Here is a 56,171-nt window from a genome sequence, read left to right on the forward strand (position 1 = left end):
CGGGCTTATAGACCCTACCCATCGAACTAGTCAACACCAGCATTGTAAAAATTCTGACATTTTTGTAAGCAACTGATTTTAATAGGTAATTTTAGAGAGCGGGGACGTTCTTGGAAATTTTGCCCACAAGCGCCTCCGAAAACATTGTCCAAATGGTCAAAATTTCGATCTGACCCGTCGAGGTACGTCATCCTTGGATTGTGCCCTCCCCTTTATACGATCCGACCGCCGCTTTCAGAAGCTCCGCACGGTATAAGGAAGGCAAGGGGGCCGAGGCCGGCCGATAGCGGCAAGCCCCAGAAAAACCGCCATTTTATCGGAAAACCTGCTAAAGTATGGGGAAGGGAGGAGACAATGCACATGACAAGACCAGAAAGCATCGTGGAAGTCAGCGTCGATAGCGCCAACGGACGTCGCGCGCTCGGTATCATGAGCATGCGCCAAGCATTGGACCTGCCCGATCTGACAAGGTTCACCTATACACATCCGGATCCGCAGAAGGCGGCCGAGGGCATTGTCCTCAGCCGGGAGGAACTCAGGGCGTTTCTTACCTGCCACTGAGCTCGCGGCACGGTATCCGAGTCGACCGCATACGTTGGGCGGAGACATCGCATGCTCGCGCGGCCGTCAGGCCGCTTTTCTCTGCACTGCAGCAAGCGGCAACAGAACGACGGCATTGAGGCCACCGCCGTCGCGATCCTCAAGACAGAGCACGCCGCCGTGCGCGTCGAGAATTTGGCGGACGATCGCCAACCCCAGCCCACTGCCTCCGAGATCGCGATTGCGCGATTCTTCCAATCTGACGAACGGCTCAAGCACGTCCTTGCGGCGCTCCGCCGGAATGCCCGGCCCGCGATCACCAATGGTGATGACACCCATTTTGCCCCGATGCTCGACATGAATATCGGCGCTGCCACCATAACGCAGCGCATTGTCTACGAGGTTGTCGAGCACCCGCACCAGCGCGGTCTCAGGCATAGTGACGGCCAATGGGTGTCCCAACGGCACGAAGGCAACGAGGGCCGAGCCATCTTGACGCTCGGCGACATGGGAACAGATGGCGGCATCGAGATCGAGGATGCAGCTGCCCTCCGACACGACGGTGCTGCGCGCAAACCCCAGTGCATCCTCGACCAGGCGCTGCATGGCCTCGACATCGGCAATCGCGCGGTCGCGATGCGGGGTATCCGGCATCATTTCCACACGCAGGCGAAAGCGGGTGAGATAGGTGCGCAGATCATGCGATATCGCCCCGATGATCAGAGTGCGGTTGTTGAGCAGGGCGGCAATGCGCAACTGCATGGCATTGATGGCCTTAATCAACATGCGGAGCTCGCAGGCGCCTCGCTCGGGAATGGAAACCGGCTGCAAACCATTGCCGATGGAATTGACGGTTCGGGACAGACGCGTCAGCGGCCGGGTCTCGCGGGCCACGGCGACGATCGCGATGACCGCGACCAACATGCCGAGGACACCGGCGATAAGACCGACGGGCACGCCGTGCAATCGCACTGTCGGCGTATCGGGAAGATTGAAGACCGCCACCTTGCCGCCGGCAACGCCGATCGAGACTTCGACGATCCGGTCAGACGCGCCCACGGAGAACCAGCCCTGCGGCTTTTCTGAAAGCGAACGGATGTTGAAGTAGCGGTTGCCAAAGGCAATGTTGGCAAATTCGCGCGCCAGCTTGTCGGTCAGCGTCAGATCGGATGCCGCCTCGTTTTCCGCCTGCGCGGGCGCATCTGTCAGGCCGACGGCCAAGCCGTTGGCATTGAGGGCGCGAATGGCCAGCGGCTGCGCCTCCGGCGGAATGGCGTCGAGAAGGCGGATCGCGGACTTGACCTGCATGGTCGGCGAAATCTCGGGATTGAAAGAGGTATCCGGCTTCAGTTGCGCCGCGGCGAATGCGGCAAGCTGGATGACGAACAGCGCCACGGCGACAATCATGATGATGCGGGCAACGAGGCCGAGTTTCAGCATGGCTCAGACATCCTTCACGTCCGTGGTGAGGAGATAGCCGGCATTGCGCACGGTGGTTATGATTTGGACGCCATCGGGCAGACAATGCCCAAGCTTGGTACGAAGGCGCGACACCGTCACGTCAATTGTGCGGTCGAAGGGATCGGCACCACGCCCGCGCGTCCAGTCGAGCAATTGGTCGCGCGACAGGACGCGGCGGGGCCTTTCGAGGAAACAGACGAGCAGATCGAACTCCGCCGTCGTCAGATGCACGAGACGCTCGCCCTCGATCTCGATCACCCGGCCATCGAGATCGACAGTCATGCCGGCGAACTGCTTGCGCCGGGCGGGGGCAGCACTTTCCTCCGAGCGCTCAGGGCCGGAGCGGCGCAGGATGGCGCGAACGCGCGCCAGAAGCTCACGCGGATTGAAGGGCTTTCCGAGATAATCGTCGGCGCCCATCTCAAGACCGAGAATGCGGTCGATATCCTCGGTCTTCGCCGTCAGCATCAGGATCGGCACCTGACTGCGGGCGCGGATGCGCCGGCATGCCGACAATCCGTCTTCGCCGGGCAGCATCAGATCGAGAATGATGAGATCGGGAAATCCCTTGGCGAGAATGCGATCCATGGCGGCGGCGCTATCGGCTGCCTGCACGGTAAAACCTTCGCGGCTCAGGAACTCCTCCAGGAGCGCCCTAATCTCGCGGTCGTCTTCGACCAGAAGAAGCGATGCGGAAACCATGACCCTCCATGCGGGTTGGAAGGTGGTTTTGGCAACAGGGAAACCGCCGACGTTACAAACTGTAACAAATCTCCGCCGTTTTGAAAAATCCCAGCAAAAGAAGCCATGCAGTTTTCCAACCACGCCGATCCCTCCGGAGCGAACGGCGGCAGCCTTGATGCCGCCGACCCGACCCCATCGCCCGCTCCGGCCCAAGGCAGGGCTCGCATCCATGAAATGCGAGCCCTGCCGCCTTCTTCTCCTCATTCGCGACATTCCGATTTGCCTCCCGGCCATCCTCGTGCGAAAGGATTGTGCTTCAGGGCCGGCGCGCCCAGCCACTCCAGCAACGAGCACGAGGCAAGACCGTTGAGCCAACGGCATTCACCGCAGCGATCCGGCAAGACGGCGAAGGGCAGGCAGGAGCCAGACGGCAAGCGCGTGACGTTGCCGCGGGCGCTCTCCAAGCTTGGCTATTGTTCCCGCACGCAAGCCGAGGTGCTGATTTCGGCTGGCCGAGTGACGGTGGACGGAAGCAAGGTCACGGAGCCCTCAACCTGGGTCGACCTGGAAAATGCGCAGTTTGCCGTCGACGGCGTTACGATATCCGCCGAGGAAAAACTCTATTTCATGCTGAACAAGCCGCGCGGGCTTGTGACCACGCGCGACGACCCCGAGGGGCGGCCGACCGTCTATGATTGCCTGAAAGATATCGATGCGCGGCACCTTGCCCCGGTCGGGCGTCTCGACAAGGCGAGCGAAGGCTTGCTGCTCTTTACCAATGACACGGTGCTGGCACAGGCGCTGCTCGATCCGATCAGCCATGTCGGCAAGCTCTATCACGTCCAGGTCGACCGGATCATGGATGACGAGCAGTTCGCGCGGATGGAGCGCGGCATCATCGACGACGGCGAGCTTCTGACCGCCAGCTCGGCTCGGCTGCTGCGCAGCGGAGACCGTAACAGCTGGATCGAGGTGGAGCTCAAGGAAGGCCGCAATCGGCAGATCCGCCGGATGCTGGAGGCCCTCGGCATCGAATGCCTGCGGCTGGTGCGGGTCACTTTCGGCGAGATCGAGCTCGGCGATTTGCCGAAAGGTGCAGTCCGCGCGCTTACGGAGACCGAGATTCTTCGCTTGCGCCGGCGGGCGGATTTGAAGTCGAACGGACAAAATGGAGCGAAGACGAAACGCAATGCAGCCTCATGATTTCTGGCAGGAACTCCATCCACCGCAGAGCTTTTCGGAAGGCCAGGAGTGCCGCGATTTCTATGTGGCCCAATTGCCGGACGGGCGGCAGCTTCGATTGCCGATCCGCGTTCTGGCCGATGGCGAGCACGCACTGGCCTCGCTGATCGTCAATCAGGCCAGTTTCGTCGTGCAGGAGGCCCTTGCCGAGGCGCTGGCGGCGCGGATTGCAGAATACGATATCGAGGTTGTCGCCGGATTGCCGACGCTCGGCCTGACGCTGGCAAGTGCGGTCGCGCGGGCGCTCGGCCACAAGCGCTACGTGCCGCTCGGCACGTCGCGCAAGTTCTGGTACCGCGACGAGTTGTCGGTCTCGCTCTCGTCGATCACCACCCCGAACCAGGAGAAGCGTCTCTATATTGATCCGCGCATGCTGCCCCTGCTGGAGGGCAAGCGGGTGGCGCTGATCGACGACGTCATCTCCAGCGGCGCCTCGATCGCCTCCGGCCTGGCGCTTGCCGCCTCCTGCGGCATCGAGCCGGTAGTGATCGGCGCGGCTATGCTGCAATCCGAACGCTGGCGCGACCGTGTCGATGCCGACGGAAAGCAATGGAGCGAGCGGATCGTCGGGGTCTTCTCGACACCGATCCTGGAGAAGAGGGCAAATGGCGGTTGGCGAATACCCGGCTAACGCGCCTTCCAGCCAGGCAAATGGGCCAACGGATGCGGGAATACATCTATATATATGTGAAAATCGTTCCGATTCCGCCGACAATGCGTTAAGGGTCCGCTCAAGAAGCATCCGTCAGGCGGATGCACGAGCCTGTGGTGGACGCGTTGCGAATTCTCTCCGAAGCCCATTTCCCGGAACTGCCCAATTACTATCGCGGCAAGGTACGCGAAAATTACGACCTGCCGGACGGCAGCCGTATCATCATCAGCACCGATCGCCTCAGCGCCTTCGACCGCATCCTCACCTGCATTCCCTATAAGGGGCAGGTTCTGACGCAGACGGCGCGCTATTGGTTCGAGCAAACGCGTGACATCTGCCCGAACCACGTCATCGACTATCCGGATCCGAACGTCGTCGTCGGCAAGCGGCTGAATATCCTGCCGGTCGAAGTCGTCGTACGCGGCTATCTGGCTGGCACCACCGGCACCTCGATCCTGACACTCTATAAGAAGGGTCAGCGCGAGATGTATGGCATCACGCTGCCTGACGGCATGCGCGACAACCAGATCCTGCCCGAACCGATCATCACGCCGACGAGCAAGGAATTCGACGGTGGCCACGACGAGCCGCTGACGCCGACCCAGATCGTGGAAAATGGCCTGCTGACACAGGACCAGTGGCAGACGCTTTCGGACTACGCGCTGGCGCTGTTCGCCCGCGGACAGGAGATCGCCCGCAAGCGCGGCCTGATCCTCGTCGACACCAAATATGAGTTCGGCACCGACGAAAACGGCCAGATCATTCTCGCCGACGAGATCCATACGCCCGACAGCAGCCGTTATTGGCTGGCCGGCAGCTACCAGGAGCGCTTCGAAAAAGGTGCGCGTCCGGAAAGCTTCGACAAGGATTTCGTAAGGGCCTGGGTGACCGAGCGCTGCGACCCCTACAAGGACGAAATTCCGGAAATACCGCTCGACCTCGTCGAACAGACGTCGAAAGTCTACATCCGCGCCTTTGAAGCAATCACCGGCACACCCTTTGTGGCGGACGATCGTGCTGCGAGCCCCCGCGATAGGGTTCGCGCAAGCCTGGCGCGTTATTTCCCGTAAGGACAGTTCGAATGGTCACTCGGCGCAATCGATTCGGCGAGTGACGTTCCCCAAGTTGGGCCGCTTGACGTTTCATGGACATACCGCGCCCAAAAAGGGGTGCGAAAAGGGTATGTTTTTTGCAACACTTTAGATTTTTTTTACCGGCACCCTGATATTTCGCCCGATCCCACATATGTTCGGCGTCGAGAATTCGTAAAAGCCACTGTGCTATTGCAAAACTCATTGCTAGATTAACGACGACTGCTTCGGGTCATTTTTTGTACTGCGTAAGACTGGAGCGCCGAAACACATGGGTCAAGTTCGGCCCTTAAAACACTGATCAGTAAATTGAATTGTGGGACAATGTGATGGTTTCCATTCGTACTGCCGCCCCCGCCCTGCTGCTTATTCTGGCAGGTTGCGTCAGCGGCCCAGACCATAAGCCACCGGAAATGCCTCTACCGGCCAAGTTTTCGGAGGGCGGTACGAAGATGAACGGCGATGTCGCCAGTTCGCAATGGTGGACTGCTTTCGGTGACTCCAAGCTGAATGCGTTCGCCGCACAGGGACTTGCCCAGAACCTTACCATCCAGCAGACGCTGGAGCGCATCAACCAGGCGGAAGCTGCCGTCGTCACCGCAGGCGCAGGCGGCCTCCCAAGCCTCACGCTCAGCGGCGAGAACACGACCAGCGGCCAAAGGGGCACGTCGGCTTTGCGCAGCGTGACCGGAACGCGAAACTCCACAGGCGCTAGCGCCTCAGTTTCGTGGCTGCTCGACCTCTGGGGGCAATATCGCCGGGCACAGGAAGGCGCCAACGCCTCGCTCGATGCCGCTTATTCGAGTGTCGACGCTGCCCGCCTGACCTATCTTCAGGATCTAGCGACCAGCTACGTCAACGCCCGCTACTACCAGTCGCTGGTGGCGATCGCTCAGGAAAACCTGAAATCGCGGCGCGACACGCTTTCGCTGACCAAGTTCCAGCTTGAAGCAGGTGCCGCATCGCGCCTCGACGTCGTTCAGGCGGAAGGCCTCGTCAACTCGACGCTTTCGACCATTCCTGGCTACGAAATCGGCTATCGCCAGGCCGTACATCACATCGCAACGCTGTTGAACGTACCGTCGTCAACGATCATCGCGCAGATGCAGGGTGGCGGCAAGCAGCCGGTCTTCCGCGGCAGCGTCCGCAGCGGCGTTCCTGCCGATCTCATCCGCAACCGTCCGGACATCCGCATTGCGGAACGTACCCTCGCGGCCTCGACGGCTCAGATTGGCGTGGCGGAAGCCAAGCTCTACCCGTCGATCACGCTGAGCGGTTCGATTTCGCCGAGCTACATCCACAATAGCGGGTCTACCAGCGGTAACCTGACCAGCTGGTCCTTTGGTCCTACGCTGAATCTGCCGATCTTCGACGGCGGTGCATTGCGCGCCGGTGTCAAGAACGCGCAATCCTCGAGCCGCGAAAACTACCTCGCCTGGCAGCAGACTGTAAGGACTGCGATCCAGCAGGTCGAAGACGCGCTGTCGGCCGTGACCCGCGATGCGCAGACCGTTGCTGCCCTGCATGCTCAGGTCAAATCCTATCAGGAAGCCCTGCAGCTCTCCACGGCAAGCTATAAGGACGGCGCATCCTCGCTGCTCGACGTTCTCGACGCACAGCGCAACGTGACTGCCGCCCAGCAGAGCCTGGCACAGGCCGTTCAATCGAGCGCCAACAACTACGTTTTGCTGAACGTTGCCATCGGCGCCGGCTATGTGCCGGCCAGCAAAGCAAATGTTGCCCAGGCTCCGGCCAAGGTCGTCAAGGTTTCGGCCAAGAAGGTGAACTAACACGGACTACCCGTCTTATCGGACGAGGTTTCGGGACCGCCGCAGGAAACTGCGGCGGTTTTTTATTGCCTTCCGTCGGCGCTCAAAACGAAAATGGCGTGCCCCTGCTTTTGCGGGAACACGCCATCTCCAAAAAACAAAAAGGCCGGAGCGATCCGGCCTTTCGTCATCCGCTCTCTCAACAGTGCCAGTACATCCGTGGTCAAAGGGAAAGCGGAACTGCAGCCAGATTGATTGTTAGAGGTTAACGAAGCGTTACTTCTCTTCAACAATCCCGAAGGACGAAACGGCTCGCTTTCAAGCGCGCCAGCCATCCATGGGCTGCATGACTGGACCCTATATCGGAGAGCAAGGTGGCGATTTCAAGGCCGGGCGATTATTTCTCTCTCGCTACAAGCAAGATGGCGACAACTGCGCCATCCTGATCGGCCAAATGGTGAGCGGGCCTCGCTGAAAATGCCTCAGCTTAGCCAGGCGCCAACCGTAATCATTCAAGCTGCATTCATGCAGATACACTTACAACACAGGTAAGGATTGAAGATGCGGCATGGTATCCTATCGAAATCCGTGCATGCACGGGCCTTTATCGTGCCGGAATTGGAAAGTCATAGCGAATGGCGCCGGGGTAGGCGCATCAAACACGGAACAGGCATCAAGCCGCATTTTCGCGATCGTGATGTGCGAAGGGAGAATATTCATGAGGTTCAAGGTTCTTGCCGCGAGCTTACTGGCCGCTTTCATTGCGTTGCCGGCCGTCGCGGAAGCTGCGGAGGGCTTTGCCACCGCAAACGTCAACATGCGCTCAGGCCCTAGCACCGCCTATCCTGCCGTGACCATGATCCCGGTCGGCGTGTCGCTTCGGATCAACGGCTGCCTTAGCGAAACGCCCTGGTGCGACGTCTCCTTTTACGGCGGACGCGGTTGGGTTGCCGGCCGCTATATCCAGGCGACCTACCAGTCGCGCCGCATCTACGTCGATCGGCAATATTATCGTCCGCTCGGCATCCCGACGGTAGTCTTCAATTTCGATGACTATTGGGGTCGCTACTATCGCGGCCGTGACTTCTACCGCGATCGCGATCGCTGGCGCCGCGGCCCCGGCTGGGCTGACCGCCGCCCGGACAACAACTGGGACCGCAATGCTCCAGGCTGGGATCGCGGCTCCAACTGGAATGATGATCAGAATGGCAACTGGGATCATCGTCCTGACCGCAACCGCGACTGGAATCGTGGCTCGGACTGGAATGACGGTCAGGATCGCAATTGGGATCGCCGCCGCGACCGCAATCGCGACTGGGACGGACAGCGGGATGACAATCGCGACTGGGGCCGCCGCCAGCCAGACAACAATCAGGGCTGGGGTAACCGGCCGGATCGTCCGCGTGATCGCCCGGACAACCAGCCGCGCCCGCAACCGCAGCCCCCGGTCGCGCAGCCTCAACCGCAGCCGCAGCCCAACCCTGGAACGCCCTACAGATACAAAGACTGCCCGGCATCGCAGCCGGATTGCAACCTCTCCACCGTGTCACCCAGAGGGTCAAGCCGCTGACGGCAACTTTTCGCGAGAGCACTTCCGGAAATGTGCGCGGCGACCTTCCGTCAGGAATGTGTAGAGGTCCGATATAATGGAGCGTCTTCGCAGTTCCAAGTAAAACGGCGGCGTTCTGGTTCCTGGAAAAACAAAGGCCGGCGGCTTTGAAAAGCCGCCGGCCTTTGTCATGAGAAGCATTCCATTCAAGGAGTGATGGCCTTCCGCACATGCTGCGGCGGCATGATATTGGGTGCTTCTACCGAGCAGTGCCGTCCCGAGCCTATCAAGGTCTGCATCGCATCCTTAGGCCCTCGTTCGCCGACCGGTTAAGCAATCGGTCGGGAGCAAAGCACCCTAGTGCATTTTGAGATGCGCTTCCCGCGTTGCCGAAATGAACATTTCCCGCGCTTCCTCGGCTGATTTGCGGCCATCGATTGCAGCACGGCACAGGCTTCTGGCCGCCACATACAGCGGGCCGCGGCGATCTGGCCAAAGATTAGCCATGCAATTCAAGGCCTCGGATGGCCCGGTCACGATCTGGAAACTACCCTGAGCAAAGCCGATCTCGATTGGATTGCTCCATTTGATTTGCCGCATGAACACTCCTCCTCACAGGCTACCAAACCGTCTGGAACCGCCTTTCAAGACAGCCAGATGACGGTACTATAACCTCGATCAGACAATTCGAAAATACGGAAGATTCGCCGCACCGCGCGAAGTATCGACGCAGACACCCGGAGTAATCGCATCCACCGTTGAGGCGCGCTACACCGATTTCAAGCTTCTCTTCTTGGCAGTCTGGCATGATCACAGGCCTCATTGTATGGTGCGGGCAGCTTAACTTTTATCTGTCGCGCGCGATCCGCTTTGCTTCTTCCGGCGAGAAGCCTGCGCGACGGGCGAGCCGCTCCAGGCCGAAGATGCGGTCGATCCGGTCGACCAGCCATAATTCAAGACGTTTCCACATCGATATAGCCTCCTCCGCCACGGCCTTTCAGCCAAAGCAGCGCCCGATGAACCTCGCACCAGGCCACTTGTTCCGATTCACCGGAACAGTGGTGGCCTCTGCGCGTTCGAGAGCAATTCCTGCTTCGTCGCGAAGTCGCCAAACAGCTTCTTCAGCCTGGCTTCCTCCTCCTTGGCGATCCGATGGCGTCGGGCAAAATCCTCGACACTCCAGACCTCCCGCAGCTTGCTCTCGTGAGCTTCCTCTATCTTGATCAACGAACTCATGTGCTCGCCCCTCGGTTTTGTAGTCGGATAATGCCCAAGACGACGGAAAGTTCCTTGAGATGCATGATCGAGCCGAGCCGCAGTCGCTGTCATATTCGCTGCGCAAATGTTCTTAATCCCTCCTTAAATCGCCGCATTTACAGTTCAGGCGGGACTCGATGTCTTCACGAGGGGTTCGTGAACAAATGGTGGGCGGCTGCCTTTCCCGAAATTCGGGATCCATTTTCAAGGTGACGTGCCGAGACAAGGGCGGTTGCATGCGCTAAAGCACGGTTACCACCACCGTGATTACCCTGACGGAAGACGTGGGAATACGGGAGCCCGATGATCTTGGGTCGGTAAGACCTAAGATTTGAATCCGCTCTAGAATCAAAGACATTGAGCATGATTTCGTCCGAGAACCACTGACATCTTTCGGCATCAGCTCCAGGCACCGAGGTACGACCGGCCCGCAATGGCAGATAAGAAAAAGTCACGCCAGAGGATAGAACCATCCTTTTCCAGCGGTCGGGAACGCATCGATGACGGATTCAGCGCCGGCGAACGTATCGTTGGCCCCAGGCGCGCGGCCAAGCGCTACGAAGAGCCGGAACCAGACGAAGATGACGAAGATGAATACGAGGACGAGCCGGTGGTTCAGAAACCCCGCCGCGCCCGCAGTCGTCGCAAGCCAGCCCGGCGCCCGCCGCGTCGCGGCTTTTTTGGATTTATCCGGACGACGATCTATTGGGGCCTCGTGCTTTGCCTTTGGGCCGGCATCGGCGTCGCCGGCCTTGTCGCCTATTATGGCTCGCGCATGCCGAGCGCCAGCACCTGGTCCATTCCCGAGCGGCCGCCGAACGTCAAAATCACGGATCTCGGAGGCAGCCTGATCGCCAATCGCGGCACGACCGGCGGCGAAGCCGTGACGCTCCGCGACATGTCGCCCTATATCCCGGAAGCCATCATCGCGATTGAGGACCGTCGTTTCTATTCGCATTTCGGCTTCGATCCGATCGGCCTCGGCCGCGCGGTGGTGACGAATATCGTGACGGGACATGCCGTTCAGGGCGGCTCGACGTTGACGCAGCAGCTCGCCAAGAACCTGTTCCTGTCGCCGGACCGCACGCTGGAACGCAAGGTTCAGGAAGTGCTGCTGGCGCTGTGGCTTGAGCACAAATACACCAAGGATCAGATCCTGACGATGTATCTGAACCGGGTCTATTTCGGCTCAAACGCCTATGGTGTCGAGGCGGCGTCGCGGCGCTACTTCAACAAATCGGCCAAGGACGTCAATCTCGGCGAGGCCGCCATGCTGGCCGGTCTGGTCAAGGCACCGTCGCGGCTGTCACCCGCCCGCGATCCTGCTGCCGCCGAGGCCCGCGCCCAGCTTGTGCTGCAGGCCATGCGCGACCAGGGCTTCATCAGCGAATCCGATATCAAGACGGCGATGGCGCAGCCGCCGACACGAACCAAGAGCTATTGGAGCGGCGCGGAGAACTACGTCGCCGACATGGTCATGGATCAGCTGCCGAAGCTGATCGGCAGCCCCGTCAAGGAAGACCTGATCGTCGACACCACCCTCGACATGTCGCTGGAGGAGAAAGCCGAAAAGGCGCTGAGCGATGTGCTCGAAAAGGAAGGCAAGAAGCTGAATGCCTCTCAGGCGTCGCTCGTCTCCATCGATGCCACAGGCGCCGTTCGCGCGCTCGTCGGCGGCCGCGACTACGCGCAGAGCCAGTTCAACCGTGCCGTCACCGCCAAGCGCCAGCCTGGCTCGGCCTTTAAGCCCTTCGTCTATACGGCAGCGCTGGAGGCGGGTCTGACACCCAATTCGATCCGCAACGACCTGCCGGTCAAGATCGGCAACTGGGCTCCGGAGAATTACGAACAGCGCTATAGCGGCCCGGTGACGCTTGCGACCGCCGTGGCAAAATCGCTGAACACGGTTGCCGCCCAGCTCATTGCCGAGGTCGGCCCCGAGCAGGTAATCAAGGTGGCGCACAGGCTCGGCATCGAATCCGACCTGCAGGCCAATGCCTCCATCGCACTCGGCACCTCCGAAGTCTCGCTGCTGGAGCTGACCTCCGCCTATGCTCCCTTCATGAACGGCGGCTTCAAGGTGGCACCGCATGTCATCACCAAGGTGACGACCGCCTCCGGCAAGGTGCTCTACCAGGCCAATACCAATAATTCGGAGCGTGTGCTGAACCCGGATACCGTCACCAACATGAACACCATGATGGCCGGCGTTATCGCCTCGGGAACCGGTAAGGCCGCGCGTATTCCCGGCTGGCAGGCCGCCGGCAAATCGGGCACGACGCAGTCTTTCCGCGACGCGCTGTTCGTCGGTTTTACCAGCCATTTGACGACCGGCGTCTGGTTCGGCAACGACGACGGAAAGTCGATGCGCAAGGTGACGGGCGGCGGGCTACCGGCGAAGGCCTGGAAGGAATTCATGGTCGCGGCCCATAAGGGGATCACGCCTACGCCGATCTTCGGCGGCGGCCAGATCATCGACAACGGCTTGCCGGTGGCGCAGACAGGGCCGAACGGCGACCAGCCGACAAGCATCGGCAACATTATTTCCGGTGCGGACGATGGCGGGCAGCCGTCCTTGCAGCAGCGGCCAGTGCAGCAGCCGATCCAGCCGCAGATTGTCAACCAGACGGTTGGCAACGAGGACCCGCAGGACCTGCCTCCGGCGAACCTGTCCGACGATAACAATCCCTACAGTTCGAATCCCTACAATTCAGACCCTTATGACAGCGAGATCCCGCCCGCCGATGTCGGCGACAGCGGTCGGCCCAGAGCAGCACGGCCGCATCGCACCTCATTGCTCGACGTGATCCTCGGACGATAAAATCGCAATTTTCGACCTTGCGGCTTGCATGGCTGCGGCAAGGCTGCTCAAATATGCGATTGCTTCAAATCCACGGGCTCTTGGCGCAGCTTCGACCATGTGGAATTTGGGCGACAAACCATTCGTTTTGCTGGATTCCGGGTGATTTCCTGCCTTGCAGTCAGTAAAACCGCTACTTATATACGCGGCATCACCGCAGTCATGGCTGCGCAATCCTCAAGACCATCCCGTAAGGGGCTGTCAATGGAATGCCTGACAGGGGTTCCGACAGCTTGCTTCAAGGAGAGAATGATATGGCAAAAGTAATTGGTATCGACCTTGGAACCACAAATTCCTGCGTCGCCGTCATGGACGGCAAAGACGCGAAAGTGATCGAGAATGCCGAAGGCGCCCGCACGACCCCCTCGATGGTCGCCTTCTCCGACGACGGTGAACGCCTCGTCGGCCAGCCGGCCAAGCGCCAGGCTGTCACAAACCCCACGAATACCCTCTTCGCTGTCAAGCGCCTGATCGGCCGCCGCTACGAAGATCCGACCGTTGAGAAGGACAAGCACCTCGTTCCTTTCACGATCGTCAAGGGTGACAATGGCGACGCCTGGGTCGAAGCCCAGGGCAAGGGCTATTCGCCCGCACAGATTTCCGCAATGATCCTTCAGAAGATGAAGGAAACCGCCGAATCCTATCTCGGCGAAAAGGTCGAAAAGGCCGTCATCACCGTTCCCGCATACTTCAACGACGCTCAGCGCCAGGCAACCAAGGATGCCGGCAAGATCGCCGGTCTTGAAGTCCTGCGCATCATCAACGAGCCGACTGCAGCAGCTCTTGCTTACGGCCTCGACAAGAAGGACGGCAAGACCATCGCCGTTTACGACCTTGGCGGCGGCACTTTCGATATCTCCATCCTGGAAATTGGCGACGGCGTCTTCGAAGTGAAGTCGACCAACGGTGACACCTTCCTCGGCGGTGAAGACTTCGACATGCGTCTCGTCGAATATCTCGTTGCCGAGTTCAAGAAGGACAACGGCATCGACCTCAAGGGCGACAAGCTTGCTCTGCAGCGCCTCAAGGAAGCTGCCGAAAAGGCCAAGATCGAACTTTCGTCCGCTCAGCAGACCGAAATCAACCTGCCCTTCATCACGGCAGACGCCACCGGCCCGAAGCACCTGACGCTGAAACTGACCCGCGCTAAGCTCGAAAGCCTGGTCGACGATCTCGTTCAGCGCACCATCGCTCCGTGCAAGGCAGCCCTCAAGGATGCCGGCGTTACGGCCGCTGAAATCGACGAAGTCGTTCTCGTCGGCGGCATGAGCCGCATGCCGAAGGTACAGGAAGTCGTCAAGCAGCTGTTCGGCAAAGAGCCGCACAAGGGCGTCAACCCAGATGAAGTCGTCGCTCTCGGCGCCGCCATCCAGGCCGGCGTTCTGCAGGGCGACGTCAAGGACGTTCTGCTCCTCGACGTAACCCCGCTGTCTCTCGGCATCGAAACGCTCGGCGGCGTCTTTACCCGTCTGATCGAACGCAATACGACGATCCCGACAAAGAAGTCACAGACCTTCTCGACGGCTGACGACAACCAGTCGGCCGTGACCATCCGCGTTTCGCAGGGCGAGCGCGAAATGGCTGCAGACAACAAGCTGCTCGGCCAGTTCGATCTCGTCGGTCTGCCGCCGGCACCGCGCGGCGTGCCGCAGATCGAAGTCACCTTCGATATCGACGCCAACGGCATTGTCCAGGTTTCGGCCAAGGACAAGGGCACCGGCAAGGAACAGCAGATCCGCATCCAGGCTTCCGGCGGTCTTTCCGACGCCGACATCGAAAAGATGGTCAAGGACGCCGAAGCCCATGCTGCGGAAGACAAGAAGCGCCGCGAAGGCGTGGAAGCCAAGAACCAGGCTGAAAGCCTGATCCATTCCAGCGAGAAGTCGCTGAAGGATTACGGCGACAAGGTCACGGAAGCCGATCGCACCGCGATCTCCGACGCGATCGCAGCGCTGAAGACGGCAACCGAAGCTTCCGAGCCGGACGCAGAAGACATCAAGGCCAAGACCCAGACCCTCATGGAAGTTTCCATGAAGCTCGGCCAGGCGATCTATGAGGCTCAGCAGGCCGAAGGCGGCGCTTCGGGCGATCACTCGGCAGCCGGCAAGGACGACGTCGTCGATGCCGACTACGAGGAAATCAAGGACGAAGGCGACCACAAGCGGTCTGCATAAGCGCGAATCGAAAGGTTCTCGAGGACTACTGTGCCGCGCGTCCTGTTGGACGCGCAAAGGCCGCAGCAGAACTTAAAGTGGCGCCTAAGCCTTTCCTTAAATTGAATCAATTTAAGGGGTTATGCGCATGATCCGGCTGCCTTCGGGCAGCCGGAAATCCATTTCCGGGGTCGAATGCTGAATGGCAAAAGCGGATTTTTACGAGACATTGGGCGTCTCCAAGACGGCGGACGAGAAAGAGCTGAAAAGCGCCTTTCGCAAGCTCGCGATGCAATATCACCCGGACAAGAATCCGGACGACAGCAGCGCCGAGCGGAAGTTCAAAGAAATCAACGAAGCCTACGAAACGCTCAAGGATCCGCAGAAGCGCGCAGCCTATGACCGCTATGGCCACGCTGCTTTCGAGCATGGTGGCATGGGCGGTGGCGGCGGCTTTGGCGCCGGTTTCGGCAGCGGCGGCTTCTCGGATATTTTCGAGGATATTTTCGGCGAGATGATGGGTGGCGGGCGCTCGCGGGGACGCTCCTCCGGCGGTCGCGAACGCGGCGCCGATCTTCGCTACAACATGGAAATCTCGCTCGAAGAGGCCTTCAGCGGCAAGACGGCGCAGATCCGCGTCCCGACTTCCATTACCTGCGACGTCTGTTCCGGCTCGGGCGCCAAACCAGGCACACAGCCGAAAACCTGCGGCACCTGCCAGGGCTCCGGCCGTGTGCGCGCCGCACAGGGCTTCTTCTCCGTCGAGCGTACCTGCCCGACCTGCCATGGCCGCGGCCAGATCATTCCGGATCCCTGCAGCAAATGTCATGGTCAGGGCCGCGTGACCGAGGAGCGTTCGCTCTCCGTCAACATCCCGGCCGGCATCGAAGACGGCACGCGCATCCGTCTGCAGGGCGAAGGCGAAGCTGGTCAACGCGGCGGACCTTCGGGCGACCTCTACATCTTCCTTTCCGTCAAGCCGCATGAGTTCTTCCAGCGCGATGGCGCCGATCTCTATTGCGCCGTGCCGATCTCCATGACGACGGCTGCACTTGGCGGCACCTTCGACGTGGCGACGCTCGACGGCACCAAGTCTCGCGTCACCGTTCCCGAGGGAACGCAGGTCGGCAAGCAATTCCGCCTGAAGGCCAAGGGCATGCCGGTACTGCGCTCGAGCCAGGTCGGCGACCTCTATATCCAGATCCAGATCGAGACGCCGCAGAAGCTCACCAAGCGCCAACGCGAGCTGCTGCAGGAATTCGAGCAGATCTCTTCGAAGGACAACAATCCCGAATCAACGGGCTTCTTCGCCCGCATGAAGGATTTCTTCGACACCTTCAGCGACTGATTCGCAAATCAAAGTGTTTCACATGAATCCGACCGATGATTCGGTCGGATTTTTTGTTTGGGCGGGCGAATCATATTCGGTACCGCGAATCAGCCCCAGGTGAGCGGATCGAGCTTAAGATAGAAGGCGAGGCGCTCGCGATCCGGTTCCACGATTTCCAGTGTTTCGAACAGGATCGTGAGGGCCCGATCGGCCTGCTGCTGCGTTGCCCAACTTTCCCCGGCATTGGCAATCATCAGCGCAAGATCGACATAGCGGTCCGCTTTTCCAACACGCCCGAGATCGATCAGGCCGGTGCATTGCAGGCTATGCGGATCGACTATGAAATTGGGCATACAGGCGTCGCCGTGGCAGAAAACCTTGTCGACAGCCTCCTGAGCAAGCCGGACAGGTAAATCGCGCCCGACACGATCAAGCAATTCAACGGCTGGCTTGCCCTGGTCTTCCGGCGGCAGGAAATCCGGGTTCACCGCATGTCTTGCGACCACATCCGCCGCCCGCGCGAACATGATCGACAAGCTGCGATCGAAAGCGCAGTCGTCTACGGGCAGCTCGTGAAGAGACCGGAGTTGCCGCGCCATCGAAGCCCAGGCCTTCAACAGGGCATCGCCATCCAATTCGACCGCGGGCACGCCGGGGATTGCCGTCATGATCAGACACGCACCATTTTCAGCCTCCTGCCAATCGATGACCTCGGGAACGGCGATCCCCCTGCCCTGAAGCCAAAGCAGCCGATCGCGTTCGCCGGCAAGATCAGCCAGGTGTGCCGGCAACGCGATTTTTGCATAGGCGCGGCCATCCCCACGCCGATAGACGAGATCACCCGATTCGCCTTCCTTCACGCGCGTCCAGTCGGCGCGCGTATGCGCGAGCAGCGCTTTTGCAGAGTCCATTTGAGCCCCCATTCACCGTGTCTTCAGGCAAGGCCATATAGGGAGCGCCCCATCCCGGCACCAGAGGTTGAGCCAAGTGATGCCTTCGCGCTGATCGGCGACCAAGAAAGCGGCAAAAACCTTGCACTTGGGCGGGGTTCGGCATACGCCTCGGCCAACGACACGAATCTCAAAGACCAATGCCGGACAAGGTTTTCATCTCGCGCCTGAAGCTCACGGACTTCCGCAATTACGCGGCGGCGGCGCTGACGTTTGACGAGCGGCATGTGGTGCTGACCGGCGACAATGGCGCCGGCAAGACGAATCTGATGGAGGCGGTTTCGCTGCTATCGCCCGGCCGCGGCCTGCGCCGGGCCGCCTACACCGACGCTACCCGCGTCCATGCTCCGGGTGGATTTTCGATCTTTGCCGAGCTGGACGGCATGGATGGCGTCGTCGAGATCGGCACCGGCATCGACACCACGGACGAATCAACCGCCCGCAAACTGCGAATCAACGGAACGCCGGCGAAGACCGTCGACGAGCTGACCGATCATTTGCGTGTCCTCTGGCTGACGCCGGCCATGGACGGGCTCTTTACCGGCGGCTCTTCGGAGCGACGCCGCTTTCTCGACCGGCTGGTGCTATCGCTCGATCCGGCCCATGGCCGCCGCGCCAGCGATTTCGAGCGCGCCATGCGCAGCCGCAACAAGCTCCTTTCGGAAGGCCGATTCGATCCCTCCTGGCTTGCCGGCATTGAGGAGCAGATGGCAAGCCTCGGCATCGCCATGGCAATCGCGCGGCAGGAAATGCTCGGGCTCCTGGCGCGGCTGATCGCCGAAACGCGCGAGGCGACACCTTTCCCCTCGGCAGCGCTTGACCTGTCAGGCTTTCTCGACGGCCAGTTCGACCGCCCGGCCGTCGATCTGGAAGATCAATATGCCGCGATGCTGCGCGACGGACGCTACCGCGATGCCGCGGCCGGCCGCACGCTGGATGGGCCGCACAGGGTCGATCTCCTGGTGCGTCACCGCGAAAAGGACATGGAGGCGGAGCGCTGCTCCACCGGCGAACAAAAAGCTCTTTTGGTTGGATTGATTCTTGCCCATGCTCGTCTCGTGGGCAATCTGACGGGTTACGCTCCGATCCTGCTGCTGGACGAAATCGCCGCTCATCTCGACGAGGGCCGGCGCGCCGCACTTTTCGACCTCATCGACGGGCTCGGCGGGCAGGCCTTCATGACCGGTACGGACAGATCCATGTTCTCGGCGCTTGGCGAGCGGGCGCAATTCTTTACCGTTTCGCATGGCGGCATTTCAAAATCCTAGCATCTCAAACTCGCTGATCATGATAGGATCGCTTCCATGGATCCTTTGACACCAGACGAAATCGCCCGTTATCAGCGCCACATCCTGCTGCCCGAAGTCGGTGGGGCCGGCCAACAAAAGCTGAAGGCTGCGCGCGTGCTGGTCATCGGCGCAGGCGGCCTCGGTGCCCCGGTGTTGCAATATCTCGCGGCAGCCGGGGTCGGTACGCTCGGCATTACCGACGACGACCGGGTTTCGCTGTCCAACCTGCAGCGGCAGGTGATCCACGACACCGGCACGATCGGCGAATTGAAGACGCAAAGTGCAGCCGACGCCATCGCCAGGCTCAACCCTCATGTGCGAATCATCCGCTTCGAGGAGCGCTTTTCGCTCGATACGGCTTCCAGGCACCTTGCCGGTTTCGATCTCGTTATCGACGGCTCGGATAATTTCGATACGCGTTATGCCGCCGCCGATGCGACCGAGGCTGCGCGCCTGCCGCTGGTGACCGGCGCTGTCGGCCGATTCGATGGATCCGTGACGACGCTGAAACCCTATGAAAGCGACGCCGATGGCGCAGCCAATCCGCGCTATCGCGATCTTTTCCCGGCTCCTCCCCCACAGGGCCTCATTCCCAGCTGCGCCGAAACGGGCATCATCGGCGCCTTGACCGGCGTCATCGGCACGCTGATGGCGATGGAAGCAATCAAGCTTATCACCGGCATCGGCGAACCGCTGATTGGCCGACTGCTGCTTTACGATGCGCTCGCCGCGCGATTCGAAACCGTTCGCTATCGGCGCAAGCGCGCCAAGGCGGCGGCTGAGTGAGCGATCTGGTGATTCAGCGTCTGGATGACAGCTTTCATCGCTGGAGCAAATTGCTCGACCTCATTCTCACTTCTTTCGCCTATATGAACGGCCGGATCGATCCGCCCTCCTCGGCGCTCTCGCTGACGCCGCAGTCTCTCAAGGAGAAAGCGCGCAACGAGCTCGGATTTATTGCCATGGACGACGACAAGATAGCCGGCTGTATATTTTGCCGCGCAGAGCCTGACACCCTCTATATCGGCAAGCTTGCCGTGCTGCCGGGCGCGCAGCGCAAGGGCGTCGGCAGACGCCTGCTGGCGATGGCCGAGACGGCCGCGAACAATCTTGGCCTCACGACCCTGCGGCTCGAAACGCGCATCGAACTAACCGAGAATCACACGACTTTCGCAGGCTGGGGATTTGTGAAGACGGCCGAAAGCCGCCATCCTGGCTTTGATCGGACGACATCGATCGAGATGCGCAAGACGATCGCCTGACGCATCTTCAGCGATAAGCAGAGCGGTTAAGCTTCGCGCGGCGGGATGCGGGTGATCCGAGCACCCATGGCATTCAGCCGTTCCTCGATGCGCTCGTAACCGCGCTCGATCTGCTGGGCATTGTTGATGATGCTCGTGCCTTCGGCGCACATCGCCGCGATCAACATGGCCACGCCGGCACGGATGTCGGGGCTTTCGAGTTGGGCCGCCTTCAGCTTGGAGGGGCCGGCGACGATGGCGCGATGCGGGTCGCAAAGCACGATGCGAGCGCCCATGGCGATCAGTTTGTCGACGAAGAACATGCGGCTTTCGAACATTTTTTCGAACATCAGCACGACACCGTCGCATTGCGAGGCCGTGACGATGGCGATCGACATGGTGTCTGCGGGAAAGGCCGGCCAGGGCTGGTCCTCAATCTTTGGAATATGACCGCCGAAATCGGGCTGGATCTTCATCTCCTGCCCGGAGCGAATGATGAGATCATCACCGTCGATCTGGCAGCGGATGCCAAGGCGCTCGAAGGTCATCAGGGTGGAGCGCAGATGCTCGACGCCGGCGCGGCGAATGCTGATTGCCGAGCCGGTGACGGCGGCAAGGCCGATCAGCGAGCCAACCTCGTTATGGTCAGGGCCGATTCGGTGGGATGCACCGCCGAGCCGCTGGCCGCCGTGGATGGTCATCATGTTGGTGCCGACGCCCTCGATGCGAGCGCCCATGGCGATCAGGAACCGCGCGAGATCCTGGACATGCGGCTCGGAGGCGCAATTGCGCAGGATCGTCGTCCCCTCGGCGAAAACAGCGGCGCAAAGCGCGTTTTCCGTTGCCGTCACGGATGGCTCATCGAGGAAGACATCGGCGCCGCGCAGCCCTTCCGTGCGGAAGCTGTAGACGCTATTGACCTCGATCTTGGCGCCGAGCTGCTCCAGCGCGAGGAAATGCGTGTCGACCCGGCGGCGTCCAATGACATCGCCGCCGGGTGGCGGCAGCGTGATCTCGCCGCAGCGCGCCAGCATCGGACCGGCGAGCAGGATGGAAGCGCGGATGCGCGCACAGAGATCGGGATCGAGATTGGCGGGGCGAAGCTCCCGCGCTTCGATTTCAAGCTCGTTGCGGCCGAGCCAGCGCACCTTGGCGCCAACCGACTGGATCAGCTCCACCAAGGCCTCAACATCACGGATACGCGGCACGTTGCTGAGTTCGACGCGTTGATCGGTCAAAAGCGAAGCGGCGATGATCGGCAATGCGGCATTCTTGTTACCGCTCGGTTCGATCTCGCCCGACAGCTTGAAGCCGCCCTCGACCACATACTGAATCCGCTCATGCGGCAGCGCACGCGCCATCGTTTCCGCCCTTCTTGATTGATGTTTGCCGCCACCTCTGGGCCGGCTTTGTGACATGCACATGACCAGAGGGAGAGAAGGAAGATCTATTTTGAAGCGGCGTATGCCTGCCTCATTTCGGCCGAGGAATCAGAACGCCTTCGTTACCGAAACGGCAGCACGCGATTGGGTGGGCGATGGCCATCGATAAAGGTGCGGATATTGATGATGACCTTGTCGCCCATATCGATACGGCCTTCGAGCGTGGCCGAGCTCATATGCGGGAGAATCACCACCTTGCCCTCATTGGCAAGCTTCACCAGCTTCGGATTGACGGCCGGTTCGTTTTCGAACACATCGAGTCCTGCGCCGGCGATCTTGCCTTCGCGCAGGATCTTGATCAACGCGGCTTCGTCGATGACATCGCCTCGCGCCGTGTTGACGATGTAGCTCGTCGGCTGCAGCAGCGCCAGGCGGCGAGCCGAGATCAGGTGATAGGTAGCCGGTGTCGAGGGGCAATTGACGGAGACGATATCGACCCGCGCCAGCATCTGGTCGAGGCTGTCCCAATAGGTCGCCTCGAGTTCGTCCTCGGTCGCCGGATTGACCCGTTTGCGGTTGTGATAGTGGATCGAAAGGCCGAATGCCTTGGCACGGCGAGCAACTGCCGTGCCGATGCGCCCCATGCCGACGATGCCGATGCGCTTGCCGTGAATGCGCCGGCCGAGCATCCAGGTTGGCGACCATCCGGCCCATTCCCCGGGGTGGTCGGTCAACACACGCGCACCTTCCGCCAGCCGCCGCGGCACGGCGAGGATGAGCGCCATGGTCATATCGGCAGTATCTTCGGTCAAAACATTGGGCGTGTTGGTGACGGTGATGCCGCGCCGGGCAGCGGCTTCGACATCAATGTGATCCGTGCCGTTGGAGAAACTGGCGATCAGCCTCATCTGCGGACCGGCTTCGGCGATCACCTCGGCATCGATGCGATCGGTAACGGTGGGCACCAGCACATCGACCACGCGGACAGCCTGGATCAATTCATCCTTGGTGCGCGGGCGATCGTCAATGTTGAGTTCGGCATCGAAAAGCTCGCGCATTCGCGTTTCCACCGCATCCGGCAGTTTGCGCGTGACGTAGACCTTCGGTTTTTTCTTCGTCGTCATGGCGAGCGGCGATGCCTTGTTCAGATGTTCTTAACCAAGAAGCAGGATAATTTTCCCGTTCCGGGCATTTCTACCAGACCCGTAGGCGAAGACAAACAAAACTCGCTCACGCGATCCGAGGATTTGCCGCTGGCCGGAGCGAAGAGGCGACGAAAACAACGCCTTCGTCATGACGAACGAACGGAAATCCAATGCGTGGCAAAGTATTGAAGTCCTGCGCTATTTTTACAATAGGCCTGATAATGGCCTTTGCAACAACCGACCTTGCCGCCGCCCAGGCTGCCAAGGGACCGAGCGGATTGCCGTTGCCGCGCTTCGTCACGCTGAAATCCAAACGGGTCAATCTGCGCATTGGACCGAGCTCCGATTACGCCGTGTCATGGCTCTATCTCAAGCAGGGATTGCCGGTCGAAATCATCCAGGAATACGATAACTGGCGGCGCGTCCGCGACGCTGACGGCACCGAGGGTTGGGTCAACCAATCGCTACTGTCCGGCCAACGCTCGGCCATCGCCGCGCCGTGGATGAAGGGCAAGGGCAAGGCTGTTTTCGTCAATATGCGCCGCGAAGCCCAGCCATCCGGCACGGTCATCGCCAAGCTTCAGCCGGGTGTGATGATGAGTGTCCGCGAATGCACCGGCAACTGGTGCCTCGTCACCGCCGACAGCACCGAGGGCTGGGTGGCTCAGTCCGAGATCTGGGGCGCCTATCCTGGCGAAGCCTTCAAGTAGCATTCCCTAGAGCATTTCCATGTGAACCGGAGTCGCGGAAATGCTCTATCTCTTTGTTTTTAAGCAATTCCAGACGCAAAACCGCTGCGCACTTTTGCTGGAGTTGCTCTAGACATCCCAAGATGAATGCAGACGCGCGACTTTTCCGGCGCGATGATATATCCCCGCATCGGAAAAGGAGATCTGTGTCTTGGACCATCTACTAGGCGCTCTGGGCGTTGCGATCGTTGTATTCGCATCGACAGATGTAGACGATCTCTTCGTTCTCCTGGGTTTTTTCGCCGATCCGAAATTCCGGGTGAGGCAGATCATCATCGGCCAGTATCTGGGAATTGCCGCGCTCTTTGGCTTCAGCGTCCTCGCCTCGCTGCTGGTGTTCGTCGTTCCCGCCGCCTATATCGGCCTTCTCGGCCTCGCGCCGATCTATTTCGGCCTGAAAAGGCTATGGGAAATCTGGAACGGCATCGACACCGACGACAATCCTGAAGACCATGAAAAGGCATCTGCGGGGCACGGCAATATCGTGGCTGTCGCCCTGGTGACGATCGCCAATGGCGGCGACAATATCAGCGTCTATACGCCGCTCTTCGCCACGCGCTCCGCCTATGAGATCCTCGCCTTCGGCTGCGTCTTCGCGGCTCTGACGGCCGTGTGGCTTGGCGTGGCCCATGCTCTTGTCAATCATCCGAAACTTGGCGCGCCGATCAGGCGGCACGGGTACAGAGTGGTGCCGTTCGTGCTGATCGCGATCGGCGTCCTCATCCTTTACGAAGCCGGGACCGTGGTTTTTTTCTGGAGCTAGCGCCGGTAAGCCGTGTATTGCGCGATCACAACGAAAAGCCGCCCGTCGATCTCTCGAAGGGCGGCTTCATTTACCTGTAACCAGGAAAATTTCGAAAGTTGAACCCGGTCAGAGAAGACCGAAGGTCTTCGCCTTTTCCGACAGCGACTGCATCGGACGCGGGCCGATCTGTTCGATGACGGTCGCGGCGGCGAGATTGCCGAGCTTGGCGCAATCTTCAAGGCTGCGGCCCTGCGTGTAGCCGAACAGGAAGCCGGCGGCGAAGAGATCGCCGGCGCCGGTCGTGTCGACGCGCTCCTCGATCGGATGAGCATCGACGACATAGCGTTCGTTGCCGCGCACGATGACGGCACCGTCCTTGCCCGTGGTTACGGCGGCGATCTTACAATCGGCCGCGATCAGGGTCAGCGCCTTTTCGAAATCGTCGGTCTCGTAGAGCGACAGGGCTTCGTCGCTATTGGCAAAGACGATATCGACGGTGCCGGAGCGCATCAGATCAAGAAATTCGGCGCGATAGCGGCCGACGCAAAAGCTGTCGGACAAGGTCATCGACATTTCGCGGCCATGCGCATGGGCGATGCGGGCGCATTCGCGGATAGCTTCCTTGGCGCGTGGCGGATCCCAGAGATAGCCTTCGAAATAGGTCACCTTCGCATCGGCGACGACATCTTCCTCGACATCTTCCGGACCAAGCTCGACGCAAGCGCCGAGATAGGTGTTCATCGAACGCTCGCCATCCTCGGTCACGAAGATCATCGAACGGGCTGTCGGCGGGAAAGTGCCCTTGGCCTTGGTTTCGTAGTGGACGCCCTGGGCACGGATGTCGTGGGCGAAGATCTCTCCGAGCTGATCTTCCGCGACCTTGCCGAAATAGGCAGCCTTGCCGCCGAAATTGGCAACGCCCGCTGCCGTGTTTCCAGCGCTGCCGCCGGAAGCTTCAAGCGCCGGCCCCATGCGCGAATAAAGAAGTTCGGCGCGTTCGGCGTCGATGAGATTCATCGCGGCCTTGGTGATTTGATTGTCGATCAAGAACTGATCGTTACAACGGGCGATAATGTCGACGATGGCGTTGCCAACGGTCAATACATCGAAGCGAGTCATCTATAGGAGGGTCCCGGTATTGGTGATAGCCGGTATCCGGTATTATCGGTTTTTGCGAAGTTTGGAAGAAAAATCAGCGTTTGCGGCGCCAACTAAATTCCAGTCAGTCATTAGCCTGTCACTTTCTATCTTTAAATGCTTATCAAGCGGCTGGGATGAGAAGCTCACAAGGCTTCAAGCCAGCTTGGGAAGGAATGATGCCTTCCGCCTCGCCGGTACGCGGGCCGACCACGGATGAACTGGCGGCATGTGCACCGGGGGGACCGCCCTTCGGGACGAGATCGACAAGAGCGGGCAATGCCCGCTTTTTTGTTTTTTGCGGGTTTCCACCCCTGGGCAAGCTGCTACAAGTTTCGGGTCCAGTTCCTCGAAGTCACGATTGTCATACCCCCGCGTCCGGCATGTCCGAAATCTTCACCGACGTTCTTCCGATCTTCCTGCTGATTCTCGTCGGCTGGGTCATCGTGCGCACTGGACTGTTGAAAGCCGATGTCGGCGAAGCGATGAGCGAGTTCGTCTTCAAAATCGCCGTGCCGCTCCTGTTGTTCCGGACGATTGCCGACGCGGATTTTCGCGGCGCGTCACCGTTTCGTTTGTGGGTCGCCTATTTTTCCGGCGTCGCCGTCACCTGGGCCGCCGGCCATGTCGTCGCCACACGGTTCTTCGGCCGGGATGCGCGCGTCGGCGTGCTGGCCGGTGTTTCCTCAGCCTTTGCCAATACGATCTTCATCGGCCTGCCTCTCGTCGGCCGCACGGTCGGGCCTGACGGCGTCATGGCCATGTCGATCCTGATCGCCGTGCACCTTCCCACAATGATGATCGCCGGCACGCTGCTGATGGAGCAGGCCGAGCGCAAGGAGAATGGCGGGACCGGCCGCAGCACCGCCAAGCTATTGCAACAAGTCGGCAGGAATCTCATCCGCAATCCTCTGGTCATCGGGCTCTTCTGCGGCCTGATCGTTCATCTGACCAGCCTTCGCATCCCCTCGACGCTTGCCACCGTCATCGACAGCATCGCCAGTATCGCGGGTCCGGCGGCACTGATTTCGCTCGGCATGGCGCTGCGTCAATACGGCCTCTCGGGCAATCTCGGTATCACCAGCGTCATCTCGGCCTTCAAGCTCCTTCTGTTGCCGGCCTGCGTGCTAGCGGCCGGCCATCTGCTGGGCTTGAGCCCGGAATGGCGCACCGCACTCGTACTCACCGCCGCAGTTCCTACAGGTGTGAACGCCTGGCTGATTGCCAATCGCTTCGGTGTCGGTCACAGTCTCGCCGCCTCGACCATCACGCTGACGACAGCGCTCGGGGCATTCTCAGTGTCGCTTTGGGCCTATCTGCTCGCTTAGCGCAGGCTCAAGGTCGCCGATCGAAAAAGCATCTCTCCGCAAAAGGAGAGGCAGGCAGGAAAATGGTCATATATTTTGCGCATCCCGGCCTTCCCATCCGGAGCGCAGCAAAGGATGGCACATGAATATTGCGGCTCCGCTTACCAATCCCGCATCGGCCTATTCGCATAAGGTGTTCGTCCTCCAGGGCGGCGGCGCTCTCGGCTCCTATCAGGCCGGCGCCTTTCAGGCGCTCAGAGAGCAGAATATCGACCCGGACTGGATCGCCGGCATCTCGATCGGCGCCATCAACGCCGCCATCATGGCCGGCAACGTACCGGGGGAGAGGCTCGAGAAGCTGCGCTCCTTCTGGAACAAGATCACCGTTCAGCTTCCCGTCGACATGCTGATGCAGGATCGGCGCGAGACCAATCCCTTCTATCGCTCGGTAAGCAGCTGGTGGGTGTCGACCTTCGGGGCACCCGGCTTCTTTTCCCCTCGGGCGATCCCAGCCTGGTTCCAGGCACGCGGCTCGGCGGGCGCAACCAGCATCTATGATACCGAGCAACTGCGCCAGACCCTGCTCGACCACGTCGATTTCGACCGAATCAATCATGGCCCGGTGCGGCTGAGCCTCGGCGCCGTCAACGTGCGAACCGGCAATTTTGCCTTCTTCGACAACAGGGACATCAAGATCGCGCCGGAGCATATCATGGCAAGCGGCGCGTTGCCGCCAGGCTTTCCGGTCATCAAGATCGGCGGCGAATACTACTGGGACGGCGGCCTCGTCTCCAATACGCCGCTGACCTACGTGCTGCGCAATGGCGCGGGCGTCGATACGGTGGTGTTCCAGGTTGATCTGTTCAGCGCAGTCGGCCCCTTGCCGCAGGATCTCGAGGAGGTCGAGGAGCGCCGCAAGGACATCACCTATTCCAGCCGTACCCGCCTCAACACCGATCTTTTCCTGGAGCGTCATCGCCTACGCCGCGCCATATCGGAGCTTTATGCGCGGCTTCCCGAAGAGGCCAAGGCCGATCCGGAGATCAAGAAGCTGGAGCAGCATTGCTCGGACTACGGCGTCACCATCATCCATCTCATCTATCGCAACAAACAATTCCGCTCGCACTCCAAGGATTACGAGTTCTCGTCGCTATCGATGCACGAGCATTGGGAGGCCGGTTTGCGCGATGCCAGAAAGGCGCTGATAGCGGAGGACTGGCGCAAACCGCCAAGCGCTGAAGACGGGTTGAAGGTCTTCGATCTCGACCAAAGAACCCGCTCGCGCCGGCACGCGACGTGATTCGCAAACCCTGATTCGCGAACACGGAAAACCCGGCTTTTGCGGCCGGGTTTTCAATTGATCAACCGTTCACGGACTGCGTTAGTTGGTGGCAGCCGGCGCGTTCGGATCCGGCAGCGGCACCTGCGTATCGGCAAGCGTGCGCAGATAGGCGATCACGTTGGCACGATCTTCTTCCTTCGGCAGACCGGCAAAGCCCATCGCGGTTCCCGCGACGAACTTCTTAGGGGAAGCCAGGAAATGATAGAGGTGATCGTAGGTCCACTTCTGCGAACCACCCTTGGAGAAGTCCTTCATGCCGGCCGAATAGGCGAAGCCTTCATGCTCGGCAACAGGGCGGTCGACGATACCCCAGAGATCGGGGCCAACCTTGTTCGGCCCTCCCTTCTCTCCGGAATGACAGGCCTGACACTTCTTGAAGATCGTTTCACCAACCTTGGCATCAGCCTTCTGCATCAGCTGAGCGATCGGCGTATCCGGCTTGGCGGCCGCGCCCTTCTCGCCACCAGCCGGCTCTTCGGCAGCGACGATGGCGAAGCCCGGCTTTTCCGGTGTTTCTGAATGGAAAATAAATCCTGACGCGAGCGACACGGACTTCAACACGAACAGCGTGGCCAAAAGTGCCCCGACTCCCATGTTCACGTAGGATGAATTCATCTGCTATGCTCCCCTCGCCGCCAGCATCCTCAGCCGGCCCATCTTGAATTCGCGCGAAACCTATGTCTTTTGGCTGTTTCTTGCAACTCTGTAAACGGCCTCCACCGTGAGACGTTTTGACACTTTTCCCGCAGGAATAGAAGGCCCAAGAATGACAGATCCAAATTTAGACAAGACGCTGGTTCTCATTCCTGCCCGAATGGCCTCCACCCGCCTGCCCGGCAAACCGCTTGCTGACATTTGCGGCCTGCCCATGATCGTACAGGTTGCCAAGCGCGCGCGCGAGGCGGCGATCGGTCGCATCATCGTCGCCGTCGACGATCAGAATGTCTACGACGCAGTGGCCAATGCCGGCTTCGACGTGGTGATGACGCGGGGCGACCATCAATCCGGCTCGGATCGCATTTATGAGGCCCTGCAGGCCGCGGATCCGCATGGCCGTGCCGAGATCGTCGTCAACGTGCAGGGCGACCTGCCGACGATCGATCCCGAGACCATTCGCGCCTCGCTGCGCCCGCTCGAAAATCCGGCCGTCGACATCGCGACGCTCACCGTCGAAATCAAGGACGAGGAAGAAAAGACCCTGCCGAGCGTGGTCAAGGTTGTGGGGTCGCCGATCTCTGACAGCCGCCTGCGGGCGCTCTATTTTACCCGCACCACCGCCCCTTACGGCAACGGGCCGCTCTATCATCACATCGGCCTTTACGCCTATCGCCGCTCGGCCCTCGAGAAATTCGTCAGCCTCGGTCCATCGACGCTGGAACGGCGCGAATCGCTTGAGCAGCTGCGGGCGTTAGAAGCCGGCATGCGCATCGATGTGGAGATCGTTGACACGGTTCCGCTCGGTGTCGATACTCCCAAGGACCTTGAAAAGGCCCGACGCATTCTTTCCGCCGCCTCTCTCTGACGGCATCCCCCAAAGGCAGTCCCCCCAAAAGGCAGTTAAATGATAACCAAGACCAACAAGATCTCCTTCCAGGGCGACTATGGCGCCAATTCCGACATGGCGAGCCGTGACATGTTCCCGACCATGGAGCCGCTGCCCTGCCAGACCTTTGAGGATGCCTTTTCCGCCATCGACAATGGTGAGGCCGATCTCGGCATGATTCCGATCGAGAACACCATAGCCGGACGTGTCGCCGACATTCACCACCTGCTGCCGGATTCGCGCCTGCATATAGTCGGCGAATATTTCATGCCGATCCGCTTCCAGCTGATGGTGCTGCCGGGCGTGAAGAAAGAAGAGATCCGCACGGTGCACAGCCATATCCATGCGCTTGGCCAGTGCCGCAATATCGTGCGTGCCAATGGCTGGAAGCCTGTGATCGCCGGCGATACAGCCGGCGCCGCCAAGCTGGTGCAGGAAACCGGCGACCGCAGCATGGCAGCGCTGGCGCCGCGGCTGGCAGCCGATCTCTACGGTCTCGAAATCATCGCGGAAAATGTCGAGGATACCGAAAACAACATGACGCGCTTCGTCGTGCTCTCGCGCGACGAGAACTGGGCGGAACGCAGCACACCGGACGAAAAGATCGTCACGACCTTCGTCTTCAACGTGCGCAACATCCCGGCATCGCTTTACAAGGCGCTCGGCGGCTTCGCGACGAACGGCATCAACATGACGAAGCTCGAAAGCTACCAGCTCGGCGGCCGTTTTGTAGCGACGCAGTTCTATGCCGATATCGAGGGCCACCCTTCGGATGCGCATGTGCGCCGCGCACTGGAAGAGTTGCGGTTTTTCTCCGAAAAAGTTCGCATCCTCGGCGTCTACAAGGGCCATCCGATGCGTGGAAAGCTCTAAGCTTCATAGCTTGAGGGGCCGGCCATCCGTTGACGCCTTACTCTGCCAGCTTTGAGCGTCAGACTAAGGACGAGCAATCGACGCAGGCGCCAGATCACCCCGCGTCCCTGGCAACGACCTCGATGTGATATCCGTCGGGGTCGACGACGAAGGCGGCGAAATAATCCGGCGCATAATGCGGCCGAAGGCCCGGCGGCCCGTTGTCTGTGCCGCCATGCGCCAAGGCAGCGTCATGAAACAGCACGACGGCTTCCTGGCTTGGCGCTGAGAAGGCAAGATGGAAGCCCAAGCCCGGCGGGCTTGCCGCATCACCCCGCAACTTGATGGCAAATTTATCGCCACCGCCCGGCGGACCATAGCCGACGGCCTGATCAGGATCGCCAGGGTTCAGATCATCCCAGACCCGGACATAGCCCAATGGTGCAAATGCGGCGTCATAGAACGCTGCCGCCCGCTCGATATTCGAGACCCCGAAAGAAATATGATGCAGCAATTGAGCCTCCTGCGGCCAAATCGTTTCCCTAATATTCACCTCTAGCCCGGCAAAAGTGATCGCCCCCAACAGCATGTTGCGGGCGATCGGTTTCCCAGGCACAGCCGTCAGCAGATGCCGCGGCTCATCCGTCGATGAAGTTTATTTATCCGGCTCACAAACACGAAGGCGATGACCGTCCGGATCGAGCACGACGAAGGTCGGGCCGAAGTCCATCGTCGTCAGTTCCTGCGCAATCGGCAGGCCTTTCGCTTTCCAATCCTGATAGTGCTTTTCGACCGCTCCGGCGCCTTCGACCATGAAACCCAGCTCGCCGCGATTGCCGATGGCGGAAGGTTGCGGCTCTACGCTGCTGCGGCGCCACAGGCCGAGATTGAAGCCGTTTTCGAGCGAGAAGGCCACGAAATTCGGCGATGAGAAGGTCGGCTCGTGGCCAAGCAAATCACGGTAGAACGGTGCGCTCTCGGCAGGATCCTTGACGTAGAAGACGATGAGATTCGGGGTCATCATTTGGACATTCCTCTTGGTTGAGATGGATATTGGGGCATGGGTAGGCGGTCCGGCGGGTCTTGCGCGGCCCGCCGGGGAAAGATCTGTCGATGGTCGGTCAGGTGTTTGCTGACATGCGTTCCCAATGCGCATCGCGACCCTTGGATCAGCTTCCTGCGCTTGGGATTTTGATGTTGCGGATGTCGTTATCGCAGAAGTGCGAGATGCCTTAGCGCATCCGGTCTTCCTCGCGATAAGGGGCATGGCCGTCGAGAAAGCCGAGATCGCGCTTCACGGAATTCGGCGTTTCGTCGAGATCGAGACGATTCCAGCGGCGGCTGAAATAGCCGCTCGCAGCCTGCAAGAGGCGAGCCGGCCATACCGGCATAAGAATGTTCCTGTCTGCGCGCGCCTCGATGCCGTCGCGATGTGCCTGCTTCGTCATGGTGAAAACGTTGCTTGCCATGATCGGTCCTCCTTCCTGTTTGGATGGTCCGATAATAACCAGGCCTGCTGACAGTTTCTGGCAGTAGCGTTACGCCGGCAGCTTAATTATGGATCATGCCCTCTCGGGCCTGCCATTCCCTTGCGAGTGCGACTCGGCGGCGCGGGTAGCGCGCCTCCAGCACGGCAAAGTCAACGATGCGGTCGGCGCGGAAATGGCGATAGTCCTGGCGCAGCTCGCACCAGGCCATGACGATGCGCGAATTGTCGAAATAGCCGAGCGCAAAGGGCCAGATGCGGCGGGTGGAAATCGTGCCGTTCACGTCGCCATAGGTCAATTGCACCATTCGCTCTGTGCGAATCGCCTTGCGCATCAGGGAAAGGTCGGCCTTGTCCTCCGTGATGCGCCGCGTGCCGACGACGACAGCCGCCTGATCGATCGCCTCGCGCATCTCCGCGGGCAGCACCGCGGCGATCTTCGCAAGCGCATCGGTTCCGGCTGCGGCCAGACGGGCGTCGGTTGCGCGCGCCACCCACCGTGACCCCAGAACCAATGCCTCGATCTCGTCCTGCGAAAACATCATCGGCGGCAGCATGAAGCCCGGCTTCAGCACGTAACCAATACCGGGCTCGCCTTCGATCACAGCGCCCTGCGACTGCAGGCTGGCGATATCGCGGTAGAGCGTGCGCAGGCTGACGCCGGTTTCCTCGGCAAGCACCGCGCCGCTCACCGGCCGGCGGTAGCGCCGCAGCGTCTGCAACAGCGTCAGCAATCGTTCCGAGCGGGCCATGGCGAAGTAAGACCTAGCGCTTCCATTCCACCCAATCACGCATCAGACGATGGGCGATGGCGCCCTTGGGCGGAGAGGTGTTGCCTGATGCAGAGACGCGATCGAGCATGGCAAGCGTCTGCTCCGGCGTGAACCAGCGACAATCGTCGAGTTCTGCCCCATCCATATGGATTTCCGTCGACTTCGCCTCGGCATAGCAGCCGATCATCAACGAATGAGGCATCGGCCAGGGCTGCGACGCATGGTAGCGTATGCGGCCGGTATGGATGCCCGATTCCTCGAACGTCTCACGGCGTACGGCATTCTCGATGGTTTCGCCCGGCTCCAGGAAGCCGGCAAGGCAGGAGTACATGCCGGGCGCGAAATGGTGACTGCGGCCAAGCAGGCAGCGGTTCCGCTCCTCGTCGACGACAAGCATGATGACCACAGGGTCGGTGCGCGGAAAAATCGTATGTTCGCAAGCCGTGCAGACCCGCTTATAGCCGCCGATGCGGCTTTCCATGACCGAACCACAGCGGCCGCAGAAGCGATTGTCGCTGTTCCAACGGATGAGGCTCATGCCTTGCGCCGCCTCGCCGAGGATTTCTCCCTCCAGCAGAAGATCGCGCCACAGCGAACGCATGTCAGCCGGCTTGTACTGGCTGGCGAGTTCATCTGCATTGATGCCTACCGGCACGGCCAGTCGCGGCTCCCCGGTCTTGCGGTAACCGAGCAGGACGGCTTCCTCCCAGTTCGGATCAAGCCCCTGCAGCTCGTAGCGGGCGAACAGGGGATCGAGCACCTGGCCGTCATGCTTCAAAACAAGCCGGTCCTGAGCGAAGGCCAGGATATGCGTGCCTTCCTTGGCGAGCGCGTGCTTGATCGTTTCCTCGTCGCGATGCTCGGCATCCCGGTCGAGCTGATTTTCCGCAAAGGCGGTGAGGCTGCTGGCTTCCGGATGCGGCGCATCCGAGGAAAAGATGGAATGGCTCATTGTGAAAGCGTTTCCCGCAACTTGGCTATGAGGCTGTTCATGTCTTCATCCGAATAGGGTTCCGCCTTGCCATAGCCCCAGACCGGGCCTGGCCAGTTGGCATCACCTTCGAACCGCGCGATGACATGAACATGCAGCTGACGGACAATATTTCCAAGTGCCCCGACATTGATTTTTGTCGCACCTGTCAGCGTCTTCAGCGCGCTTGCGACCTTATCCGTTTCGAAGGTCAGCAGGACCCGGTCGAGTGGTGTCAGATCGAAAACCTCCGCTTTGTCGGGGCGACGGGGGATCAGCACGAGCCAGGGCCAGCGGCGATCCTTCATCAGCCGTACGTCGCAAAGGCCGATAATGGCGACGGAAACGCTGTCATTGGCCAGGCGATCGTCGAGCGCGAACTCCTTCAAGGGGGCATCCTCCATTGTTTTTTCAAATGTTTAGCAGTTTTTTTTTACCTTGGCTTGCTTTTGATGGCGATATTGCCGATATGTGCATCCGGGAGGTTGGTGGTGGACGAGCCACTCGCCAACCGGGTCAGGTCCGGAAGGAAGCAGCCCTAACGAGCCCGGCACGGGTCATCGTGCCAGCCTCCCACCCTTTCTGAAAGCAAGACCCGGCTTTCGCCGGGCTATAAGCTAGGGCACCGGGCAAATAAGCAGGGCGATGAGCGACAGCGAGCGACAAGCAAAAGATGCCGCCTCGACCGGCACCGGTTACCGGGTGCTGGCCCGCAAATACAGACCCAAGGACTTCACGGACCTGATGGTCGGCCAGGAGCCGATGGTTCGTACGCTGACCAACGCGTTCGAGACCGGGCGTATTGCGCAGGCCTATATGCTGACCGGCGTGCGCGGCGTTGGCAAGACGACAACGGCCCGCATCCTCGCGCGCGGTCTCAACTACAAGACCGCTTCGATCGATCGACCCACCATCGACCTGCGCGAACCCGGCGAACATTGCCAGGCGATCATGGAAGGCCGGCATGTCGACGTCATCGAGATGGACGCCGCCTCGCACACCGGTATCGACGATATCAGAGAGATCATCGAGCAGGTGCGCTACCGTCCGGTTTCGGCCCGCTACAAGGTCTATATCATCGACGAAGTGCACATGCTGTCGACGGCCGCCTTCAACGGCCTGCTGAAGACGCTGGAAGAGCCGCCGGAGCATGTGAAGTTTATCTTCGCCACGACCGAAATCCGTAAAGTTCCGATCACGGTGCTGTCGCGCTGCCAACGCTTCGACCTGCGCCGGATCAGCGCTTCGGATCTCGTTGGGCTGTTCACCACCATCGCCGGCAAGGAAAGCATCGCGGCTGAGCCGGAAGCGCTCGCCATGATCGCCCGTGCTGCCGAAGGTTCGGCGCGCGACGGCCTGTCACTGCTCGACCAAGCCATCGCCCATGGCAGCGGCTTCGTCGCGGCAGACGCAGTGCGCGCGATGCTTGGGCTTGCCGACCGCGCCCGCATCGTCGATCTGTTCGGCCATATCGTCAAAGGCGATGTTTCGGCAGCGCTTGCCGAATTCAACAGCCAGTACGAGGCCGGCGCCAATCCTGTCGTCGTATTGACCGACCTTGCCGATTTCACCCATCTCGTTACCCGCCTCAAATATGTGCCCGACGCCGCCGACGATCCGTCGCTGAGCGAAGTCGAACGCACGAAAGCAATGGAATTCGCTCAGGGCGTGGCGGTGACGGCGCTGTCGCGCATCTGGCAGATGCTGCTCAAAGGCATTACCGAAACGGAAAATGCCTCGCGCACCGCAGGCGCTGCTGAAATGGTGCTGATCCGGCTGGCGCATGCCGCTCACCTTCCGGCGCCTGAAGACGCCGCACGCAGGCTTGCTGAGTTTTCCGAGAACAATGGCGGTGCGCGACCGCCATCCGGCGCGCCCATCGGTAATGGCGGTGGCGCCTCGGTTTCCTATCAGGGCAGCGCCGTGGCAAGGGCAGTGGAAACGCCGGCACCGAGGCCGACGCCTTCCGCACCGGTCGCCATGCTGCGCGCCGTGCCAAATACGCAACCGGATTCACAACCCGTCGGCCGTATCGAATCGAAACCTGCCCAGGCGCCGAAGCCGCTGGTGGCGGTCAACTCTATGGCCGATATCGCCGAGCTTGCCGGCCAGAAGCGCGATCCGAAGATCAAGGCGCTGGTGCGCACTTTCGTTCGACCGGTAAAGCTTGAGCCGGGCCGGCTCGACGTCAACCTGACGCCTGGTGCCCCGGGGACATTGCTCAACGAACTTGCCGTCAAGCTCAAGGAATGGACCGGCATTCACTGGATCGTCAGCCTCAGCCGCGACGAAGGCGAACCGACGCTGGTGGAGGCCGAAGCGAACGCGCAGAAGCAGCGCGTCGCCGATGCCCGCCAGGACCCGGATGTCGCAGCGATCCTGTCGCAATTTCCCGGCGCCAAGATCATCGACGTTCGCGCCCGCGCGCCCGACGTGGACGAGGAAGAAGAGCAGACCGCTGCTCCCGCCATCGCCGAATCCGTCGATGGCGATATTCTTCCGGGCGACGATATAGAATTCTAAGGGTAAGATGGGTGACATCGGACCCGCCCGGCTAAACAACCGCGGCGGCTGGCGAGAGATCGTGGCCGATGGGAATAGAAACACGCAGAAGAAGGACCAATGACGATGCGCGACATCATGGGCATGATGGGCAAAGTGAAGGAAATGCAGGCCAAGATGGAGAAGATGCAGTCGGAAATCGCCGACATTCGCGTCGAAGGCAAGGCCGGCGGCGGCCTCGTCACTGTCACCGTCAACGGCAAGGGCTTGATGCTCGGCCTGAAGATCGACCCTTCGCTCTTCAAGGAAGACGATGTCGAGATCCTCGAAGACCTGATCGTCGCAGCCAACAAGGACGCCCAGGAAAAGGCCGAGGCAATCGCTGCCGAAAAGACCCGCGAACTCACCGCCGGCCTGCCGATCCCGCCCGGTTTCAAGCTGCCGTTCTGAGATTGGAGCCTTTCGGCTCCGTTACCGGGCGATCGTTTTGCGGATCAATTCGCGGCCGATCGCCTTTGCCGGCTCGTTTCGCAGCACCAGCGATGTCGTCACCGCCCCGTAGCGCGCGATTGAATCGACGATGGTTTCAAGGTTGGCCGGTGTCGGCACGAGAACCTTGAGCAGGAAACAATCCTCGCCCGTCAGCCTGAGGACCTCGATGATCTCGGGCATTTCCGAAAACTGCTTCAGACAAGGCCGGATATGTTCATGCGTCGTGCGCAGCCGGATGACCGCCAGCATGCCGAGCCCGACGGCGGCGGGATCGATGACCGCACGATATCCGGCGATGACGCCGCGCTCTTCCAGCCGCTTCAGCCGCTCCGACGCCGCGGGCTGCGAAAGACCGACGCGGCGGCCAAGCTCCGAAACCGAAATTCGCCCGTCGTCCTGAAGAATCTCGATGATCGACAGATCGGTCGGATCCAGGCCTCTTTCGATACTATCCATACTGCACCTTCAATTCATCGGCTAGTAAAAGCTTTATCCGATGGATTGTAATGTCAATCACTATCCCGGCATGTCAGCATTTCTCCGTCACGCATTTTGGAGAAAGGATAGCGATGAACGATATCATCATGCTTCCGGGCCTTGGCGGCTCGGGCGAAAGTCATTGGCAGACACTATGGGAACGACAGGATCCAAGCATTCGTCGGTTCCAGCCGTCAAGCTGGGACAGACCGATGCTCACCGACTGGATTGGCGCGCTCGAACGGGAAATCGCCGCCTCACAGACACCGCCGATCCTGATCGCACATAGCCTTGCCTGCCAGCTCATCGCCCATTGGGCGCCCATCAGGAAAGCCGCGATCCTTGGCGCCTTTCTGGTAGCGCCCCCCGAACCTACGGGTGAAATCTACCTTGCCGAGGCCGGCAGCTTCGCCCATCCGCCGCGGCAAAGGCTGCCATTTCCAACCCAGCTGGTCGCAAGCACCGACGATCCGTTCTGCTCTCTCGATTATGCGCGCGATAGCGCCGAAATCTGGGGTAGCTCCTTCGTCGATATCGGGCCGCGCGGCCATATCAATGGCGCATCGGGTCTGGGGGATTGGCCTGAGGGCAAGGCGATCTTCGAACGTTTTCGCGCAGAGCTCCGGTAGGAGCAAAGCTGACGTTTGGAAAAGGTGCGCCGGAATGCTATCTCTGGCGTTCTTCTTCCAGATATTGTCTGGCTTGTCCGTTCGGAGGAAATGCCATGAGCCTGTCGACGCTGCTGGTTTTTGCCGGTGCCCTGTTCATTGCCGCCGGATCGCCGGGACCGAACATCGCCGCTCTTGTGGCGCGCGTATTGACGAAGGGCGCACGCAACGTGCTGCCCTTCCTCTCCGGCATGTGGCTCGGCGAAGCCATCTGGCTGACTTTCGCCGTCGCCGGCCTCGCGACCATCGCCGAAACCTTCCATGTCGCCTTCGTGGTGATCAAATGGCTCGGCGTTGCCTATCTGCTCTATCTTGCCTGGAAGATGTGGTTTGCCTCCTCCGACACGGCAGGAGAGGAGTTGCCGGACGAACAATCGGCCACACGTCTCTTCCTCGCCGGCTTCACCGTGACCATGGGCAACCCGAAAATCATGGTGTTCTACGTAGCGCTGCTGCCCTCGATCATCGATCTGCATGGCGTCACGCTTTCCGGCTGGGCTGAGTTGGTGGCAACGATGTTCGCGGTGCTCGTCATCATCGATCTTACCTGGGCCATGCTTGCGGCGAAGGCGAGAACCTTCCTCAAGAGCCGCCGCGCGGTCCGCATCGCCAATCGCACCAGCGCGGCCACCATGGCCGGTGCCGCCGTGGCGATTGCCATGCGCTGAGACTAAAGCGCCTCGCTTTCCAGCGTGGCGCGCAGCTTGTAGTGGATCGGTGCAGCGAGATAACGCGCCCGATCCTCCGGAGACAATCGCCTACTGAAAGTTACCATCATTTCGGGCATCGTGATCGGCGCGCCCGCATAGGGCACATATTTGACGGGCATGCCGGCGCTGACCGTACCGCCCGCGAGTACACGGCAATAGATGCCTGGACGCCCTGCCTCCGTATAGCGCTTCACGAATTTGGGGTCGGACATCTTCGCCGCGAATGTGGCGCAGGGAATGCGGGCACAGGTCACTTCCAAAACCAGATCGCCGGCTATGAATCTATCGCCGACCGAGACGGCGCAGTTATCGAGCCCTTCGACAATGAGGTTTTCGCCGAAAAAGCCGGGCTCCAACTCTTGACCGAGCTCCTTTGCCCACCAGTCCAGCGTCAGCGAACCCTCGACATAGACGGCCTGGTCGCGACCGCCATGATGCTCGCGATTGCAGATGGCGTCGCCAAGCAGACCCTGCGCATCGATCATCACGGCGCCGTTGACGGCATGTTTGTTGATACCGGTCTTGGTTTTCCTGCCCGGCAGCGTTTCGGGGGCACCGAGGCAAACGGCCCGAATTTTCATCGTTCAACCACACCTTCCGTGATTCCGTTCCGTGAGCATATGAGCTAAAAGCCTCCCATGGCAAAGCGAGTCACCGGCCCCGAAATCGAAAAACTCATCCAGCTTCTGGCGAAAGTGCCGGGCCTTGGGCCGCGCTCGGCGCGGCGGGCAGCGCTGCACCTGATCAAGAAGAAAGATCAGCTTCTCGGGCCACTGTCCCACGCGATGGGCGAAGCCTATGACAAGGTGAAGATCTGCTCGCGCTGCGGCAATGTCGATACCGTCGACCCCTGCACCGTCTGCACCGACGACCGGCGCGACCAGTCCGTCATCATCGTCGTCGAGGATGTCTCCGACCTCTGGGCGCTGGAGCGCGCCGGCGCGATGAACGCCGCCTATCACGTGCTCGGCGGCGTGCTGTCCCCGCTCGACGGCGTCGGGCCTGACGATCTCAATATTCGCGGCCTGATAGCACGCGTCGGCGAAGGTGGCGTCCGCGAGATTATCATCGCCGTCAACGCCACGGTCGAAGGCCAAACTACAGCACACTATATAACCGACCAGCTGGTGGGCCTCGAAGTGAAGATCACGCGGCTTGCTCACGGCGTGCCTGTCGGGGGCGAGCTTGATTATCTTGACGAAGGCACGCTGACGGCGGCGCTTCGGGCGAGAACGGCGATTTGAAGGGATTGCGCATGACGCGTGGATGGGATGCACCCGGAAAGATCGCGATGAAGATCAGATATTCTCTGTCCTTGCTCTGCGTTTTCCTCCTAGCCTTCCTCCCCCTGCCCGCACTCGCCGCCTCCAAAGCCGATGTCGAAGCGCAGTTTCAGGTCTGGATCCAGAAGGATCTCTGGCCGGAAGCGCGCAAGGCCGGAATTTCGGAGAAGACCTTCCAGGCCGCCTTTGCAGGCATCACGCTGAACTGGGATCTGCCGGATCTGGTGCCGCCGGGCTTCCCGAAGCCCAAGGAGCAGAAGCAGACCCAGGCCGAATTCTCCTCGCCAGCCCCCTATTTCAATGAGGGACGACTACAGAAACTGGCCGTAACCGGGCGGGGCCTTGCCTCGCAATATGCGCCTGTGCTGCGCCGGATCGAGAAGACCTATGGCGTCCCCGGACCGATCCTGCTTGCCATCTGGGGCCGTGAGACCGGCTTCGGCGTCGCCAAGTTGCCGAATTCGGCCATTCAGGTGTTGGCGACCAAGGCCTTCATGTCGACCCGCAAGGACATGTTCCGCACCGAACTTATTGCGGCGCTGCGCATCCTCGAGCATGGCGACGTCACGCCCGATCAGTTCCGGGGCTCATGGGCCGGCGCGCTTGGCCAGCCGCAGTTCATGCCGACCAACTATCTGAAATATGCGGTCGATTTCGATGGTGACGGCCATCGCAACATCTGGACCTCGGTGCCGGATACGCTGGCATCCATAGCCAACTATCTGGTTCAGAAGGGCTGGCAGCGCGGCCGAGGCTGGGGTTATGAGGTGAAAATCCCGCAGAATGTCTCCTGCGCCCAGGAAGGACCTGACCTCGCCAAGCCGATCTCGCAATGGGCTTCGGTCGGCATCGCGCGGGTATCGGGCAAGGCGTTTCCACCCGAGGAATTGAAGGCAAGCGGCATGATGCTGGTGCCGGCCGGCCGCGACGGGCCCGAATTCATCGTCACGCCAAACTTCTACATCATCAAGGAATACAACAACTCCGACCTCTACGGCATCTACATCGGCAATCTCGCCGATCGCATCGCCTCCGGCAGCGGTGCCTTCGAGGAAAAATGGGGCGATGTCGGCAAGATGCTGCGCTCCGATGTCGCCGGTATGCAGAAGGCTCTGGAGCACAAAGGCTATGATGTCGGCGGCACCGACGGCCTGCCCGGCTACAAGACCAGACGGTCGATCGGCCAGTGGCAGGAAAAGAACAGCATGAAGCCCACCTGCTATCCCGACAGCTCGATGCTCGGCGTGCTGAAATAGGCCCGGAAACGGCTTTCGGCGTGAATGCCTTGCAATTCGCCGGAAAGAGGCTTATATCGGCATCAAATTCTTGATCGTGTGATGAAGAGTGGGCCGCAAGGACCCGCTCTTTTTTATTAGCACGATCTCCGAATGCAAAGACATTGCAGGAGTGAATGCTTGTCGGACGTGACAAACGCAGACAATACCAACGAACCCAGGCTGATCGTCGAAACCGGCCTTGATCAGCGTGTCGCCGCCATCATCGAGCCCGTCCTTGTGGGCATGGGCTACCGCCTGGTGCGCGTGCGTCTCCTCAACCTCAACGGCCTGACGCTGCAGATCATGACCGAGCGCAACGACGGCACCATGACCGTCGAGGATTGCGAAGCGGTCTCCACGGCCGTTTCGCCGGTTCTGGATGTGGAAGATCCGATCGATAAGGCGTATCATCTCGAAGTTTCGTCGCCCGGTATCGACCGCCCGATGGTGCGCAAATCGGATTTCCAGCGCTGGATCGGCCATCTCGTCAAATGCGAAACGTCGATCCTCGTTGAGAACCGCAAGCGCTTCCGCGGCAAGATCATTGCCGTCGATGCCGATGGCTTTACGATCGAGCGTGACGAAGCCACCCGCGGCGAGGAGCCGAAGGTAACCATTCCGTTCAGCACCTTGGCCGAAGCCAAGCTGATCCTGACGGACGATCTCATCCGCGACGCGCTGCGCGCCGACAAGCTGGCGAAAGCCGAGGCAGCGAACCAGAACGAAGCGGACGAAGACCAGGAATAACCGATCAACGAACCGCCTGACGGGACGGGAACCCCAGGGCAGGAAGACGGAGACTAAAAATGGCAGTCAGTGCGAACCGGCTAGAACTTCTGCAGATCGCAGATGCAGTGGCGCGCGAAAAGGTCATCGACCGCGAGATCGTGCTTGCCGCAATGGCGGACGCGATCCAGAAGGCCGCGCGTTCGCGTTACGGCACGGAGTCGAACATCCGCGCCGACATCAATCCGAAGACCGGCGAAATCCGTCTGCAGCGCCTGCTCGAAGTCGTCGAGAAGGCCGAAGACTATTCCACGCAGATCCCACTGGAACTCGCACGCGATCGCAACCCGGACGCAGCCCTTGGCGATTTCATCGCCGATCCGCTGCCGCCGATGGATTTCGGCCGTATTGCTGCCCAGTCGGCCAAGCAGGTCATCGTGCAGAAGGTGCGCGAAGCCGAGCGTGACCGCCAGTTCGACGAATTCAAGGATCGCGTCGGCGAAATCGTCAACGGCACCGTCAAGCGCGTCGAATACGGCAACGTCATCGTCGACCTCGGCCGCGGTGAAGGCATCATCCGCCGCGACGAGATGATCCCGCGCGAAAACTTCCGCTACGGCGACCGCGTCCGCGCCTATGTCTACGACGTCCGTCGCGAACAGCGCGGCCCGCAGATCTTCCTGTCGCGCACGCATCCGCAGTTCATGGTCAAGCTCTTCACCATGGAAGTGCCTGAAATCTACGACGGCATCATTCAGGTGAAGTCGGTTGCCCGCGATCCGGGCTCGCGCGCCAAGATCGCCGTCATCTCGAATGACTCGTCGATCGATCCGGTCGGCGCCTGCGTCGGTATGCGCGGTTCGCGCGTTCAGGCCGTTGTCGGCGAACTGCAGGGCGAAAAGATCGACATCATTCCCTGGTCCAACGAGCCGGCGAACTTCGTCGTCAACGCGCTGCAGCCGGCCGAAGTCGCCAAGGTCGTTCTCGATGAAGACGCAGAGCGCATTGAAGTCGTGGTTCCGGACGAGCAGCTGTCGCTGGCCATCGGCCGCCGCGGTCAGAACGTCCGTCTCGCGTCGCAGCTCACCGGCTGGGACATCGACATCATGACGGAAGCCGAGGAATCGGAACGCCGTCAGAAGGAATTCAACGAACGCACCAACCTGTTCATGGACGCACTCGACGTCGACGAAATGGTCGGTCAGGTTCTGGCTTCCGAAGGCTTTGCCGCGGTCGAGGAACTGGCTTACGTCGATCTCGATGAAATCGCTTCCATCGACGGTTTCGACGAAGACACCGCGCAGGAAATCCAGACCCGCGCCCGCGAATATCTCGAAAAGCTCGAAGCCGAGATGGACGAGAAGCGCAAGGCACTCGGCGTTTCCGACGAGCTTCGTCAGATCAACGGCATGACCGCACAGATGATGGTCGCGCTTGGCGAAGACGGCATCAAGACAATCGAAGACTTCGCCGGCTGCGCCGCCGACGACCTCGTCGGCTGGAGCGAACGCAAGAACGGCGAGACGAAGAAGTACGAAGGCTTGTTCTCCAAGCTCGAAGTCTCGCGCGTCGAAGCAGAACAGATGGTCGTGCAGGCTCGCCTGCTCGCCGGCTGGATTACCGAAGCCGATCTCGCCGCTGAGGCCGAAGAGGCTGCGGAGGACGAAACCGAGCAAGAAGCATGACGATCACCGAGGGGCCTGACGCTCCGCCCGAGGACGATGATCTCGGCGGTGACGGCGCAAATGGCCGCATGTGCATCGTAACACGCGAAAGCGGATCGCCTGACGAGTTGATCCGCTTCGTCGCCGCCCCGGACGGGACAGTCGTTCCCGATCTGAAGCGGCAACTGCCGGGACGCGGGTGCTGGGTCAAGCTCGACCGGGCGCTCGTGGACAAGGCAGTAGCAAAGAAACTGTTTTCACGCGCCTTGAAGGCGGAAGTGACGGCACCGGCCGATCTTGGTGCCATCGTCGACCGTCTTCTCGTGGCGCAGCTGGCCGGGATGATGCACATGGCGCGCAAGGCGGGCCGGTTCGTCACGGGTTCGGCGAAGGTCGACGGCGCGGTACGCAACGGCTCGGCACTTGCCGTGTTCCACGCGATCGCCGCCGCCAACGATGGCGTCCGCAAGATCGACCAGGCACGCAAAGCCTGGCATCTCGGTATGGAAACCGAAAAGGAAATACCTTCCTTCCGTGTCTTTACGGAAGCGGAGATGGAAGAACTGATGGGCCAGAATGCTTTTATCCATGCCGCAGCGCTTGCAGGGCAGGCGGGTGAAGGTGTAGTGAAGCGCGCAAACCTGCTCGAACGGTACCGCAACGGCGGTCAGTCCCGGGCAACGGGCGGCGCTGGCCGGCGAAAACAATGACGCGGTCACCGGCCTATGCCGGACGCCTCATTAAGGTACATGCATTGAACGACAGGGTCTGACGGAGAATTCCGTACCCTGTCCGAAGGAACGGGAACGGAATGACCGACAATCAAGACGACAAGACGCTGAGTGTTTCAGGTAAGAAGACTCTCACCCTGAAGCCTTCAGGCGTAAACCAGGGCACCGTGCGCCAGGACATGGGCCGCGGTCGCACCAAGGCGGTCGTGGTTGAAACCCGCAAGCGCCGCCCACTGCGCCCGGAAGACGAAAAGCCGATCACTGCTTCGACGGCGCCTGCATCGGCACCATCGGTGACCCGCGTCGCTGAACCGACGCCGCAGCCGCCGCGCCCGCCGCAGCCGGCCCCGCGCATTCATCAGCCCGGTGGCCAGCAGCAGCGGCCGGGACAGTCCAACCAGGGCTATCAGCAGCGCCCGCAGCAGGAACGCTCGTCGCGTCCGGTGGTTCTGAACCATCTGTCCGCCGATGAGATGGATGCCCGCCGCCGCGCACTTGCCGACGCCCAGGCCCGCGACGCCGCGGATGCCATCCGTCGGGCCGAAGAAGAGGCACGCCGCCGCCAGGAAGAAGAAGCACGCCGCATCGCCGAGCAGGCCGAAGCAGCACGCCGCGCCGCCGAAGAGGCTGCCCGCGCTGTGGAAGCGAAGGCGGAAGCCGCCGCTGCTCCGGTGAGCGAAGCCAAGGTCGAAGCCCCGAAGCCGGCTGCACAGCCCGCAGCAGCACCCGTCGTCGCCCGACGCCCGGATGCCTCTGCTCCGCAGCCTGCCCGCCCCGGCGCACCCGCATCGGAAGCGCCGGCCAATCGCCGTCGCCCGGGCAGCGACGAGGACGAAAATCGTGGGCCGCCACGCGGCGCTCCGGCACGCGGCAAGGTCGTGCGTCCGGAACCGGCAAAGCCCGTTACCACGCGTCCGAAGACCGAGGATGAACGCCGTCGCGGCAAGCTGACGGTCACCACGGCGAATGTCGACGAAGACGGCAATGCGCGTGGTCGCTCGCTTTCGGCCATGCGCCGCCGGCAGGAGAAGTTCCGCCGCAGCCAGATGCAGGAAACGCGCGAAAAGATTTCGCGTGAAGTCATCCTGCCTGAGACCATCACCATTCAGGAACTGTCGCAGCGCATGTCCGAACGCGCCGTCGACGTTATCAAGTACCTGATGAAGGAAGGTCAGATGATGAAGCCGGGCGACGTGATCGACGCCGATCTGGCCGAACTCATCGCCGGCGAATTCGGCCACACGGTCAAGCGCGTTTCGGAATCCGACGTCGAACAGGGCATCTTCAACGTTGCCGACGAGGAAGGCGAACTGGTTTCCCGTCCGCCCGTCGTCACCATCATGGGTCACGTCGACCACGGCAAGACCTCGCTGCTCGACGCCATCCGCCATGCGAACGTGGTGGCCGGCGAAGCCGGTGGCATCACCCAGCATATCGGTGCCTATCAGGTCGAGCAGAACGGTCAGAAGATCACCTTCATCGACACCCCCGGCCACGCCGCCTTCACGGCAATGCGTGCCCGCGGCGCCCAGGCGACCGACATCGCGATCCTGGTCGTTGCAGCCGATGACAGCGTGATGCCGCAGACGATTGAATCGATCAACCACGCCAAGGCGGCGGGTGTTCCGATCATCGTGGCGATCAACAAGATCGACAAGCACGAAGCCAACCCGCAGAAGGTCCGCACGGAACTGCTGCAGCACGAAGTCTTCGTCGAATCCATGGGCGGTGAAGTGCTCGACGTGGAAGTGTCCGCGAAGAACCGCACCAACCTCGACAAGCTGCTCGAAGCCATCCTGCTGCAGTCGGAAATCCTTGATCTCAAGGCCAATCCGAACCGTACGGCCGAAGGCACCGTCATCGAAGCTCAGCTCGATCGCGGTCGTGGCTCCGTCGCCACCGTTCTCGTTCAGAAGGGCACGCTGCGTCCGGGCCAGATCGTCGTTGCCGGCGATCAGTGGGGCCGTGTGCGCGCCTTGATCAACGACAAGGGCGAGCATGTGAAGGAAGCCGGTCCGGCCACGCCGGTCGAGGTTCTCGGCCTTTCGGGCACGCCGGCTGCGGGCGACAAGTTCGCCGTCGTCGAAAACGAAAGCCGTGCTCGCGAGATTTCCGAATATCGTCAGCGCCTGGCTCGCGACAAGGCGGCTGCCCGCCAGTCCGGTCAGCGCGGTTCGCTCGAACAGATGATGACACAGCTGCAGACCGTCGGCGTGAAGGAATTCCCGCTTGTTATCAAGGGCGACGTGCAGGGCTCGATCGAAGCCATTGCCGGAGCGCTCGACAAGCTCGGCACCGACGAAGTCCGTGCCCGCATCGTCCATTCGGGCGCCGGCGGCATCACCGAGTCGGATATTTCGCTGGCAGAAGCGTCGAACGCGGCCATCATCGGCTTCAACGTTCGCGCCAATGCCCAGGCACGCCAGTTCGCAGAGCGCGAAGGCATCGAAATCCGCTACTACAACATCATCTACGATCTGGTGGATGACGTGAAGGCAGCGATGTCGGGCCTTCTGTCTCCGGAGCGTCGCGAAACCTTCCTCGGCAATGCCGAGATCCTCGAGGTGTTCAACATCACGAAGGTCGGCAAGGTCGCAGGTTGCCGCGTCACCGAAGGCAAGGTCGAGCGTGGCGTCGGCGTCCGCCTGGTGCGCGACAACGTCGTCATCCACGAAGGCAAGCTCAAGACCCTCAAGCGCTTCAAGGACGAAGTCTCGGAAGTCAACATGGGTCAGGAATGCGGTATGGCCTTCGAGAACTACGAAGACATCCGCGTCGGCGATACGATCGAGTGCTTCCGCGTCGAGCACATCACCCGCACGCTGTAAGCAATCCTTAGATTTGCACGATATCAAAACCGCCGGCCACGACCGGCGGTTTTTTATTGGATCCGACCGAGCGAGGATGAACCGACGCCATGACCAAGGGGTCTGAAGACCACGATTCAGTCACCGTTTCCTTCCTGCGCCAACCCGACGAGCATGTCGCGGTGATGTTGCGAGCAGGCCGACGCATAGCGCGCCGCAGCCCGCAGAAAGCCCAGAACGAGGTGGGATGGTTCTTCATATCGGCGATTGCCGTTGGCGCGGGCCTGCCGGTTCTTTTCTATCTGCTAAGACGCTATGTCTATGTCCCCGTTTTCGGACTATCGCCTTCCATCCACGAAGCCGACATTGCCATCATATGGCTTGTGCCTTCGCTGATGATCTATGCGCTCATTCTGGTTTACGCCCGATGGGCGATGCGGCGACGGCGGGCACTAATGCGTTCACGCATTCGACCTGGTGTCACGATCACCGTAACGGCCAATGCGCAGGGTGCGTCCTGGGCGTCGACGGATACCAAGATCTGGCTCGGCTGGAGCGAAATCATCAATATCAGCCGCGTCGAAGGGCGGATCGAGTTCGATCTCGAATCTTTCTTCACCTATATTCCGGCCTCGGCTTTTTCCGATCAGAAGGCACAGGATGCCGCATTCGCAAGGATTCTCGGCTTCTGGCGGGCCGCAAACCCTGTCCAGCCTTGACCTTTGCGCCGGATCGAGTCATTTGACCCCCTTTATCGCGTCCAAGGGACGCTGCTAACGGAACAACCATGACCAGACCAACTTCTTCCGCGCCTTCGCAGCGCATGCTTCGCGTCGGCGAGCAGGTGCGCTCAGCGATCACGCAGGTTCTGCAGCGTGGCGAAGTGCGCGACGACCTGATCGAGCGCACCGTGATTTCCATTTCCGAGGTGCGCATGTCGCCGGATCTGAAGATCGCCACCGCCTTCGTGACACCGCTCGGCGTTGCCGACCACGCCGCTGTGATCGAGGCGCTGAACCGCCATGCCAAATACATCCGCGGCCGCCTCGGTCCGCAGCTCCGGCAGATGAAGTACATGCCGGAAGTGCGCTTCCGCGACGATACGAGCTTCGACAACTACCAGAAGATCGACGCATTGCTGCGCTCGCCCGAGGTCAGCCGCGACCTCGAAGACGACAACGACCAAGATCAATAACAGAGACAGAGAATGTCCAAGCCACGCAAGCCCAAGGGCCGCCCGATTTCGGGCTGGCTCATCCTCGACAAGCCGGTCGATTTCGGCTCGACCGAAGCCGTTTCCAAGATCAAGTGGCTGTTCAAGGCCCAGAAGGCCGGCCATGCCGGCACGCTCGATCCGCTCGCCTCCGGCATGCTACCGATCGCGCTCGGCGATGCCACCAAAACGGTTCCCTACGTCATGGACGGCCGCAAGATCTATGAATTCACCGCGACCTGGGGTGAAGAGCGCGCTTCCGACGACCTCGAAGGCGAAGTGACAGCCACCTCGGACGCCCGTCCGAGCGAAGAGGACATCCGTGCGCTGCTGCCGAAATATACCGGCGTCATCCAGCAGGTTCCGCCGCAGTTTTCCGCGATCAAGATCGCCGGCGAGCGTGCCTATGACCTGGCCCGCGAAGGCGAGACGGTCGAGATCCCCTCGCGCGAAGTCGAGATCTTCCGTCTGACGCTGCTGGCTTGCCCGGATGCCAACACGGCGCATTTCGAAGTGGAATGCGGCAAGGGCACCTATGTGCGCGCACTTGCCCGCGATTTCGGTCGCGACCTCGGCTGCCGCGGCTATATTTCCGGCCTGCGCCGCAGCTTCGTCGCACCCTTCGCCGAAGAGACGATGGTGCCGCTTGCCGATCTGGTCGCGCTGGAAGAGATCGAGGATGCCAATGAGCGGCTCGCCGCGCTCGATGCGCTGCTGATCGATACGGCGGAAGCCTTGTCGTCACTGCCGCATCTCGTCATCAACGACGACCAGGCGCACCGCCTGAAGATGGGCAATCCCATTCTCGTGCGCGGCCGCGATGCGCCGGTCGCCGAAACCGAGGCCTATGCCACGGCACGCGGCAAGCTGATCGCCATCGGCGAGATCGGCCAGGGCGAATTCCGCCCCAAGCGCGTCTTCGTCTGACTCTCAGTCGGCCGGAATGACTGACTATTGCCGGGCAACGGCGATGCGATATGCTCCCCGACGGGCCATCATGGCCCGTTCAAAGGGGGCAAACATGCGCAGAGTTGCATTCGGAATACTGGCATTCCTTTCCCTGTTTTTGGCAATTACGAGCGCCCAATCCGCCGAGCGATGGGCCGGGCTGCCGCCATTTCCGCCAATGCCGCAGCCGAAAACGAGCGGCATGGCCGATGTCAACGACATCAAGATGTATTACGCCGAATATGGCGAAGGCGATCCGATCCTCTTCATTCATGGCGGACTTGGGAATGCCGACATCTGGGGCCGCCAGGTGGCCGACTTCGCCAGGGATCACCTGGTCATCGTTGCCGATAGCCGCGGTCACGGCCGCTCGACGCGCAGCCAGCAGCCTTTCGGCTACGATCTGATGACCTCGGACTATGTTGCTCTGCTCGACTATCTGAAGATCGGCAAGGTGACGCTCGTCGGATGGTCCGATGGCGGCATCATCGGCATCGACATGGCGATGAAACATCCCGAAAAGCTGACGCGCGTCGTCGCTCAAGCCGCCAATGTCACGACCGACGGCGTGAAGCCCGACGTCATGAACAACAAGACGTTCAACGACTACATCAACGTCGCCGGCGACTATTACAGGAAGCTTTCGCCGACGCCGAACGAATACGATGCCTTCGTCAACCAGATCTCGCAGATGTGGGCGAGCCAACCGGCATGGACCGCAGCCGACCTCGGAAAGATCGCCGTGCCGGTAACACTTGCCATCGGCGACCATGACGAGGCGGTGAAGCTCGACCATACCCAGATGATGGCCAAGGAGATCCCAGGCGCCAAGCTCGTCATTCTGAAGGATGCCAGCCATTTCGCCATGCTGCAGGATCCGGAAGGGTATGACGCCATGGTTCGGGACGCCATGGCGGGACGCTGAAATCGGCTGGGAAACCGCCTCGGGGAGAACCCTCTTTCCATTGGCGCTCATTTGGTTTATAGGCAGCGCCAGCATCGGGCATGCCTGATTGCATTCGCGGCCAATGCTGGACGACATCCCGGCGTTTGGCGACTTTAATTTCCTCTCATAGAAAGGACTATCCGATGTCGATCACTGCTGAGCGCAAGGCTGCGCTGATCAAGGAATACGCGACCGCTGAAGGCGACACCGGTTCTCCGGAAGTACAGGTTGCGATCCTGACCGAGCGCATCAACAACCTCACGGACCACTTCAAGGACCACAAGAAGGACAACCATTCCCGTCGTGGTCTCCTGACGATGGTTTCCAGCCGGCGCTCGCTTCTTGACTACCTCAAGAAGAAGGACGAAGGCCGTTATACCAAGCTGATCACCAGCCTCGGTATCCGTCGCTAACGGAATTTCCGGCGGGCGTTCACCTGAACGTCCGCCGGACGCTTATGAAGGGTATGAGCCCTTGAGACCAGTTTCCCTCGCGCCTTGTGTCTGCGCGATGCGAAGCTGCCGGCAGCCCGGATGGGCCGGCGCTGCCAACAACAACCGTTGACCTGTCATGGGGCAGGATTGCCGGATGCTTTCAGCCGAAGCTTCGTGCTTCGGCCGATTTTCGAAAGCCTCTCGTTGTCTTGCCCGTGATGCGTCACATTTCGTGTGGTTGAAGACGTGCCTTGCCGAAATCGTCGGCGATGGCGCCTTTTCCCGCACAATGTAAGGACAAGATATGTTCGATACCCATACCGTCGAAATCGAGTGGGCAGGCCGCCCGCTGAAGCTCGAAACCGGCAAGATCGCCCGCCAGGCTGACGGCGCCGTCGTTGCCACCTACGGCGAGACCGTGGTGCTTGCGACCGTCGTTTCCGCCAAGGCTCCGAAGCCGGGCCAGGACTTCTTCCCGCTCACCGTCAACTACCAGGAAAAGACCTACGCAGCCGGCAAGATCCCCGGCGGCTACTTCAAGCGCGAGGGCCGTCCGAGCGAAAACGAAACGCTCGTTTCCCGCCTGATCGACCGCCCGATCCGCCCGCTCTTCCCGGAAGGTTACAAGAACGACACGCAGGTCGTCGTAACCGTTATCCAGCATGACCTGGAAAACAATCCGGACATCCTGTCGATGGTCGCGACCTCGGCTGCCCTGACGCTCTCGGGCGTTCCGTTCATGGGCCCGATCGGCGGCGCCCGCGTCGGCTACATCAACGGCGAATACGTGCTCAACCCGCATCTCGACGAAATGGACGAGTCGAGCCTCGACCTCGTCGTCGCCGGCACGCAGGAAGCCGTTCTCATGGTCGAATCCGAAGCCAAGGAACTGGCTGAAGACGTCATGCTCGGCGCCGTCATGTTCGGTCACCGCGGCTTCCAGCCGGTTATCGATGCGATCATCAAGCTCGCCGAAGTAGCTGCCAAGGAGCCCCGCGACTTCCAGCCGGAAGACTATTCCGAGCTCGAGAAGGAAATGCTCGGCCTCGCCGAAGCCGACCTGCGCGACGCCTACAAGATCACCCAGAAGGCCGATCGCTACGCAGCCGTCGACGCCGTCAAGGCCAAGGTGAAGGCGCACTTCCTGCCGGCCGAAGGCGAAGCCAAGTACACGGCTGAAGAAGTCGGCGCCATCTTCAAGCACCTACAGGCCAAGATCGTCCGCTGGAACATCCTCGACACATCGAGCCGCATCGACGGCCGCGACCTGTCGACCGTTCGCCCGATCGTTTCCGAAGTCGGCCTCCTGCCGCGCACGCACGGTTCGGCTCTCTTCACCCGCGGTGAAACGCAGGCGATCGTCGTTGCCACGCTCGGCACCGGCGAAGACGAGCAGTTCGTCGACAGCCTGACCGGCATGTACAAAGAAAACTTCATGCTGCACTACAACTTCCCGCCCTACTCGGTCGGCGAAACCGGCCGCATGGGTTCTCCGGGTCGCCGCGAAATCGGCCATGGCAAGCTCGCATGGCGCGCTGTCCACCCGATGCTGCCGACGGCGGAACAGTTCCCCTACACGCTGCGCGTCGTTTCGGAAATCACCGAGTCCAACGGCTCCTCCTCGATGGCGACCGTCTGCGGCACCTCGCTGGCGCTGATGGATGCCGGCGTTCCGCTGGCAAAGCCGGTTGCTGGTATCGCCATGGGCCTGATCAAGGAAGAAGAGCGCTTCGCCGTTCTCTCCGACATCCTGGGTGACGAAGACCACCTCGGCGACATGGACTTCAAGGTTGCCGGTACCGAAGCCGGTATCACCGCCCTGCAGATGGACATCAAGATCGAAGGTATCACCGAAGAGATCATGAATGTCGCTCTGAACCAGGCGAAGGGTGGCCGTCTGCACATTCTCGGCGAAATGGCCAAGGCCATCTCCGAGAGCCGCGGCCAGCTCGGCGAATTCGCTCCGCGCATCGAAGTGATGAACATCCCGGTCGACAAGATCCGCGAAGTCATCGGCTCCGGCGGCAAGGTCATCCGCGAAATCGTCGAAAAGACCGGCGCGAAGATCAACATCGAGGACGACGGCACCGTCAAGATCGCCTCCTCCTCCGGCAAGGAAATCGAAGCGGCCCGCAAGTGGATCCACTCGATCGTCGCCGAGCCGGAAGTCGGCCAGATCTACGAAGGTACGGTTGTCAAGACCGCCGACTTCGGCGCCTTCGTCAACTTCTTCGGTGCCCGTGACGGCCTCGTCCACATCTCGCAGCTCGCTTCCGAGCGCGTTGCCAAGACGCAGGACGTCGTCAAGGAAGGCGACAAGGTTTGGGTCAAGCTGCTCGGCTTCGACGAACGCGGCAAGGTTCGCCTGTCCATGAAGGTCGTCGACCAGGCCACCGGCCAGGAAATCGCCGCCGACAAGAAGAAGGACGACGCAGCCGAGTAAGCTGCGCCTTCATCCAAGTTCCGGGGCGCGGGATCTTTTCCGCGCCCTTTTTATATTGAATGCCGTCGGCTGCCTTCGCTGAAACTGCGTGCCCGGCCCCTCACCCTAGCCCTGTTAAAGAGAGGAGAGAGCTAGGGTGAAGGGCAAGCATGAAATACGATAAGGCCACGGATATCCGACGATCCAAATCCACCTTTCACGACGAGACCACGCCCATGAGCCGCGATGCCCTGAAGACCCTGTTTCACCCCTTTGCCTCCGGTACTGTCGACGCGCCCGGAGAAGGCGAGCGGATCCTGTTTCTTGGCGCTGAGGCCGGCTTTTCGCTGCCAGGCGACTTTGCCGCCGAGCTTTCCGCCGTCCAGGGCTTCCGTCCCTTTTATCGCCAGCTGCAGGCACAGCGGATCAATGTGACGCCGGAGATCGAAGGCGAAGGCTATGACGGCGCACTGGTGCTGTGCGGCAAGCACAAGGGTGAAAACGAGAGCTATATTGCGGAAACACTGTCGCGCGTGAAAGAGGGTGGCCTTATCGTCATTGCCGGCGGCAAGGAAGATGGCATTCAGCCGCTGCGCAAGCGCCTCGAAGGCTTCGGCCTCGCGGTCGAGCATATGCCGAAGTATCACGGCGTCGCCCTGTGGTTCGCACGCCCCGCCGACGTAAAGGCTCTGACCGCGCAGCTGGTAAAGCCGGCAACCCGCGTCGATGAGCGCTTCACGACCACGGCCGGCATGTTCTCACACGACCGGATCGATGCCGGTTCGGAGCTGCTCGCCTCACGCCTGCCGACCGACTTTACCGGCGACGCAGCCGACTTCGGCGCCGGCTGGGGCTACCTTTCCGTCGAGCTTGCGACAAAGTCGCCAAGGATCGCGCGTATCGACCTCTACGAGGCCCATTACGGCGCGCTGGAGGCTGCCCGCGCCAATCTGCTGGCAAACTGCCCGAAGGTCGCCCAGCGCTTCTTCTGGACCGATCTGGCGAGCGAGCCGGTCAAGGACAAGTATGACCTGATCATCATGAACCCGCCCTTCCACGAAGGCCATGCCGCCGAGCCTTCGCTCGGCCAGGCGATGATCAAGACGGCGGCTTCGGCCCTGCGCGGCGGCGGCCGCCTGATGCTGGTCGCCAATCGCGGCCTGCCCTACGAGCCGGTGCTGGCGGAAAACTTCAAGGAGTTTGGCGAGACCTGCCGCAACGCCCGCTTCAAGGTGCTCTGGGCAAAGAAATAAGCCACGAGGCGGCCAACCGGCCGCCTTTTTCAATTTCCGGATCTAATTTGTTCGGTTTGAGCGGGACATCAGGTGATCCCGCAAGGTCAGGAAGTTTCTTTCCACGAGGAACCAGAGCGTCGCCGCCACGAGGAAGCAGGTGGCGAGATAGATGATGAAGCCGGAAAGCCCCTGAAGATTGTCCCTGCCGAAGACCATCTGGTCGAGATGGTAGACACCCTTGTGGGTGAGATAGAGGCTGTAGGAAAGCGTCGCGATGCCGGATATCGCCGGCAGGTGCCAGCGTCCGATCCTGGGCTGCAGGTCCAGCAATGCACCGAGGATGAGAGCCACGCCCGCCGAGAACAGCGGAAAGCCGACGACCGCGCCCGCAAGGGGCTGAAACACCAGCGGCAAGTTGGTTTCTGCAAAAGGCCCTCGGATCGAAAAGATCACGAGCGCCGCCGTCACGGCCATGCCGCCGATGCCAAGCGCGATGAAGGGCGGCAGATAGCGTTCCCACAGCAGCGGCCTGAAGAGCCGGATCGCCGCCAGCGCGACACCGAAGGTCAGCCCATCAAGCCGATTGTAGGTCGGGTAGTAGACATCTCTCAGATAGACGGCGAACGCCTCCCTGTAGGTCTGTATTTCAGCAGCCGGGCCAACCTGGTTCTGCCATAGCGCGAACCTTAGACCCATGCCGGCAATCACGATGGCCGCGACCAGAAGGGCCACAAAGACCACGGTGGCGCGACGTTTCAGCAGAACGACGAGCAGCGGCAGGAGGAGATAGAAATGCTCCTCGACACTTAGCGACCAAGCTTCTGTGAAAGTGCCGCCAAGGCGCGGGTCGAGCCCGAAATTGACAGTGAAGGTCAGAAACCGCCAGGCCGACTGCATCGTCGGTGCATCCCGCAGCGACGGGATGAATGTGTAGGAGGCGAGCACAAGCAGAAAGGCTGGCAAAATGCGGAACGCCCGGCGCAGATAGAAAGTCTTGAAGTCGACGGCGTTGCGGCGCGTGACCTCCGCCATCAACTGGCTTCCGATGAGATAACCGCTGAGCACGAAGAAGATGTCGACGCCGATCCAGCCATAGGGCCTGATTTCCGCCAAAAGCAGCGGCGTCGCTTCGACGGGCAGATGCACGAGCATCACAAGCAGAATGGCAAGCGCCCGCAACAGATCCGGCCCCAATGCCCTCCTGGTGGCAGCGGTTTCGAGCGATGTCGTCTCGTCCAATGGATCGAGTGGCTTGGAGCTGGCAACAGTTATGGTGTTCACGGCTGGGGTTCCCGTAAATGGTCAATGAATGCCGATCGACATGCAGGAGATACTGTTGAATGCGTGCCTTGTATCGGAATTCTGGCCGGCCGTAACGGGCCATCCCCGGCAAGATAGAATTAACCTAAAATTTTCGTAAAATCTTATCGAATACCCGTTAACGCGCCCAATTCGGCGCCCCCGCCCGGCCGCTTATGTTCCAAAGCGCCGAGGACAGGGCAACCAGTGGTACTCCACCCTTGCGTGAACCACCCATAGATTCGCCTCTATTCGAAGGGAGGTTCGTGTCTCGGCAGAGGCGTTCATGCCGCTGTCGTCACAAGAGGGGGAAGCCGATGATTGAAGTCACGCGCCGCACGGTGCTGCGAACTGGCCTTCTGGCCGTCGCTTCGGCAGTACCAGCAATGAGCCCGGCGGCCACGATTGCGCCAACCTGGCCGTCGTCTCTGGTACAGGCAGCAAGGGCACAGATCGGCGTCACCACGCGCTATGACCCCACCTATGTCAGACTGGCCTATCCTGGCGGCGACGTGCCTCCCGATCGCGGCGTTTGCACCGACGTCGTCATCCGTGCCTATCGCCAGGCCTTCGGGCTCGATCTGCAAAAGCTGCTGCACGAAGACATGAAGGCCAATTTTGCCGCCTACCCCAAGGCGTGGGGAATGAAGGCGCCCGATCCCAATATCGACCACCGCCGCGTCCCTAATCTTGCCGCCTATTTCACCAGACGGAAAACGGCCCTGTCCTTGACCGAGGACTTCGCGAGCTATCGTCCCGGCGACCTCGTCACACAGATGCTTCCGGGCAATCTCACCCATATCGTCATCGTCTCATCGAAAACGTCAGCGGAGGTGCC

The 56,171-nt window shown here is 60.8% G+C and carries 55 protein-coding genes and 1 other RNA gene (1 of these 56 running past the window's edge); 37 read left to right on the plus strand and 19 right to left on the minus strand.

The window, feature by feature from the left end; all coding sequences use genetic code 11:
* The first annotated feature begins 354 nt into the window (after positions 1–354).
* The gene (locus GGD46_RS26095; protein WP_184709501.1) at positions 355–561 is read left to right on the plus strand and encodes a hypothetical protein; all 207 of its coding nucleotides are present in this window, start codon (positions 355–357) and stop codon (positions 559–561) included.
* A gap of 66 nt (positions 562–627) precedes the next feature.
* Here the strand turns inward: GGD46_RS26095 and GGD46_RS26100 are convergent, their stop codons facing one another.
* The gene (locus tag GGD46_RS26100; protein WP_184709503.1) at positions 628–1,980 is read right to left on the minus strand and encodes an ATP-binding protein; all 1,353 of its coding nucleotides are present in this window, start codon (positions 1,978–1,980) and stop codon (positions 628–630) included.
* A 3-nt stretch (positions 1,981–1,983) separates the two neighbouring features.
* Positions 1,984–2,703, minus strand: a complete 720-nt coding sequence (locus tag GGD46_RS26105) for a response regulator (protein WP_184709505.1) — start codon at positions 2,701–2,703, stop codon at positions 1,984–1,986.
* Between the two features lie 348 nt (positions 2,704–3,051).
* Between GGD46_RS26105 and GGD46_RS26110 the strand changes: the two genes are divergently transcribed.
* The 5 genes from GGD46_RS26110 (at position 3,052) to GGD46_RS26130 (ending at position 9,009) form a co-directional block, all read left to right on the plus strand.
* Positions 3,052–3,888 carry a pseudouridine synthase gene (locus GGD46_RS26110; RefSeq protein ID WP_184709507.1) on the plus strand — a complete coding sequence of 279 codons (837 nt, stop codon included), beginning with the start codon at positions 3,052–3,054 and terminating at the stop codon, positions 3,886–3,888.
* Positions 3,875–4,558 carry a phosphoribosyltransferase gene (locus GGD46_RS26115; RefSeq protein WP_184709509.1) on the plus strand — a complete coding sequence of 228 codons (684 nt, stop codon included), beginning with the start codon at positions 3,875–3,877 and terminating at the stop codon, positions 4,556–4,558. Before GGD46_RS26110 ends, GGD46_RS26115 begins: the two co-directional genes overlap by 14 nt.
* Positions 4,559–4,704: 146 nt before the next feature.
* Positions 4,705–5,649 (plus strand): phosphoribosylaminoimidazolesuccinocarboxamide synthase, encoded by a 945-nt coding sequence (locus tag GGD46_RS26120; RefSeq protein WP_184709693.1) that lies wholly within the window; start codon positions 4,705–4,707, stop codon positions 5,647–5,649.
* 350 nt (positions 5,650–5,999) lie between these two features.
* Positions 6,000–7,460 (plus strand): efflux transporter outer membrane subunit, encoded by a 1,461-nt coding sequence (locus GGD46_RS26125; RefSeq protein ID WP_184709511.1) that lies wholly within the window; start codon positions 6,000–6,002, stop codon positions 7,458–7,460.
* A 697-nt stretch (positions 7,461–8,157) separates the two neighbouring features.
* A complete protein-coding gene (locus GGD46_RS26130; RefSeq protein WP_184709513.1) occupies positions 8,158–9,009 on the plus strand; it encodes an SH3 domain-containing protein in 852 nt (283 codons plus the stop codon).
* Positions 9,010–9,345: 336 nt separating this feature from the next.
* Here the strand turns inward: GGD46_RS26130 and GGD46_RS26135 are convergent, their stop codons facing one another.
* The 3 genes from GGD46_RS26135 to GGD46_RS26140 all read right to left on the minus strand — a co-directional run bounded on the left by GGD46_RS26135 (position 9,346) and on the right by GGD46_RS26140 (position 10,224).
* A complete protein-coding gene (locus GGD46_RS26135) occupies positions 9,346–9,588 on the minus strand; it encodes a DUF982 domain-containing protein (RefSeq protein WP_184709515.1) in 243 nt (80 codons plus the stop codon).
* Positions 9,589–9,835: 247 nt separating this feature from the next.
* Entirely contained in the window at positions 9,836–9,958 is a 123-nt protein-coding gene (locus GGD46_RS34310; RefSeq protein WP_281414739.1) for a hypothetical protein, read from the minus strand.
* A 77-nt stretch (positions 9,959–10,035) separates the two neighbouring features.
* Positions 10,036–10,224: a hypothetical protein gene (locus GGD46_RS26140; RefSeq protein WP_184709517.1), complete on the minus strand. Its 189-nt coding sequence runs from the start codon at positions 10,222–10,224 to the stop codon at positions 10,036–10,038.
* A 454-nt stretch (positions 10,225–10,678) separates the two neighbouring features.
* On the opposite strand from GGD46_RS26140, the gene GGD46_RS26145 reads away from it, so the two are divergent.
* From GGD46_RS26145 to dnaJ, 3 genes are all read left to right on the plus strand, one after another.
* Positions 10,679–13,066, plus strand: coding sequence for a transglycosylase domain-containing protein (locus tag GGD46_RS26145; protein WP_184709519.1), 2,388 nt, complete (start codon positions 10,679–10,681; stop codon positions 13,064–13,066).
* Between the two features lie 293 nt (positions 13,067–13,359).
* Positions 13,360–15,279, plus strand: coding sequence for a molecular chaperone DnaK (gene dnaK, locus GGD46_RS26150; protein ID WP_184709521.1), 1,920 nt, complete (start codon positions 13,360–13,362; stop codon positions 15,277–15,279).
* Between the two features lie 181 nt (positions 15,280–15,460).
* Entirely contained in the window at positions 15,461–16,606 is a 1,146-nt protein-coding gene (gene dnaJ, locus GGD46_RS26155) for a molecular chaperone DnaJ (RefSeq protein ID WP_184709524.1), read from the plus strand.
* Between the two features lie 89 nt (positions 16,607–16,695).
* Here the strand turns inward: dnaJ and GGD46_RS26160 are convergent, their stop codons facing one another.
* A complete protein-coding gene (locus GGD46_RS26160) occupies positions 16,696–17,499 on the minus strand; it encodes an APH(3'') family aminoglycoside O-phosphotransferase (protein WP_184709526.1) in 804 nt (267 codons plus the stop codon).
* A gap of 179 nt (positions 17,500–17,678) precedes the next feature.
* On the opposite strand from GGD46_RS26160, the gene recF reads away from it, so the two are divergent.
* From recF to GGD46_RS26175, 3 genes are read left to right on the plus strand one after another with little or no spacing between them, the layout of a single operon-like run.
* The gene (recF, locus tag GGD46_RS26165) at positions 17,679–18,806 is read left to right on the plus strand and encodes a DNA replication/repair protein RecF (protein WP_184709528.1); all 1,128 of its coding nucleotides are present in this window, start codon (positions 17,679–17,681) and stop codon (positions 18,804–18,806) included.
* 36 nt (positions 18,807–18,842) lie between these two features.
* Positions 18,843–19,613 (plus strand): molybdopterin-synthase adenylyltransferase MoeB, encoded by a 771-nt coding sequence (locus GGD46_RS26170; protein WP_184709530.1) that lies wholly within the window; start codon positions 18,843–18,845, stop codon positions 19,611–19,613.
* Between the two features lie 5 nt (positions 19,614–19,618).
* Positions 19,619–20,089 carry a GNAT family N-acetyltransferase gene (locus tag GGD46_RS26175; protein ID WP_184709695.1) on the plus strand — a complete coding sequence of 157 codons (471 nt, stop codon included), beginning with the start codon at positions 19,619–19,621 and terminating at the stop codon, positions 20,087–20,089.
* Between the two features lie 26 nt (positions 20,090–20,115).
* Here GGD46_RS26175 and murA read toward each other — a convergent pair whose 3' ends face one another.
* The gene (murA, locus tag GGD46_RS26180; protein WP_184709532.1) at positions 20,116–21,429 is read right to left on the minus strand and encodes a UDP-N-acetylglucosamine 1-carboxyvinyltransferase; all 1,314 of its coding nucleotides are present in this window, start codon (positions 21,427–21,429) and stop codon (positions 20,116–20,118) included.
* A 143-nt stretch (positions 21,430–21,572) separates the two neighbouring features.
* Positions 21,573–22,574, minus strand: coding sequence for a 2-hydroxyacid dehydrogenase (locus GGD46_RS26185; protein ID WP_184709534.1), 1,002 nt, complete (start codon positions 22,572–22,574; stop codon positions 21,573–21,575).
* A 191-nt stretch (positions 22,575–22,765) separates the two neighbouring features.
* Here GGD46_RS26185 and GGD46_RS26190 point away from each other — a divergent pair, with 191 nt between their 5' ends.
* Both GGD46_RS26190 and GGD46_RS26195 read left to right on the plus strand, forming a co-directional pair.
* Positions 22,766–23,305, plus strand: a complete 540-nt coding sequence (locus GGD46_RS26190; protein ID WP_184709536.1) for an SH3 domain-containing protein — start codon at positions 22,766–22,768, stop codon at positions 23,303–23,305.
* Between the two features lie 190 nt (positions 23,306–23,495).
* Positions 23,496–24,107, plus strand: a complete 612-nt coding sequence (locus tag GGD46_RS26195) for a cadmium resistance transporter (RefSeq protein ID WP_184709538.1) — start codon at positions 23,496–23,498, stop codon at positions 24,105–24,107.
* A gap of 108 nt (positions 24,108–24,215) precedes the next feature.
* Here GGD46_RS26195 and GGD46_RS26200 read toward each other — a convergent pair whose 3' ends face one another.
* Positions 24,216–25,208, minus strand: a complete 993-nt coding sequence (locus GGD46_RS26200) for an adenosine kinase (RefSeq protein WP_184709540.1) — start codon at positions 25,206–25,208, stop codon at positions 24,216–24,218.
* A gap of 401 nt (positions 25,209–25,609) precedes the next feature.
* On the opposite strand from GGD46_RS26200, the gene GGD46_RS26205 reads away from it, so the two are divergent.
* Both GGD46_RS26205 and GGD46_RS26210 read left to right on the plus strand, forming a co-directional pair.
* The gene (locus GGD46_RS26205) at positions 25,610–26,554 is read left to right on the plus strand and encodes an AEC family transporter (RefSeq protein WP_184709542.1); all 945 of its coding nucleotides are present in this window, start codon (positions 25,610–25,612) and stop codon (positions 26,552–26,554) included.
* A gap of 121 nt (positions 26,555–26,675) precedes the next feature.
* Positions 26,676–27,833: a patatin-like phospholipase family protein gene (locus tag GGD46_RS26210; RefSeq protein ID WP_184709544.1), complete on the plus strand. Its 1,158-nt coding sequence runs from the start codon at positions 26,676–26,678 to the stop codon at positions 27,831–27,833.
* A gap of 81 nt (positions 27,834–27,914) precedes the next feature.
* On the opposite strand, the gene GGD46_RS26215 is transcribed toward GGD46_RS26210, so the two are convergent.
* Positions 27,915–28,490, minus strand: a complete 576-nt coding sequence (locus GGD46_RS26215) for a cytochrome c family protein (protein WP_184709546.1) — start codon at positions 28,488–28,490, stop codon at positions 27,915–27,917.
* A gap of 151 nt (positions 28,491–28,641) precedes the next feature.
* Between GGD46_RS26215 and GGD46_RS26220 the strand changes: the two genes are divergently transcribed.
* Entirely contained in the window at positions 28,642–29,397 is a 756-nt protein-coding gene (locus GGD46_RS26220; RefSeq protein WP_184709548.1) for a 3-deoxy-manno-octulosonate cytidylyltransferase, read from the plus strand.
* 39 nt (positions 29,398–29,436) lie between these two features.
* Positions 29,437–30,291 (plus strand): prephenate dehydratase, encoded by an 855-nt coding sequence (locus GGD46_RS26225; protein ID WP_184709550.1) that lies wholly within the window; start codon positions 29,437–29,439, stop codon positions 30,289–30,291.
* A gap of 94 nt (positions 30,292–30,385) precedes the next feature.
* Here the strand turns inward: GGD46_RS26225 and GGD46_RS26230 are convergent, their stop codons facing one another.
* The 6 genes from GGD46_RS26230 to GGD46_RS26255 all read right to left on the minus strand — a co-directional run bounded on the left by GGD46_RS26230 (position 30,386) and on the right by GGD46_RS26255 (position 33,888).
* Positions 30,386–30,784, minus strand: a complete 399-nt coding sequence (locus tag GGD46_RS26230) for a VOC family protein (protein WP_184709552.1) — start codon at positions 30,782–30,784, stop codon at positions 30,386–30,388.
* Positions 30,785–30,925: 141 nt separating this feature from the next.
* Positions 30,926–31,294 carry a VOC family protein gene (locus GGD46_RS26235; RefSeq protein ID WP_184709554.1) on the minus strand — a complete coding sequence of 123 codons (369 nt, stop codon included), beginning with the start codon at positions 31,292–31,294 and terminating at the stop codon, positions 30,926–30,928.
* Positions 31,295–31,502: 208 nt separating this feature from the next.
* Entirely contained in the window at positions 31,503–31,739 is a 237-nt protein-coding gene (locus tag GGD46_RS26240) for a hypothetical protein (protein WP_246806488.1), read from the minus strand.
* Between the two features lie 82 nt (positions 31,740–31,821).
* The gene (locus GGD46_RS26245) at positions 31,822–32,508 is read right to left on the minus strand and encodes a YafY family protein (RefSeq protein ID WP_184709556.1); all 687 of its coding nucleotides are present in this window, start codon (positions 32,506–32,508) and stop codon (positions 31,822–31,824) included.
* 13 nt (positions 32,509–32,521) lie between these two features.
* The gene (nudC, locus tag GGD46_RS26250; RefSeq protein ID WP_184709558.1) at positions 32,522–33,481 is read right to left on the minus strand and encodes an NAD(+) diphosphatase; all 960 of its coding nucleotides are present in this window, start codon (positions 33,479–33,481) and stop codon (positions 32,522–32,524) included.
* Positions 33,478–33,888: an HIT family protein gene (locus GGD46_RS26255; RefSeq protein ID WP_184709560.1), complete on the minus strand. Its 411-nt coding sequence runs from the start codon at positions 33,886–33,888 to the stop codon at positions 33,478–33,480. Before GGD46_RS26255 ends, nudC begins: the two co-directional genes overlap by 4 nt.
* A gap of 91 nt (positions 33,889–33,979) precedes the next feature.
* Here GGD46_RS26255 and ffs point away from each other — a divergent pair.
* The 3 genes from ffs (at position 33,980) to GGD46_RS26270 (ending at position 36,451) form a co-directional block, all read left to right on the plus strand.
* Positions 33,980–34,076, plus strand: an RNA gene (ffs, locus tag GGD46_RS26260) — signal recognition particle sRNA small type.
* Positions 34,077–34,144: 68 nt separating this feature from the next.
* Positions 34,145–36,022, plus strand: coding sequence for a DNA polymerase III subunit gamma/tau (locus tag GGD46_RS26265; RefSeq protein WP_184709561.1), 1,878 nt, complete (start codon positions 34,145–34,147; stop codon positions 36,020–36,022).
* A gap of 105 nt (positions 36,023–36,127) precedes the next feature.
* Complete coding sequence (locus GGD46_RS26270; protein WP_047635820.1) at positions 36,128–36,451, plus strand: YbaB/EbfC family nucleoid-associated protein; 324 nt, start codon at positions 36,128–36,130, stop codon at positions 36,449–36,451.
* Between the two features lie 21 nt (positions 36,452–36,472).
* Here GGD46_RS26270 and GGD46_RS26275 read toward each other — a convergent pair whose 3' ends face one another.
* Positions 36,473–36,949 carry an Lrp/AsnC family transcriptional regulator gene (locus GGD46_RS26275; protein WP_184709562.1) on the minus strand — a complete coding sequence of 159 codons (477 nt, stop codon included), beginning with the start codon at positions 36,947–36,949 and terminating at the stop codon, positions 36,473–36,475.
* A gap of 113 nt (positions 36,950–37,062) precedes the next feature.
* Here GGD46_RS26275 and GGD46_RS26280 point away from each other — a divergent pair, with 113 nt between their 5' ends.
* On the plus strand, positions 37,063–37,599 hold the full coding sequence (locus GGD46_RS26280) for an alpha/beta hydrolase (RefSeq protein ID WP_184709566.1): 537 nt from the start codon (positions 37,063–37,065) through the stop codon (positions 37,597–37,599).
* A gap of 95 nt (positions 37,600–37,694) precedes the next feature.
* On the plus strand, positions 37,695–38,306 hold the full coding sequence (locus GGD46_RS26285; protein ID WP_184709568.1) for a LysE family translocator: 612 nt from the start codon (positions 37,695–37,697) through the stop codon (positions 38,304–38,306).
* Between the two features lie 2 nt (positions 38,307–38,308).
* Here the strand turns inward: GGD46_RS26285 and GGD46_RS26290 are convergent, their stop codons facing one another.
* A complete protein-coding gene (locus tag GGD46_RS26290; RefSeq protein ID WP_184709570.1) occupies positions 38,309–38,929 on the minus strand; it encodes an MOSC domain-containing protein in 621 nt (206 codons plus the stop codon).
* A gap of 57 nt (positions 38,930–38,986) precedes the next feature.
* Here GGD46_RS26290 and recR point away from each other — a divergent pair, with 57 nt between their 5' ends.
* The 13 genes from recR (at position 38,987) to GGD46_RS26355 (ending at position 54,052) form a co-directional block, all read left to right on the plus strand.
* Positions 38,987–39,592, plus strand: coding sequence for a recombination mediator RecR (gene recR, locus GGD46_RS26295; protein WP_184709572.1), 606 nt, complete (start codon positions 38,987–38,989; stop codon positions 39,590–39,592).
* 47 nt (positions 39,593–39,639) lie between these two features.
* On the plus strand, positions 39,640–40,887 hold the full coding sequence (locus GGD46_RS26300) for a lytic murein transglycosylase (protein ID WP_246806484.1): 1,248 nt from the start codon (positions 39,640–39,642) through the stop codon (positions 40,885–40,887).
* 159 nt (positions 40,888–41,046) lie between these two features.
* Complete coding sequence (rimP, locus tag GGD46_RS26305) at positions 41,047–41,655, plus strand: ribosome maturation factor RimP (RefSeq protein WP_184709576.1); 609 nt, start codon at positions 41,047–41,049, stop codon at positions 41,653–41,655.
* A 59-nt stretch (positions 41,656–41,714) separates the two neighbouring features.
* The gene (nusA, locus tag GGD46_RS26310; protein WP_184709578.1) at positions 41,715–43,319 is read left to right on the plus strand and encodes a transcription termination factor NusA; all 1,605 of its coding nucleotides are present in this window, start codon (positions 41,715–41,717) and stop codon (positions 43,317–43,319) included.
* Positions 43,316–44,008, plus strand: coding sequence for an RNA-binding protein (locus GGD46_RS26315; RefSeq protein WP_184709580.1), 693 nt, complete (start codon positions 43,316–43,318; stop codon positions 44,006–44,008). Before nusA ends, GGD46_RS26315 begins: the two co-directional genes overlap by 4 nt.
* A gap of 101 nt (positions 44,009–44,109) precedes the next feature.
* A complete protein-coding gene (gene infB, locus GGD46_RS26320) occupies positions 44,110–46,857 on the plus strand; it encodes a translation initiation factor IF-2 (RefSeq protein ID WP_184709582.1) in 2,748 nt (915 codons plus the stop codon).
* A gap of 89 nt (positions 46,858–46,946) precedes the next feature.
* The gene (locus GGD46_RS26325) at positions 46,947–47,555 is read left to right on the plus strand and encodes a hypothetical protein (RefSeq protein ID WP_184709584.1); all 609 of its coding nucleotides are present in this window, start codon (positions 46,947–46,949) and stop codon (positions 47,553–47,555) included.
* Between the two features lie 68 nt (positions 47,556–47,623).
* On the plus strand, positions 47,624–48,031 hold the full coding sequence (gene rbfA / locus GGD46_RS26330; RefSeq protein ID WP_184709586.1) for a 30S ribosome-binding factor RbfA: 408 nt from the start codon (positions 47,624–47,626) through the stop codon (positions 48,029–48,031).
* Between the two features lie 12 nt (positions 48,032–48,043).
* Positions 48,044–48,976: a tRNA pseudouridine(55) synthase TruB gene (gene truB / locus GGD46_RS26335; RefSeq protein WP_184709588.1), complete on the plus strand. Its 933-nt coding sequence runs from the start codon at positions 48,044–48,046 to the stop codon at positions 48,974–48,976.
* A 94-nt stretch (positions 48,977–49,070) separates the two neighbouring features.
* A complete protein-coding gene (locus GGD46_RS26340) occupies positions 49,071–49,922 on the plus strand; it encodes an alpha/beta fold hydrolase (protein ID WP_184709590.1) in 852 nt (283 codons plus the stop codon).
* A 164-nt stretch (positions 49,923–50,086) separates the two neighbouring features.
* Entirely contained in the window at positions 50,087–50,356 is a 270-nt protein-coding gene (gene rpsO / locus GGD46_RS26345; protein WP_004127740.1) for a 30S ribosomal protein S15, read from the plus strand.
* A 325-nt stretch (positions 50,357–50,681) separates the two neighbouring features.
* Complete coding sequence (pnp, locus tag GGD46_RS26350) at positions 50,682–52,820, plus strand: polyribonucleotide nucleotidyltransferase (protein WP_184709592.1); 2,139 nt, start codon at positions 50,682–50,684, stop codon at positions 52,818–52,820.
* A 215-nt stretch (positions 52,821–53,035) separates the two neighbouring features.
* Positions 53,036–54,052: a class I SAM-dependent methyltransferase gene (locus GGD46_RS26355; RefSeq protein WP_184709700.1), complete on the plus strand. Its 1,017-nt coding sequence runs from the start codon at positions 53,036–53,038 to the stop codon at positions 54,050–54,052.
* 42 nt (positions 54,053–54,094) lie between these two features.
* On the opposite strand, the gene GGD46_RS26360 is transcribed toward GGD46_RS26355, so the two are convergent.
* Positions 54,095–55,315 carry an acyltransferase family protein gene (locus tag GGD46_RS26360; protein WP_184709594.1) on the minus strand — a complete coding sequence of 407 codons (1,221 nt, stop codon included), beginning with the start codon at positions 55,313–55,315 and terminating at the stop codon, positions 54,095–54,097.
* A 335-nt stretch (positions 55,316–55,650) separates the two neighbouring features.
* On the opposite strand from GGD46_RS26360, the gene GGD46_RS26365 reads away from it, so the two are divergent.
* Positions 55,651–56,171, plus strand: partial view of a DUF1287 domain-containing protein gene (locus tag GGD46_RS26365; RefSeq protein WP_184709596.1) — the 5' portion only. 106 nt of this gene lie beyond the right edge of the window; the window shows 521 of its 627 coding nt (coding positions 1–521); its start codon is at positions 55,651–55,653; the stop codon falls past the right edge of the window.

The sequence above is a fragment of the Martinezella lusitana genome (assembly GCF_014207095.1).
GTDB lineage: Bacteria > Pseudomonadota > Alphaproteobacteria > Rhizobiales > Rhizobiaceae > Rhizobium > Rhizobium lusitanum_B.

Bases quoted from the DNA above. Each gene is read 5' to 3' on its own strand.
- GGD46_RS26095 (WP_184709501.1), top strand. From the start codon at position 355: ATGCACATGACAAGACCAGAAAGCATCGTGGAAGTCAGCGTCGATAGC.
- GGD46_RS26100 (WP_184709503.1), bottom strand. From the start codon at position 1,980: ATGCTGAAACTCGGCCTCGTTGCCCGCATCATCATGATTGTCGCCGTG.
- GGD46_RS26105 (WP_184709505.1), bottom strand. From the start codon at position 2,703: ATGGTTTCCGCATCGCTTCTTCTGGTCGAAGACGACCGCGAGATTAGG.
- GGD46_RS26115 (WP_184709509.1), top strand. From the start codon at position 3,875: ATGCAGCCTCATGATTTCTGGCAGGAACTCCATCCACCGCAGAGCTTT.
- GGD46_RS26125 (WP_184709511.1), top strand. From the start codon at position 6,000: ATGGTTTCCATTCGTACTGCCGCCCCCGCCCTGCTGCTTATTCTGGCA.
- GGD46_RS26130 (WP_184709513.1), top strand. From the start codon at position 8,158: ATGAGGTTCAAGGTTCTTGCCGCGAGCTTACTGGCCGCTTTCATTGCG.
- GGD46_RS26135 (WP_184709515.1), bottom strand. From the start codon at position 9,588: ATGCGGCAAATCAAATGGAGCAATCCAATCGAGATCGGCTTTGCTCAG.
- GGD46_RS34310 (WP_281414739.1), bottom strand. From the start codon at position 9,958: ATGTGGAAACGTCTTGAATTATGGCTGGTCGACCGGATCGACCGCATC.
- GGD46_RS26140 (WP_184709517.1), bottom strand. From the start codon at position 10,224: ATGAGTTCGTTGATCAAGATAGAGGAAGCTCACGAGAGCAAGCTGCGG.
- GGD46_RS26145 (WP_184709519.1), top strand. From the start codon at position 10,679: ATGGCAGATAAGAAAAAGTCACGCCAGAGGATAGAACCATCCTTTTCC.
- dnaK (WP_184709521.1), top strand. From the start codon at position 13,360: ATGGCAAAAGTAATTGGTATCGACCTTGGAACCACAAATTCCTGCGTC.
- dnaJ (WP_184709524.1), top strand. From the start codon at position 15,461: ATGGCAAAAGCGGATTTTTACGAGACATTGGGCGTCTCCAAGACGGCG.
- GGD46_RS26160 (WP_184709526.1), bottom strand. From the start codon at position 17,499: ATGGACTCTGCAAAAGCGCTGCTCGCGCATACGCGCGCCGACTGGACG.
- recF (WP_184709528.1), top strand. From the start codon at position 17,679: ATGCCGGACAAGGTTTTCATCTCGCGCCTGAAGCTCACGGACTTCCGC.
- GGD46_RS26170 (WP_184709530.1), top strand. From the start codon at position 18,843: ATGGATCCTTTGACACCAGACGAAATCGCCCGTTATCAGCGCCACATC.
- murA (WP_184709532.1), bottom strand. From the start codon at position 21,429: ATGGCGCGTGCGCTGCCGCATGAGCGGATTCAGTATGTGGTCGAGGGC.
- GGD46_RS26185 (WP_184709534.1), bottom strand. From the start codon at position 22,574: ATGACGACGAAGAAAAAACCGAAGGTCTACGTCACGCGCAAACTGCCG.
- GGD46_RS26190 (WP_184709536.1), top strand. From the start codon at position 22,766: ATGCGTGGCAAAGTATTGAAGTCCTGCGCTATTTTTACAATAGGCCTG.
- GGD46_RS26200 (WP_184709540.1), bottom strand. From the start codon at position 25,208: ATGACTCGCTTCGATGTATTGACCGTTGGCAACGCCATCGTCGACATT.
- GGD46_RS26205 (WP_184709542.1), top strand. From the start codon at position 25,610: ATGTCCGAAATCTTCACCGACGTTCTTCCGATCTTCCTGCTGATTCTC.
- GGD46_RS26210 (WP_184709544.1), top strand. From the start codon at position 26,676: ATGAATATTGCGGCTCCGCTTACCAATCCCGCATCGGCCTATTCGCAT.
- GGD46_RS26215 (WP_184709546.1), bottom strand. From the start codon at position 28,490: ATGAATTCATCCTACGTGAACATGGGAGTCGGGGCACTTTTGGCCACG.
- GGD46_RS26220 (WP_184709548.1), top strand. From the start codon at position 28,642: ATGACAGATCCAAATTTAGACAAGACGCTGGTTCTCATTCCTGCCCGA.
- GGD46_RS26225 (WP_184709550.1), top strand. From the start codon at position 29,437: ATGATAACCAAGACCAACAAGATCTCCTTCCAGGGCGACTATGGCGCC.
- GGD46_RS26235 (WP_184709554.1), bottom strand. From the start codon at position 31,294: ATGATGACCCCGAATCTCATCGTCTTCTACGTCAAGGATCCTGCCGAG.
- GGD46_RS26240 (WP_246806488.1), bottom strand. From the start codon at position 31,739: ATGGCAAGCAACGTTTTCACCATGACGAAGCAGGCACATCGCGACGGC.
- GGD46_RS26245 (WP_184709556.1), bottom strand. From the start codon at position 32,508: ATGGCCCGCTCGGAACGATTGCTGACGCTGTTGCAGACGCTGCGGCGC.
- nudC (WP_184709558.1), bottom strand. From the start codon at position 33,481: ATGAGCCATTCCATCTTTTCCTCGGATGCGCCGCATCCGGAAGCCAGC.
- GGD46_RS26265 (WP_184709561.1), top strand. From the start codon at position 34,145: ATGAGCGACAGCGAGCGACAAGCAAAAGATGCCGCCTCGACCGGCACC.
- GGD46_RS26270 (WP_047635820.1), top strand. From the start codon at position 36,128: ATGCGCGACATCATGGGCATGATGGGCAAAGTGAAGGAAATGCAGGCC.
- GGD46_RS26275 (WP_184709562.1), bottom strand. From the start codon at position 36,949: ATGGATAGTATCGAAAGAGGCCTGGATCCGACCGATCTGTCGATCATC.
- GGD46_RS26280 (WP_184709566.1), top strand. From the start codon at position 37,063: ATGAACGATATCATCATGCTTCCGGGCCTTGGCGGCTCGGGCGAAAGT.
- GGD46_RS26285 (WP_184709568.1), top strand. From the start codon at position 37,695: ATGAGCCTGTCGACGCTGCTGGTTTTTGCCGGTGCCCTGTTCATTGCC.
- GGD46_RS26290 (WP_184709570.1), bottom strand. From the start codon at position 38,929: ATGAAAATTCGGGCCGTTTGCCTCGGTGCCCCCGAAACGCTGCCGGGC.
- recR (WP_184709572.1), top strand. From the start codon at position 38,987: ATGGCAAAGCGAGTCACCGGCCCCGAAATCGAAAAACTCATCCAGCTT.
- GGD46_RS26300 (WP_246806484.1), top strand. From the start codon at position 39,640: ATGAAGATCAGATATTCTCTGTCCTTGCTCTGCGTTTTCCTCCTAGCC.
- nusA (WP_184709578.1), top strand. From the start codon at position 41,715: ATGGCAGTCAGTGCGAACCGGCTAGAACTTCTGCAGATCGCAGATGCA.
- GGD46_RS26315 (WP_184709580.1), top strand. From the start codon at position 43,316: ATGACGATCACCGAGGGGCCTGACGCTCCGCCCGAGGACGATGATCTC.
- infB (WP_184709582.1), top strand. From the start codon at position 44,110: ATGACCGACAATCAAGACGACAAGACGCTGAGTGTTTCAGGTAAGAAG.
- GGD46_RS26325 (WP_184709584.1), top strand. From the start codon at position 46,947: ATGACCAAGGGGTCTGAAGACCACGATTCAGTCACCGTTTCCTTCCTG.
- rbfA (WP_184709586.1), top strand. From the start codon at position 47,624: ATGACCAGACCAACTTCTTCCGCGCCTTCGCAGCGCATGCTTCGCGTC.
- truB (WP_184709588.1), top strand. From the start codon at position 48,044: ATGTCCAAGCCACGCAAGCCCAAGGGCCGCCCGATTTCGGGCTGGCTC.
- GGD46_RS26340 (WP_184709590.1), top strand. From the start codon at position 49,071: ATGCGCAGAGTTGCATTCGGAATACTGGCATTCCTTTCCCTGTTTTTG.
- rpsO (WP_004127740.1), top strand. From the start codon at position 50,087: ATGTCGATCACTGCTGAGCGCAAGGCTGCGCTGATCAAGGAATACGCG.
- pnp (WP_184709592.1), top strand. From the start codon at position 50,682: ATGTTCGATACCCATACCGTCGAAATCGAGTGGGCAGGCCGCCCGCTG.
- GGD46_RS26355 (WP_184709700.1), top strand. From the start codon at position 53,036: ATGAGCCGCGATGCCCTGAAGACCCTGTTTCACCCCTTTGCCTCCGGT.